49 protein-coding genes and 1 pseudogene (1 of these 50 only partly in view) are annotated in these 55943 nt (G+C 72.7%); 20 read left to right on the top strand and 30 right to left on the bottom strand.

Going from position 1 to position 55943, the window contains the following annotated elements; genetic code table 11:
* The first annotated feature begins 59 nt into the window (after window positions 1-59).
* Window positions 60-827 (top strand): SIS domain-containing protein, encoded by a 768-nt coding sequence (locus ACIP8Z_RS18005; RefSeq protein WP_030322211.1) that lies wholly within the window; start codon window positions 60-62, stop codon window positions 825-827.
* A gap of 117 nt (window positions 828-944) precedes the next feature.
* On the opposite strand, the gene ACIP8Z_RS18000 is transcribed toward ACIP8Z_RS18005, so the two are convergent.
* A complete protein-coding gene (locus ACIP8Z_RS18000) occupies window positions 945-2279 on the bottom strand; it encodes a PAS domain-containing protein (RefSeq protein WP_402084409.1) in 1335 nt (444 codons plus the stop codon).
* A 148-nt stretch (window positions 2280-2427) separates the two neighbouring features.
* A complete protein-coding gene (pdxH, locus tag ACIP8Z_RS17995; protein ID WP_402085292.1) occupies window positions 2428-3075 on the bottom strand; it encodes a pyridoxamine 5'-phosphate oxidase in 648 nt (215 codons plus the stop codon).
* A gap of 236 nt (window positions 3076-3311) precedes the next feature.
* On the opposite strand from pdxH, the gene ACIP8Z_RS17990 reads away from it, so the two are divergent.
* The gene (locus ACIP8Z_RS17990; RefSeq protein ID WP_402084406.1) at window positions 3312-4412 is read left to right on the top strand and encodes a citrate synthase 2; all 1101 of its coding nucleotides are present in this window, start codon (window positions 3312-3314) and stop codon (window positions 4410-4412) included.
* Between the two features lie 164 nt (window positions 4413-4576).
* Here ACIP8Z_RS17990 and ACIP8Z_RS17985 read toward each other — a convergent pair whose 3' ends face one another.
* The 13 genes and pseudogenes from ACIP8Z_RS17985 to ACIP8Z_RS17925 form a co-directional block, all read right to left on the bottom strand.
* The gene (locus tag ACIP8Z_RS17985) at window positions 4577-5620 is read right to left on the bottom strand and encodes a 2-oxoglutarate and iron-dependent oxygenase domain-containing protein (protein ID WP_319310940.1); all 1044 of its coding nucleotides are present in this window, start codon (window positions 5618-5620) and stop codon (window positions 4577-4579) included.
* 362 nt (window positions 5621-5982) lie between these two features.
* Window positions 5983-6561 (bottom strand): TetR/AcrR family transcriptional regulator, encoded by a 579-nt coding sequence (locus ACIP8Z_RS17980; protein WP_055602732.1) that lies wholly within the window; start codon window positions 6559-6561, stop codon window positions 5983-5985.
* Window positions 6549-7277, bottom strand: coding sequence for an enoyl-CoA hydratase family protein (locus ACIP8Z_RS17975; protein ID WP_402084403.1), 729 nt, complete (start codon window positions 7275-7277; stop codon window positions 6549-6551). Before ACIP8Z_RS17975 ends, ACIP8Z_RS17980 begins: the two co-directional genes overlap by 13 nt.
* Window positions 7274-8875 (bottom strand): AMP-binding protein, encoded by a 1602-nt coding sequence (locus ACIP8Z_RS17970; protein WP_402084401.1) that lies wholly within the window; start codon window positions 8873-8875, stop codon window positions 7274-7276. The genes ACIP8Z_RS17975 and ACIP8Z_RS17970 overlap by 4 nt, the downstream gene beginning before the upstream one ends.
* Window positions 8876-9131: 256 nt before the next feature.
* A pseudogene (locus ACIP8Z_RS17965) lies at window positions 9132-9269 on the bottom strand (excalibur calcium-binding domain-containing protein); the annotation flags it as partial.
* Window positions 9270-10147: 878 nt separating this feature from the next.
* The gene (locus ACIP8Z_RS17960) at window positions 10148-11281 is read right to left on the bottom strand and encodes an acyl-CoA dehydrogenase family protein (protein WP_402084398.1); all 1134 of its coding nucleotides are present in this window, start codon (window positions 11279-11281) and stop codon (window positions 10148-10150) included.
* Complete coding sequence (locus ACIP8Z_RS17955) at window positions 11278-13173, bottom strand: acetyl/propionyl/methylcrotonyl-CoA carboxylase subunit alpha (protein WP_402085290.1); 1896 nt, start codon at window positions 13171-13173, stop codon at window positions 11278-11280. Before ACIP8Z_RS17955 ends, ACIP8Z_RS17960 begins: the two co-directional genes overlap by 4 nt.
* A gap of 26 nt (window positions 13174-13199) precedes the next feature.
* Entirely contained in the window at window positions 13200-14798 is a 1599-nt protein-coding gene (locus tag ACIP8Z_RS17950) for an acyl-CoA carboxylase subunit beta (protein WP_402084395.1), read from the bottom strand.
* Window positions 14795-16486, bottom strand: a complete 1692-nt coding sequence (locus ACIP8Z_RS17945; RefSeq protein WP_402084392.1) for an acyclic terpene utilization AtuA family protein — start codon at window positions 16484-16486, stop codon at window positions 14795-14797. The genes ACIP8Z_RS17950 and ACIP8Z_RS17945 overlap by 4 nt, the downstream gene beginning before the upstream one ends.
* Entirely contained in the window at window positions 16486-17277 is a 792-nt protein-coding gene (locus ACIP8Z_RS17940; RefSeq protein ID WP_402084390.1) for a TIGR03084 family metal-binding protein, read from the bottom strand. The genes ACIP8Z_RS17945 and ACIP8Z_RS17940 overlap by 1 nt, the downstream gene beginning before the upstream one ends.
* 186 nt (window positions 17278-17463) lie before the next feature.
* Entirely contained in the window at window positions 17464-17646 is a 183-nt protein-coding gene (locus ACIP8Z_RS17935) for a DUF1272 domain-containing protein (protein WP_319310955.1), read from the bottom strand.
* 120 nt (window positions 17647-17766) lie between these two features.
* Window positions 17767-18144, bottom strand: a complete 378-nt coding sequence (locus tag ACIP8Z_RS17930; protein ID WP_402084388.1) for a VOC family protein — start codon at window positions 18142-18144, stop codon at window positions 17767-17769.
* Window positions 18145-18233: 89 nt separating this feature from the next.
* Entirely contained in the window at window positions 18234-19214 is a 981-nt protein-coding gene (locus ACIP8Z_RS17925; protein ID WP_402084386.1) for an EamA family transporter, read from the bottom strand.
* A gap of 146 nt (window positions 19215-19360) precedes the next feature.
* Between ACIP8Z_RS17925 and ACIP8Z_RS17920 the strand changes: the two genes are divergently transcribed.
* Window positions 19361-20218, top strand: coding sequence for a LysR family transcriptional regulator (locus ACIP8Z_RS17920; protein ID WP_402084383.1), 858 nt, complete (start codon window positions 19361-19363; stop codon window positions 20216-20218).
* Between the two features lie 50 nt (window positions 20219-20268).
* Here ACIP8Z_RS17920 and ACIP8Z_RS17915 read toward each other — a convergent pair whose 3' ends face one another.
* The 4 genes from ACIP8Z_RS17915 to ACIP8Z_RS17900 form a co-directional block, all read right to left on the bottom strand.
* A complete protein-coding gene (locus tag ACIP8Z_RS17915) occupies window positions 20269-20526 on the bottom strand; it encodes a DUF397 domain-containing protein (RefSeq protein WP_402084381.1) in 258 nt (85 codons plus the stop codon).
* The gene (locus ACIP8Z_RS17910; RefSeq protein ID WP_402084379.1) at window positions 20504-21334 is read right to left on the bottom strand and encodes a helix-turn-helix domain-containing protein; all 831 of its coding nucleotides are present in this window, start codon (window positions 21332-21334) and stop codon (window positions 20504-20506) included. Before ACIP8Z_RS17910 ends, ACIP8Z_RS17915 begins: the two co-directional genes overlap by 23 nt.
* A gap of 1027 nt (window positions 21335-22361) precedes the next feature.
* Window positions 22362-24098 (bottom strand): FG-GAP repeat domain-containing protein, encoded by a 1737-nt coding sequence (locus tag ACIP8Z_RS17905; protein ID WP_402084378.1) that lies wholly within the window; start codon window positions 24096-24098, stop codon window positions 22362-22364.
* 130 nt (window positions 24099-24228) lie between these two features.
* Window positions 24229-27024 (bottom strand): FAD-binding and (Fe-S)-binding domain-containing protein, encoded by a 2796-nt coding sequence (locus ACIP8Z_RS17900; RefSeq protein ID WP_402084375.1) that lies wholly within the window; start codon window positions 27022-27024, stop codon window positions 24229-24231.
* A gap of 51 nt (window positions 27025-27075) precedes the next feature.
* On the opposite strand from ACIP8Z_RS17900, the gene serC reads away from it, so the two are divergent.
* Window positions 27076-28194, top strand: a complete 1119-nt coding sequence (gene serC / locus ACIP8Z_RS17895) for a phosphoserine transaminase (RefSeq protein WP_402084373.1) — start codon at window positions 27076-27078, stop codon at window positions 28192-28194.
* A 71-nt stretch (window positions 28195-28265) separates the two neighbouring features.
* On the opposite strand, the gene ACIP8Z_RS17890 is transcribed toward serC, so the two are convergent.
* Complete coding sequence (locus ACIP8Z_RS17890) at window positions 28266-29261, bottom strand: WD40 repeat domain-containing protein (RefSeq protein WP_402084370.1); 996 nt, start codon at window positions 29259-29261, stop codon at window positions 28266-28268.
* A gap of 129 nt (window positions 29262-29390) precedes the next feature.
* Here ACIP8Z_RS17890 and ACIP8Z_RS17885 point away from each other — a divergent pair, with 129 nt between their 5' ends.
* Both ACIP8Z_RS17885 and ACIP8Z_RS17880 read left to right on the top strand, forming a co-directional pair.
* Window positions 29391-30239, top strand: coding sequence for an alpha/beta fold hydrolase (locus tag ACIP8Z_RS17885; protein WP_402084367.1), 849 nt, complete (start codon window positions 29391-29393; stop codon window positions 30237-30239).
* Between the two features lie 194 nt (window positions 30240-30433).
* Window positions 30434-31114, top strand: coding sequence for a GDSL-type esterase/lipase family protein (locus ACIP8Z_RS17880; RefSeq protein ID WP_402084365.1), 681 nt, complete (start codon window positions 30434-30436; stop codon window positions 31112-31114).
* Between the two features lie 10 nt (window positions 31115-31124).
* Here the strand turns inward: ACIP8Z_RS17880 and ACIP8Z_RS17875 are convergent, their stop codons facing one another.
* Window positions 31125-31526 carry a carboxymuconolactone decarboxylase family protein gene (locus ACIP8Z_RS17875; RefSeq protein WP_402085287.1) on the bottom strand — a complete coding sequence of 134 codons (402 nt, stop codon included), beginning with the start codon at window positions 31524-31526 and terminating at the stop codon, window positions 31125-31127.
* A 56-nt stretch (window positions 31527-31582) separates the two neighbouring features.
* Here ACIP8Z_RS17875 and ACIP8Z_RS17870 point away from each other — a divergent pair, with 56 nt between their 5' ends.
* The gene (locus ACIP8Z_RS17870) at window positions 31583-32122 is read left to right on the top strand and encodes a MarR family winged helix-turn-helix transcriptional regulator (protein WP_402084363.1); all 540 of its coding nucleotides are present in this window, start codon (window positions 31583-31585) and stop codon (window positions 32120-32122) included.
* 69 nt (window positions 32123-32191) lie between these two features.
* Here ACIP8Z_RS17870 and ACIP8Z_RS17865 read toward each other — a convergent pair whose 3' ends face one another.
* Both ACIP8Z_RS17865 and thpR read right to left on the bottom strand, forming a co-directional pair.
* Window positions 32192-33181: an aldo/keto reductase gene (locus ACIP8Z_RS17865; RefSeq protein WP_402084361.1), complete on the bottom strand. Its 990-nt coding sequence runs from the start codon at window positions 33179-33181 to the stop codon at window positions 32192-32194.
* A gap of 176 nt (window positions 33182-33357) precedes the next feature.
* Window positions 33358-33942 (bottom strand): RNA 2',3'-cyclic phosphodiesterase, encoded by a 585-nt coding sequence (gene thpR / locus ACIP8Z_RS17860; RefSeq protein WP_402084358.1) that lies wholly within the window; start codon window positions 33940-33942, stop codon window positions 33358-33360.
* Window positions 33943-33975: 33 nt separating this feature from the next.
* On the opposite strand from thpR, the gene ACIP8Z_RS17855 reads away from it, so the two are divergent.
* A complete protein-coding gene (locus tag ACIP8Z_RS17855; protein WP_402084356.1) occupies window positions 33976-34482 on the top strand; it encodes a GNAT family N-acetyltransferase in 507 nt (168 codons plus the stop codon).
* 121 nt (window positions 34483-34603) lie between these two features.
* Here ACIP8Z_RS17855 and ACIP8Z_RS17850 read toward each other — a convergent pair whose 3' ends face one another.
* Both ACIP8Z_RS17850 and ACIP8Z_RS17845 read right to left on the bottom strand, forming a co-directional pair.
* A complete protein-coding gene (locus tag ACIP8Z_RS17850) occupies window positions 34604-35941 on the bottom strand; it encodes an MFS transporter (protein WP_402084353.1) in 1338 nt (445 codons plus the stop codon).
* Window positions 35942-35967: 26 nt separating this feature from the next.
* On the bottom strand, window positions 35968-36411 hold the full coding sequence (locus tag ACIP8Z_RS17845) for a MarR family winged helix-turn-helix transcriptional regulator (RefSeq protein ID WP_402084351.1): 444 nt from the start codon (window positions 36409-36411) through the stop codon (window positions 35968-35970).
* 312 nt (window positions 36412-36723) lie between these two features.
* Between ACIP8Z_RS17845 and ACIP8Z_RS17840 the strand changes: the two genes are divergently transcribed.
* Window positions 36724-36978, top strand: coding sequence for a hypothetical protein (locus ACIP8Z_RS17840; protein ID WP_319310984.1), 255 nt, complete (start codon window positions 36724-36726; stop codon window positions 36976-36978).
* On the opposite strand, the gene ACIP8Z_RS17835 is transcribed toward ACIP8Z_RS17840, so the two are convergent.
* Window positions 36948-38399, bottom strand: a complete 1452-nt coding sequence (locus ACIP8Z_RS17835; protein ID WP_402084348.1) for an NCS2 family permease — start codon at window positions 38397-38399, stop codon at window positions 36948-36950. The genes ACIP8Z_RS17840 and ACIP8Z_RS17835 overlap by 31 nt on opposite strands.
* A gap of 150 nt (window positions 38400-38549) precedes the next feature.
* On the opposite strand from ACIP8Z_RS17835, the gene ACIP8Z_RS17830 reads away from it, so the two are divergent.
* The 4 genes from ACIP8Z_RS17830 (at window position 38550) to ACIP8Z_RS17815 (ending at window position 44014) form a co-directional block, all read left to right on the top strand.
* A complete protein-coding gene (locus ACIP8Z_RS17830) occupies window positions 38550-38882 on the top strand; it encodes a DUF2530 domain-containing protein (RefSeq protein ID WP_402084345.1) in 333 nt (110 codons plus the stop codon).
* An 88-nt stretch (window positions 38883-38970) separates the two neighbouring features.
* On the top strand, window positions 38971-41379 hold the full coding sequence (locus tag ACIP8Z_RS17825) for an HAD-IC family P-type ATPase (protein WP_402084339.1): 2409 nt from the start codon (window positions 38971-38973) through the stop codon (window positions 41377-41379).
* 401 nt (window positions 41380-41780) lie between these two features.
* Window positions 41781-42398, top strand: coding sequence for a DUF485 domain-containing protein (locus ACIP8Z_RS17820; protein WP_402084337.1), 618 nt, complete (start codon window positions 41781-41783; stop codon window positions 42396-42398).
* Entirely contained in the window at window positions 42395-44014 is a 1620-nt protein-coding gene (locus tag ACIP8Z_RS17815; RefSeq protein WP_402084334.1) for a cation acetate symporter, read from the top strand. Before ACIP8Z_RS17820 ends, ACIP8Z_RS17815 begins: the two co-directional genes overlap by 4 nt.
* A gap of 165 nt (window positions 44015-44179) precedes the next feature.
* On the opposite strand, the gene ACIP8Z_RS17810 is transcribed toward ACIP8Z_RS17815, so the two are convergent.
* Both ACIP8Z_RS17810 and ACIP8Z_RS17805 read right to left on the bottom strand, forming a co-directional pair.
* Entirely contained in the window at window positions 44180-47323 is a 3144-nt protein-coding gene (locus ACIP8Z_RS17810) for a sacsin N-terminal ATP-binding-like domain-containing protein (protein WP_402084332.1), read from the bottom strand.
* 580 nt (window positions 47324-47903) lie between these two features.
* The gene (locus ACIP8Z_RS17805; protein ID WP_402084329.1) at window positions 47904-48833 is read right to left on the bottom strand and encodes a DUF3027 domain-containing protein; all 930 of its coding nucleotides are present in this window, start codon (window positions 48831-48833) and stop codon (window positions 47904-47906) included.
* A gap of 448 nt (window positions 48834-49281) precedes the next feature.
* On the opposite strand from ACIP8Z_RS17805, the gene ACIP8Z_RS17800 reads away from it, so the two are divergent.
* From ACIP8Z_RS17800 to ACIP8Z_RS17785, 4 genes are all read left to right on the top strand, one after another.
* On the top strand, window positions 49282-50661 hold the full coding sequence (locus ACIP8Z_RS17800; RefSeq protein WP_402084327.1) for an MFS transporter: 1380 nt from the start codon (window positions 49282-49284) through the stop codon (window positions 50659-50661).
* Window positions 50662-50758: 97 nt separating this feature from the next.
* On the top strand, window positions 50759-51238 hold the full coding sequence (locus tag ACIP8Z_RS17795; protein ID WP_402084324.1) for a DUF2771 domain-containing protein: 480 nt from the start codon (window positions 50759-50761) through the stop codon (window positions 51236-51238).
* A gap of 7 nt (window positions 51239-51245) precedes the next feature.
* The gene (locus ACIP8Z_RS17790) at window positions 51246-52007 is read left to right on the top strand and encodes a futalosine hydrolase (protein ID WP_402084323.1); all 762 of its coding nucleotides are present in this window, start codon (window positions 51246-51248) and stop codon (window positions 52005-52007) included.
* Entirely contained in the window at window positions 52004-52858 is an 855-nt protein-coding gene (locus ACIP8Z_RS17785) for a 1,4-dihydroxy-6-naphthoate synthase (protein WP_402084321.1), read from the top strand. The genes ACIP8Z_RS17790 and ACIP8Z_RS17785 overlap by 4 nt, the downstream gene beginning before the upstream one ends.
* A 13-nt stretch (window positions 52859-52871) precedes the next feature.
* Here ACIP8Z_RS17785 and ACIP8Z_RS17780 read toward each other — a convergent pair whose 3' ends face one another.
* Window positions 52872-53255, bottom strand: a complete 384-nt coding sequence (locus ACIP8Z_RS17780) for a cold-shock protein (protein ID WP_030322122.1) — start codon at window positions 53253-53255, stop codon at window positions 52872-52874.
* Between the two features lie 138 nt (window positions 53256-53393).
* Between ACIP8Z_RS17780 and ACIP8Z_RS17775 the strand changes: the two genes are divergently transcribed.
* On the top strand, window positions 53394-53672 hold the full coding sequence (locus ACIP8Z_RS17775; protein WP_402084317.1) for a hypothetical protein: 279 nt from the start codon (window positions 53394-53396) through the stop codon (window positions 53670-53672).
* A 9-nt stretch (window positions 53673-53681) separates the two neighbouring features.
* On the opposite strand, the gene ACIP8Z_RS17770 is transcribed toward ACIP8Z_RS17775, so the two are convergent.
* On the bottom strand, window positions 53682-54314 hold the full coding sequence (locus tag ACIP8Z_RS17770; protein WP_402084315.1) for an HAD family hydrolase: 633 nt from the start codon (window positions 54312-54314) through the stop codon (window positions 53682-53684).
* A gap of 127 nt (window positions 54315-54441) precedes the next feature.
* On the opposite strand from ACIP8Z_RS17770, the gene ACIP8Z_RS17765 reads away from it, so the two are divergent.
* Window positions 54442-55446 carry a FecCD family ABC transporter permease gene (locus tag ACIP8Z_RS17765; protein WP_402084312.1) on the top strand — a complete coding sequence of 335 codons (1005 nt, stop codon included), beginning with the start codon at window positions 54442-54444 and terminating at the stop codon, window positions 55444-55446.
* Window positions 55443-55943, top strand: partial view of a FecCD family ABC transporter permease gene (locus ACIP8Z_RS17760; RefSeq protein WP_402084310.1) — the 5' end (the start) only. 588 nt of this gene lie beyond the right edge of the window; the window shows 501 of its 1089 coding nt (coding positions 1-501); its start codon is at window positions 55443-55445; its stop codon lies beyond the right edge, outside the window. Before ACIP8Z_RS17765 ends, ACIP8Z_RS17760 begins: the two co-directional genes overlap by 4 nt.

Here is a 55943-nt window from a genome sequence, read left to right as displayed (position 1 = left end):
CCAGGGCACGACCACGACATGACGCGACGACGCGACGGCGACGAGAAGGAGCTTCTGGAATGGGCGACAGCGCGGGCGAGAGCAAGCTGGCCGGACAGTTCTTCGACGCCGCGATCGGCCTGCTCCAGCAGGTGCGCGACGGCGACTCGGCCGAGATCGCCGCGGCCGGCGCCGCGATCGCCGAGGCCGTCGCCAACGGCAACCGGCTCTTCGCCTTCGGCGCGGGCCACTCCTCGCTCGCCGCCCAGGACGTCGTCTACCGGGCCGGCGGACTCGCCCTCATGAACCTGCTCGTCGTCCCCGGTGTCGTCGGCGTCGACGTCATGCCGGCCACCCTCGGCTCCGCCCTCGAACGCGTCGACGGCCTCGCCGGGGCGGTCCTGGACTCCTCCCCGGCCACCGCCGGGGACGTCCTGATCATCATCTCCCTCTCCGGGCGCAACGCCCTGCCCGTCGAGATGGCCATGAACGCCCGCGCCCTCGGCCTCACCGTCATCGGCGTGACCTCGGTGGCGTACGCGACGGAGACCAAGTCCCGGCACGTCTCGGGGACGTACCTCAAGGACCACTGCGACATCGTCCTGGACTCCCGGATCGCCGTCGGCGACGCCGAACTCACCCACGAGGGCATCGAGGCCCCCTTCGCGCCCGCCTCCACCGTCGTCACCAGCGCCCTCATGCAGGCCACGCTCGCCGCCGCCGCCGAGGACCTCGTCCGCCGCGGCATCGAGCCGCCGCTGCTGCGCTCCGGGAACGTCGACGGCGGCCACGAGTGGAACGGCCGTGTGATGACGGAGTACGGCGACCGGATCTTCTACCGGCACTAGGCCGCGCCGGACCACCGGCACCAGGCCGCGCCGGCCAACGGCACCAGGGGGTGTCTTGTCGATACCCCCGGGCCCCGTCGGTCGCGGCCAGGAGCAGGGCGTCGAAGCGCGCCACTCCTAGGGGGTGTCCGCCCGCTCCCCCAGGTCGAGGGCCGCCGCCACCCTCGACGCCACCGCCTCCGCGAAGACCACGTCCTCGCGCTCGAACGGCTGGCGGCACGCGGCACGCAGGAACGTCACCACGCCCAGCGTGCGGCCCCGGGAGCGCAGCGTCACGCAGACCGCGTGGGCCGCGTCGGCGGGCCACTGGTGGGCCTCCGCCCACACCTCGGCCGTGCGGCCCGCGCTCGCGCGGACCGTGCCCACCCGGTCCCAGGCCTGCAGCGCCGGGTGCCTCGGGCCGTACCGCAGCGGGATGCCGCCGCCCACCACCGGCGACGCCGGGCCGGGGGCGCCCGCAGGGGTCGCCAGAGCCCGGGTCAGCCGCCGCTCGCCCGCGACCCGGTCGACCAGGGCGTGGTCCGCGAACCCGGCGAGCGCGAAGTCGAGCAGCACCGCCGCCGCCTCCGCCGGGTCCTCGCACTCCGCCACCGCCGCGCCCGCCCGGTGCAGCTGGCTCCACCGGAACCGCAGCCGGTCCGCCTCGCGCGCCGCGAGCCGCTCCTCCGTCACGTCCTGGAACAGCCAGGCCACACCCAGCGGCACCGGCTCCTCCGCCATCGGCGAGGACAGCAGCAGGAAGCCGCTGCGCCAGCACCGGCGCCGCTCCCCGGCGGACGTCCGCAGCGTCACCCACACCTCGGCGGGCGACGACGGCGTGCCCTCCGCCAGGACGTGCTGGAGGGCGGCTTCCAGCTCCTCCGCGCCGTGCACGACGACATCGCCCAGCGGGCGTCCGAGCAGGGCCGTGCGCCCGGTTCCGAAGGCGCGGGCGGCGTGGCCGTTGACCATGGCGGGCCGCAGGTCGGCGTCGACGAGGACGACACCCCAGGACGCGTCCTCGAACAGCGCCTCGCTGAGCGCCACCGACCGCTCCAGGTCGAGCTGGACGTGGACCTCGCTGAACGCGCAGTACACCCCCGCCGGACCGCCGTCCGCCCCGCGTACGCCGGCGGCCTGGCTGCGGACGAGCACCCGGCCGCCGTCCTTGCGGAGCAGGGCCAGCTCGTGGACCTGCCGGCCCGGGCCCTTCATGGCCCCCATCAGCCGCTGCAAGGTCTCCTCGGCGTCGGCGCTGCGCGCCGCCCAGCCCTCGAACCCGCGCCGCCCGACCGCCTCGGCGGCGGACCAGCCGAGGATCCGCTCGGCCTCGCGGTTCCAGTGCGTGACCGTCCCGTCGGCGTCGAACGCGCAGAGCGCCGCGTCCATCCCGTCGAGCAGCGCGGCCAGCAGATCGGCCCCCGCCCCGGGAACGGAAGCGGTCGCGCTCGCGGACCCCGTGAAAGCACTCATCCCGGCACCCCCCATGCTGCCGCCATTCAACTGGAACGTGACGCAGAGCACATCACCTTCACCGAAATCGTTGCATCGCGGAAACGCAATCCGGTACGGGGGCCCCGAGGGACTGCGTGAGCGGGTACGCCGGCGGCATGTGCGCCGGTCAGGGCGCCAGGCGCTCCACCCGCCAGGTCTCGCCCGCCGTACCGCCCGCGCCGTCCCCGCGGACGTACCGCAGCCGGTCGTGGAGCCGGTTCTCGTGCCCCTGCCAGAACTCGACCGCGTCCGGTACGACCCGGATGCCGCCCCACTCCGGCGGGACCGGCACCTGCGTGTCGCCGGGGTAGCGGGCGGCGAGCTCCTCGTACCGGGCGAGGAGTTCCGCGCGGGACGCGATCACCGAGGACTGCCGGCTCGCCCAGGCGCCCAGCTGGGAGCCGTGCGGGCGGGTGCGGAAGTAGGCGACCGTCTCGTCGCGGCCGACGCGCTCGGCGCGGCCCGTGACGATGACCTGGCGGGCCAGCGGGTGCCAGGGGAAGAGCAGCGAGGCGTACGGGTTGGCCGCCAGCTCCGCGCCCTTGCGGGAGTCGTAGTTGGTGAAGAAGACGAAGCCGGCCTGGTCGTAGTGCTTCAGGAGCACCGTGCGCGAGGACGGCCGACCGTCGGGGGTGGCCGTGGAGACGATCATCGCGTTCGGCTCGTGGATCGCCGGGTTCTCGGCGGTCTCCTTGAACCAGCGGGTGAACTGCGCGATCGGTTCGGGCGCGAGGTCGGCGGCCGACAGCTCGGTGGTGCGGTACTGCTCGCGCATGTCCGCGGGATCCAGGGCGTCGTTCACAGGATCGGTCACGGGGCCATCCTGCCGCAGCGCCGCAGTCTGCCCGCCACCGCGGGCCGCCAATCCTTACTCGCCGGATCGGCGGAGTGTGCCGGATGTCACGCTTCCCCGCATCATCGGAACCGTACAGACTCTTGGGCTGGACGACTGTTGAATCCCCACCATCGACCACCACTCGGTTGATCGATCATCGATAGAGGAGCCGCCTGATGTCCGACTTCGTACCCGGGCTCGAGGGAGTCGTCGCGTTCGAGACGGAGATCGCCGAACCCGACAAGGAAGGCGGCGCCCTCCGGTACCGCGGCGTCGACATCGAGGACCTGGTCGGCCACGTCTCGTTCGGCAACGTCTGGGGCCTGCTCGTCGACGGCGCGTTCAACCCCGGCCTGCCGGCCGCCGAGCCGTTCCCCATCCCCGTGCACTCCGGCGACATCCGCGTCGACGTGCAGTCCGCCCTCGCGATGCTCGCGCCCGTGTGGGGCCTCAAACCGCTCCTCGACATCTCCGCCGAGGAGGCCCGCGACGACCTCGCCCGCGCCGCCGTCATGGCGCTCTCGTACGTCGCCCAGTCCGCCCGCGGCCAGGGGCTCCCCATGGTCCCGCAGAGCGAGATCGACAAGGCCGAGTCCGTCGTCGAGCGCTTCATGATCCGCTGGCGCGGCGAGCCCGACCCGAAGCACGTCAAGGCCGTCGACGCCTACTGGACCTCCGCCGCCGAGCACGGCATGAACGCCTCCACGTTCACCGCGCGCGTCATCGCCTCCACCGGCGCCGACGTGGCCGCCTCGCTCTCCGGCGCCGTCGGCGCCATGTCGGGCCCGCTGCACGGCGGCGCGCCCTCCCGCGTCCTCGGCATGATCGAGGAGATCGAGCGGACCGGCGACGCCACCGCGTACGTGAAGCAGGCCCTCGACAAGGGCGAGCGCCTGATGGGCTTCGGCCACCGCGTCTACCGCGCCGAGGACCCCCGCGCGCGCGTGCTGCGCCGGACGGCCAAGGAGCTGGACGCCCCGCGCTACGAGGTGGCCGCCGCGCTGGAGAAGGCCGCCCTGGACGAGCTGCACAACCGCCGTCCCGACCGTGTCCTGGCGACGAACGTCGAGTTCTGGGCGGCCATCGTCCTGGACTTCGCCGAGGTCCCGGCGCACATGTTCACGTCGATGTTCACGTGCGCGCGTACGGCCGGCTGGTCGGCGCACATCCTGGAGCAGAAGCGCACGGGCCGGCTCGTCCGTCCGTCGGCCCGCTACACGGGGCCGGGGCAGCGGAACCCGCGCGAGATCGAGGGCTACGCGGACATCGCGGGCTGAGTTCCGGAGTCCCGTCCGTACGGCGACGGCCCGGCCCGCACAGTCGGGGCCGTCGCAGCGGACGTCGTGGGCGCCGTCGCATGAGACGTCGCATGAGACGGCGCCGGGTACGAGTCACCGGGGTACGACAGGACGTCGTACCCCGGCGAGGGCGACAGGGCCGGCTAGGACGACAGGGCCGGCTGCGCCTCCGGGTGCAGCAGCAGGTCCGCGTGGTGGCGGGCCGTCGTCAGCGGGTGGGCCCGCAGTTTGCCCTTGAGCTCGTTGCGGCCGTACTCGGCGAACAGCGGGTTCGCCGGATCGGCCGTGACGCCGGGCGCGGTCTCCGCGTACGGGAAGGTCAGCGGGTTGATCCGGGCGTCGAGCCGCGGGTTGTAGAAGAACGGCACCGAGTAGCGCTCCGTCGCCCCTGGCGGCGAGACGACCCGGTGATTGGTGGCGATCAGATAGCCGTTGGTCGCCACTTCGAGGAGCTCGCCGAGGTTCACGACGAACGCGCCCGGCAGCGGCGGCACGTCGTGGAAGTTCCCGTCCTCGCGCTGCACTTGGAGCCCGCCCACCTGGTCCTGGAGGAGCAGGGTGAGGAAGCCGTAGTCCTTGTGCGCGCCGACGCCCTGGCCGTCGCCGTCACCGCTGCTGCCCGGGTAGCGCACCAGCTTGAGGTGCGGGTGGGCGCGCGGCCCGAAGATGTCGTCGTAGAAGTCCTCGGGTGCGCCGATCGAGGCGAGCAGCTCGTGCAGCAGCCGCTCGGCGACCCCGCTGAGCCGCTCGATCCAGTGCAGGGCCGCGGTCCGCAGCTCGGGGAGGGCCTCGGGCCACTGGTTGGGGCCTTCGAGCCACCAGTACGGGGCTTCCCAGGGCGCGGGGGTCCGCGCGGGGCGCTCGGCGCCGATGTCGAGCTGGTCGCGCCAGTCGCGCGCGCCGGCGGTGCGTTCGTCGCCGATGCGGGTGTAGCCGCGGAAGTGCGGCGAGTTGATGTTGTCGAGGGCGAGCCGGTCGGCCTCGGGCAGGGCGAAGAAGGCGTGCATCGCGGAGGTCAGGGCCCGCGTCTCGGCCTCGGTCACCCCGTGCCCGATCAGCTGGAAGAACCCGACGTCGTGCGCGGCCGAGTGGAGCTGGGCGTGGAGCAGGCGCCGCGCCTGGGGGTCACGGTCTGCGGCGGAGAGGTCGACGATGGGGAGCTGCGAGGAGTACGAGCTGCGAGTCATGGGTGCGTCCGCGGGGTCTACGGGTGCCCGGGGCGGCCGCCGAGGGTGGGGCGGGGGCCACGGGTGCCGGTCGGCTTGGGCTCTGAACGAGGGACCCGGTGGGGGCGCTGGTGGTGCCCCTTGGGGTCAGGCGGAGCGGCGACAGCTCATGGACGTGACGCGGAGGAAGTCCACGTGGCGACGGCGTACGAGCGTAGGCATGCGACCAGAGTACTGCGGTGGCGATGGTTGGACTGTGGCGCGGGTCACGTCGTACGGGAGGACTTGCGGCCGTGACGGGCTTCAGAAGGAAGATCCCCAGGTGGGGGCTGCGGGTCGGCCCGAATCTTTTCGCCGGCGTTTCGGGTGTGCCCGAATCCCTCCTACGCGAGCGCCTCGTCGAGCAGCAGGGCCCACTGGGCGACGACGCGTTCGCGGCGGGCACGGTCGTCCGTGAGGAGGGTCGCGAGGCCGAGGCCGCGGGCCATGTCCAGGAGGCCCTGGACGGTTTCGCGGACGCCGGGGCGGGACTCGTCGGCGCCGAGCACCTCGACGGCGATGCGGTGGGACTCGCGGCCGACACGGGCCTCGAGCTCGGTCACGCGCGCGCGGAGCTGGTCCTCGCCGGAGGCGGCGACCCACAGGTGGAGGGCGGCCCGGAAGAGGGGACCGGTGAAGAGGTCGACGAGCGCGGCGACGGCCTCGTGGCGGTCGCGGGACGGCAGGGTCCGCAGCGCCTGGGAGCGCTCCTCGGCGACGTACTCGACGGCGGCCGTGAACAGGTCCTCGCGGGTCGGGAAGTGGTGCTGGGCGGCGCCCCGGGAGACGCCGGCCCGTTCCGCGACGACGGCGACCGTGGAGCCCGCCCAGCCGTGTTCGGCCAGGCAGGACACGGCCGCCTCCAGGAGCCGCTGCCGGGTGGCGCGGCTCCTGTCCTGCTTGGGTGCGGTCACAGCCGCCATGCGGGGTCCCGTCGTTCGAGGAAGGCCGTCATCCCCTCGCGCGCCTCGGCGGAGGCGAAGAGCGTGGCCGACCTCTGCACCAGGTCCTCCGCGTCACGTTCGAAGGTCTCCAGGACTCTAGCGGTGACCAGCCGCTTCGCCTCGCGCAGGCCCTGCGGGGAGGCGGCGCGGAGGGAGTCGAGGATGCCGGGCAGGGCGGCCTCCCGGTCCGTCACGAGCCCCATGGCGAGCGCCTCCGGCACCCCGAACCGCTCGCCCGTCAGGTAGTGGCGGGCCGCCGCGCGGGGTTCGAGCTTCGGGAGGAGGGTGAGGGAGATGACGGCCGGGGCGACCCCGATCCGTACCTCCGTGAGCGCGAAGTCGGCCCCCTCCCCCGCGACGACGATGTCGGCGGCCCCCAGCAGGCCGAGGCCGCCGGCCCGGGTGTGGCTGCCCGCGGTGAGGTGGGCGACGACCGGTTTCGGCAGCTCGACGATCTGCCGGAGCAGGTCCACGAAGGCGTACGGGCTCGGCGGCGCCTTGAGGTCGGCGCCCGCGCTGAACGTGCTGCCGCTGTGGGTGAGCACCACCGCCCGGACCGCGGGGTCCTTGCCGCAGGCGGTGAGCGCGTCGGCGAGCTCGGTGACGAGCGCCGCGGAGAGCGCGTTGCGGGTGGCCGGGGAGTCGAGGGCGAGGGTGGTGATCCCCCGCTCCTCGGTGACGACGACCAGGGTCATGTACGGTCCCTCAACTCTCGGTCTCGGAGCTCTCGGCGGAGGATCTTCCCGGACGCTGCCCGGGGCACCGCCTCGATGAACTCGACGTCGCGGACCTTCTTGTACGGGGAGACCCGGGCGGCGACGTGCGCCATGACGTCCTCGGCGGTGAGGCCGGCCGCGGCGGCCTGGCGTACGACGTAGGCCTTGGGGATCTCGGTGCCGTCGGCGTCCGTGACGCCGATGACGGCGGCGTCGGCGACGCCCTCGTGGGTGAGGAGGAGCGCCTCCAGTTCGGCGGGGGCGACCTGGAAGCCCTTGTACTTGATGAGTTCCTTGACGCGGTCGACGACGTACAGCCAGCCCTCGTCGTCGACCCGGCCGATGTCGCCGGTGTGCACCCAGCCGTCGGCGTCGATCATGGCGGCGGTGGCGTCGGGCCGGCCGAGGTAGCCCTTCATGACCTGCGGCCCCCGGATGGCGACCTCGCCCTCCTCGCCGGGCGCCGCGTCCTTCGCCGGGTCGTCGAGGGAGAGGATCCGCATCTCGGTGGAGGGCAGCAGCTTGCCGACGGTGCCGGGCGGAGGGTCCTGGGCGGCGAGCGGGACGACGTGGGTGCCCGGGGACAGCTCCGTCATGCCGTACGCCTGGAGGACCGGCGGCAGCCCGAGCCGCGCCGAACAGGCCTGGGCGAGGGCCGCGTCGAGCGGGGCCGCGGCGCTGACGATGTACTCCAGGGAGGACAGGTCGTAGTCGGCGACGGCCGGGTGCTTGGCGAGGGCGAGCACGATCGGCGGGGCGACGTAGAGGCCGTTGATGCGGTGCTTCTGGATGGCGCCGAGGAAGGTGTCGAGCTCGAAGCGGGGCAGCACGACGACGGTGGCGCCCTGGCGGAGGGGCGCGTTCATGAGGGCGGTGAGCCCGTAGATGTGGAAGAACGGGAGGATCGCCAGGATCCGGTCGCCGGGCCCCATCGGGATGACCGGCTCCAGCTGGGCGAGGTTCGTCGCGATCGAGGCGTGGGTGAGCATCACGCCCTTGGGGACGCCGGTGGTGCCGGAGGAGTACGGGAGCGCGGCGACGTCCTCGTCGGGGTCGACGTCGATCTCGGGCTCGGGGCCGGTGGACCCGAGGAAGGCCTGCAGGGAGCGCACGCCCTCCCCGTCGGGGCCTTGCGGCGGCTGGTCGCAGACGAATATCTCCCGTATCCCGCCGGCGAGTTCGGCCGCCGCGCGGGCGGCGGGGAGCAGCGGGGAGACGGTGACGATCCAGCGGGCGGAGGAGTCGCTGAGCTGTTTGGCGAACTCCTCGGGGGTGGCCAGCGGATGCACGGTGGTGACGGAGGCACCCGCGCGCGTGGCGGCGTAGAAGGCGATGGGGAAGAGCACGGTGTTGGGGCTGTGCAGCGCGAGCACGTCCCCCTTCCGCACCCCGGCCTCGGCGAGTCCGGCGGCGACGCGCCGGTGGAAGGCGTCGACCTGTCCGTACGTGAGGGTGAACTCCCCCGCGCCGTCGATCAGTGCGGGGAGGTCGCCCCGCTCGGCCGCGCGGCCGAGGACCACGTCGTGGATCGGCAGGGAGACGGTGGGAACGGCCTCGTACTCGCTGTGGAACACCATGCAAGCCCCCTGGAGAGGTGGGAGAGGTGGAAGGTGGTCGCCAGGATCGCGTGTGGGGGTACGGCTTGGGGAGACCTTGTCAGCACTCCGGGGAAACAATCAAGCACGCATGCATGATTCTTGGGAAGGGCGAAGGCCCGCCCCCACGAGGGCGAAGGCCCGCCCCCACGAGGGGGAACGGGCCGTGCGCCGCACGCGCGGGGGACGGGCCGTGCGCCACCGCGCGAGGACGGGCCCTTCAGCGGCTCTCCGGGTGTCAGCCCTCGCAGGCCACGCCGTCGCCGTCGCGGTCGAGGTGGCTGTCGTAGCCCGGGTCGCCGCGATGGATCGGGGCGGCGCCGGCGGCGCGGACGGCCGTGCAGTTGGCGTAGTAGACGCTGCCGCCACCGCCGGAGGACGAGTCGTCACCGGCGTCCTCCGTGGGCGTCGGCTCCTGTGTGGGCACGGGCGCCTGGGTACGCGTCGGCTTCGGGGCGGCCGGCTTGGGCTTGGGCGTCGGGGTGGGCTTGTGGAGCACCTCGTTGGGCGACTTCGGGCACGGGACGCCCGGCGCCGTCAGGTACACCACCGGCACCGCCGACGAGACCGGCGCGCCGGCGACCGGGCGCTGGAAGCAGACGGTCCAGGTGGCGTATGCGGCGGGCAGCTCGACGTCCTTGTAGGCGGCGTAGGCCCGGCCCAGGTTGTCGGTGAGGAGCTGCTCGGAGTCCGCGTACGTCCCCCCGACGAGCGAGGGCATCGCCGGGGTCTCCTCCGTCTTCGACGGAGCGGGAGTCGGGGTGGGAGTCGGAGTGGGGGTCGCGGCGGCCGTCGCCGTCGGCTGCGCCGCGCCCTTCGCGTCGCCCTTCTTCTCCTCCTCCGGCGGGTCGCTGAAGAGCAGCAGCAGGAGCCACAGGGCGCCGAGGACGGTCGCGACGACCTTCTTGTTCTGGCTCCAACGGCTCGTCCAGGTCAGGGCTATGCCCACCGGCGGGAGGAAGACGAGGAGACAGATGATCAGGGCGGGGTGCTGCCACCAGCGCCGCACGGGCAGCGGGGCGGGAGCGGGCTGGAACGGCGGCGGAGGCGGGTACACGTGCGGCTCCCGGGGACTGTGAGCATGTGCGAGGTGCACGGATCGTACACATGATGTTCACAACCGGTAGCCCTTCGTACGGAATCCGAGACAGGATCGAAACCGGCTCGCGCCGCGCGAGGACCGGGCCTCTCCGGACCCCGAACGTCCGCCCTGCCGGCGGCGGCCCGCCACCGGCAGGACGTCACCCCCCTGAATCAGTACGACTTGGGCAGCCCGAGCGTCTGGTGCGACACATAGTTGAGGATCATCTCCCGGCTCACCGGGGCGATCCGGGCCACCCGTGCCGCCGTGACCAGCCGGGCCAGGCCGAACTCCTTGGTCAGGCCGTTGCCGCCGAGGGTGTGGACCGCCTGGTCGACGGCCTTCACACAGGCCTCCGCCGCCGCGTACTTCGCCATGTTGGCGGCCTCGCCCGCCCCCATGTCGTCGCCCGCGTCGTAGAGGTGCGCGGCCTTCGCCATCATCAGTCGGGCCAGCTCCAGCTCGATGTGCGCCTGGGCGAGCGGGTGCGCGATGGCCTGGTGGGCGCCGATCGGGGCCTTCCAGACCTGCCGCTCCTTCGCGTACCTCACGGCCTGCGCGAGCGCGTACCGGCCCATGCCGATCGCGAACGCGGCCGTCATGATCCGCTCCGGGTTGAGGCCGGCGAAGAGCTGGAGCAGACCCGCGTCCTCGTCACCGACGAGCGCCTCGGCCGGCAGGTGGACCTCGTCGAGCGTCAGCTCGAACTGCTTCTCGTGCGCGTCGAGTTCCATCTCGATGTGCCGCCGCTGGAAGCCGGGGGCGTCGCGCGGGACGATGAAGAGACAGGGCTTGAGGCTGCCCGTGCGGGCGTCCGAGGTACGGCCCACGATCAGCGTCGCGTCGGCGATGTCGACACCCGACACGAACACCTTCCGCCCGTTGAGGACCCAGCCCTCCTCCGTGCGGGTCGCGGTCGTCGTGATCCGGTGCGAGTTCGAGCCGGCGTCGGGCTCCGTGATGCCGAACGCCATCGTCCGCGAGCCGTCCGCGAGCCCCGGCAGCCAGGCCCTCTTCTGCTCCTCCGTGCCGAAGCGGGCGATGACCGTGCCGCAGATCGCGGGCGAGACCACCATCATCAGGAGCGGCGCGCCGGCCGCGCCCGCCTCCTCCAGGACGATGGACAGCTCGGCCATGCCGCCGCCCCCGCCGCCGTACTCCTCGGGCAGGTTGACCCCCAGATAGCCGAGCTTGCCGGCCTCCGCCCACAGGGTGGCCCGGTCGAAGCCGGGGCCGTGCCGGTGGCCGAGCGCGGAGACGGCGGCGCGGAGCGCGGTGAGCTCTTCACTTTCGATCATGGTGCTCATACGGTCTGGTCCTCCTGTGCTGCGGTCGTGGCGTCGTCCGAGACGACGGCGAGCAGGGCGCCTACCTCGACCTGGCGGCCGGGGGCGGCGTGGAGCGCGGTGAGCGTGCCGGAGGCGGGGGCGATGACGCGGTGCTCCATCTTCATGGCCTCCAGCCAGAGGAGCGGCTGCCCGGCGGTGACGCGGTCGCCGACGGCGAGGCCGTCCGCGACCCGGACGACGGTGCCGGGCATGGGCGCGAGCAGGGACCCGGGGGCCGTCTGCTCACGCGGGTCGGTGAAGCGGGGACGGACGGTGAGCCGGTGGTGTCCGGAGTGCACGATCCCGTCCCCGTACGCGGCGACGACGAAGTCCCTTACGACTCCGGCGACTTCGAGCCGCACCCGGCCGGCGTCCGCCGACACCACCCGTACGTCCTCGGGGGCCGTGACCTCGAATCCGCCGTCCCGCGTCGGCCGGTAGCGGACCTCGTGATCGCCGTACGTCCGCGTCTCGTCCTGGGACCGCAGGTTGCGCCAACCACCGCCGAAGCGGCCCCTGTCGGCGGCGGCCCCGGCGAGGGCGGCCGCGACGGCCGCGTACGCCTCACCGGTCCGGGGCTCCGTCAGCGCGTCGAGGTTCCGGTCGTAGAAGCCGGTGTCGAGCAGCCCGGGGTCCCCGAACTCGGGGTGCCGGAGGGAGGCGACCAGCAGGTCCCGGTTGGTGACCGGCCCGTGGATCCGCGCCCGTTCGAGGGCGTGGGCCAGCTTGCGGATCGCCTCCGCGCGAGTGGGGGCGTGGACGATCACCTTGGCGAGCATCGGGTCGTAGTGGACTCCGATCGTGTCCCCGGAGACGTACCCGGTGTCGAGCCGGGTCCGGCCCTCCCCGGGCAGCTCGAAGAGGTGCAGGACACCCGTCTGCGGGGCCCACGCGCGCGCCGGGTCCTCCGCGTACAGGCGCGCCTCGATCGCGTGGCCGCGCGGGGCCGGGGGCTCCGGCGGCAGGGCGCGGCCCTCGGCGACGGCGAGCTGGAGCGCGACGAGATCGACCCCGAACGCCTCCTCCGTCACCGGGTGTTCGACCTGGAGGCGGGTGTTCATCTCCAGGAAGTGCGCCCGACCCTCCGCCACCAGGAACTCGACCGTGCCCGCGCCGACATAGCCGACGGCCTTCGCCGCCCGGACGGCCGTGTCCAGGAGGGACGCTTCGAGCGCGGCGGGCAGACCGGGCGCCGGCGCCTCCTCGACGACCTTCTGGTGGCGCCGCTGGAGGGAGCAGTCACGGGTGCCGAGCGCCCAGGCGGTGCCGTGGGTGTCGCAGAGGAGCTGGACCTCGACGTGCCGCCCGTTCTCGACGTACGGCTCGACGAACACCTCGCCGTCACCGAAGGCACTGAGCGCCTCGGCGGAGGCGGCCGCCAACTCCCCTTCCAAGTTGCCGAGTTCGCGCACGATGCGCATCCCGCGGCCGCCGCCGCCCGCCGCCGCCTTCACCAGGACGGGCAGGTCGGCCTCGGTCACGTCCGTCAGCGGCGCGATGCCGAGGAGCTCCTTGGCGCGGGTCTTGGACGCCATCGCCTCGATCGCCTCCGGCGGCGGGCCGATCCACACCAGTCCGGCGTCGGCCACCTGCCGGGCGAAGCCGGCGTTCTCGGAGAGGAAGCCGTAGCCGGGGTGGACGGCGTCCGCGCCCGCCGCGAGCGCCGCCTTCACCACCAGGTCGCCGCGCAGATACGTCTCCGAGGGCGCCGCCCCCGGCAGCCGTACCGCCGTGTCCGCCTCCCGTACGTGCAGGGCGTCGGCGTCCGCGTCGGAGTACACGGCGACGGTGGAGATGCCCAGCTCGCGGCAGGTGCGGAAGACCCGGCAGGCGATCTCGCCCCGGTTCGCGACGAGGACGGAGGTGATCATCGAGGGCTCGGTCATGTGGAGGGGCCTCACATTCGGAAGACGCCGAAGCCGCCGCGCGCGCCCTCGACCGGTGCCGTGTGGATCGCGGAGAGGCACAGCCCGAGGACCGTGCGGGTGTCGCGGGGGTCGATGACCCCGTCGTCGTAGAGCCGGCCGGAGAGGAACATCGGCAGGGACTCGGACTCGATCTGGGCCTCGACGAGCGCCCGGAGACCGGCGTCGGCCTCCTCGTCGTACGGCTGCCCCTTCGCGACGGCGCTCGCCCGCGCCACGATGGACAGGACACCGGCGAGCTGCTGCGGGCCCATGACGGCGGACTTGGCGCTGGGCCATGCGAAGAGGAAGCGCGGGTCGTACGCCCGGCCGCACATGCCGTAGTGCCCGGCGCCGTAGCTCGCCCCCATGAGGACGGACAGATGGGGGACGCGGGAGTTCGACACGGCGTTGATCATCATCGCGCCGTGCTTGATGATGCCGCCCTGCTCGTACTCCTTGCCGACCATGTAGCCGGTGGTGTTGTGGAGGAAGACGAGCGGGATGTCGCGCTGGTTGGCGAGCTGGATGAACTGCGCGGCCTTCTGCGACTCCGGGCCGAACAGGACGCCCTGCGCGTTGGCGAGGATGCCGACCGGGTAGCCGTGCAGGCTCGCCCAGCCGGTGGCCAGGCTCGGCCCGTACAGCGGCTTGAACTCGTCGAAGTCGGAGCCGTCGACGATCCGGGCGATCACCTCGCGCGGGTCGAAGGGGGTCTTGAGATCCCCGGGCACGATCCCGAGCAGCTCGTCCTCGTCGTACTTCGGAGGTTCCGCGAGGCCCGGGTCGGGCTGCGCCTTGCGGTGGTTCAGCCGGGCCACGATGCGGCGGGCCTGGCGGAGCGCGTCGGACTCGTCGACGGCGTAGTGGTCGGCGAGCCCGGACGTCCGCGCGTGCATCTCGGCGCCGCCGAGGGACTCGTCGTCGCTCTCCTCTCCCGTCGCCATCTTCACCAGTGGCGGACCGCCGAGGAACACCTTCGACCGCTCCTTGATCATCACGGCGTGGTCGGACATGCCGGGGACGTACGCGCCACCGGCCGTCGAGTTGCCGAAGACGACCGCGATCGTGGGGATGCCGGCGGCGGACAGCCGGGTGAGGTCGCGGAAGAGCGCCCCGCCGGGGATGAAGATCTCCTTCTGGGACGGGAGGTCGGCGCCGCCGGACTCGACGAGCGAGATCACGGGCAGCCGGTTGGCGAACGCGATCTCGTTGGCCCGCAGGGCCTTCTTCAGCGTCCACGGGTTGGAGGCGCCGCCCCGCACCGTCGGGTCGTTGGCGGTGATCAGGCACTCGACGCCCTCGACGACCCCGATGCCGGTGATCAGGGAGGCGCCGACCGCGTAGTCACTGCCCCAGGCCGCGAGCGGCGACAACTCCAGGAAGGGGGTGTCCGGGTCGACGAGCAGCTCGATCCGCTCGCGGGCGAGCATCTTGCCGCGCTCGCGGTGCCGCGCGACGTACTTCTCGCCGCCGCCCGCGAGCGCCTTGGCGTGCTCGGCCTCCAGCGCGGTGAGCTTGTCGAGCATGGCCGCGCGGTGGGCCCGGTAGTCGGATCCGCCGGTGTCGAGGGCGGAGGCGAGGACGGTCACAGGAGTCCCTCCGGGATGTCGGTTGCGCGGGAGCGGAGCCACTCGCCGAGGGCCTTGGCCTGGGGGTCGAAACGGGCCTGGGAGGCGACGCCCTCGCCGAGAATCCCGGCGAAGGTGAAGTTGAGCGCCCGGAGCCCCGGAAGAACGTGCCGGGTGATCTCCAGGTCGGCCGTCTCCGGGAGCAGTTCACGCACCCGGTCGACCGTGAGGGCGTGCGCGAGCCACCGCCACTCCTCCTCCGTGCGCACCCAGACGCCGACGTTCGCGTCGCCGCCCTTGTCGCCGCTTCGGGCGCCGGCGATCCGGCCGAGGGGCACCCGCCGGGCGGGCCCCGGCGGGAGCGGCTCGGGAAGGTCCGGCTCGGGGACCGGCTCCAGCTCCCGCGTCCCCCGCGGTACGGGGACGGGGACGCGGGTCCCGTCCGGGAGCACGGCCGTGTGGGGAACGTCCGCGGCCGGTACGTAGACGCTCTCGAAGACCCCGTAGGGGGCGCCCTTCCCGGGCGGCGCGGTGACGTGGAACCCGGGGTAGCTGGCGAGGGCCAGTTCGATGGCGGCGCCGGTGAGGGCACGGCCGACGGCCTCGGGGGCGGGATCGCGGACGACGAGCCGCAGGAGGGCGCTTGCGGTCTCCTCGGTGCCGGCGTCGGGCCGGTCGGTGCGGACGAGCTCCCAACGGACCTCACGGGGGCGGCTTTCGGCGAGGGCGTCCTCGATCTGCCCCCGCACCAGCGCGGCCTTCTCCTCGATGTCGAGGCCGGTCAGGACGAACACGACCTCGTTGCGGAAGCCGCCGAGCCGGCTGAGCCCGACCTTGAGCGTCGGGGGCGGCGCCTCGCCCCGTACCCGGTCGATCCGGACCCGGTCGGGTCCCTCCTGGGTGAGCCGGACACTGTCGAGACGGGCGGTGACGTCGGGCCCGGCGTAGCGGGCGCCGGCCGTCTCGTACAGGAGCTGGGCCGTGACCGTACCGACGTCGACGAGGCCACCGGTGCCGGGGTGCTTGGTGATGACGGCGCTGCCGTCCTCGTGGAGCTCGGCGAGCGGGAAGCCGGGGCGGCGGAAGAGCGCCGGGTCGTGCTCGCGGAAGAAGGCGTAGTTGCCGCCGGTGGCCTGGGTGCCGCATTCGAGGACGTGCCCGGCGACGACCGCGCCCGCGAGCCTGTCGTACTCCTCGGGCCCCCAGCCGAAGTGCCACTGCGCGGGCCCGGTGACGAGGGCGGCGTCGGTGACCCGGCCGGTGACGACGACGTCGGCGCCGGCGGCGAGGCAGGCGGCGATCCCGGCGCCGCCGAGATAGGCGTTGGCGGCCAGCGCGCCGTCGACGGCCGGCAGCCGGTCGCCCTCCACGTGCGCGACCCGCGTGGGCAGCCCGAGCTTGGCGGCGAGGACGCGCAGGGCGTCGGCGAGACCGGCGGGGTTGAGGCCGCCGGCGTTGGTGACGATCCGGATCCCGCGGTCGTGGGCGAGGCCGAGGCCCTCTTCCATCTGCCGCAGGAAGGTCTTGGCGTACCCGGAGGCCGGGTCCTTGAGCTGGTCGCGGCCGAGGATGAGCATGGTGAGCTCGGCGAGGTAGTCACCGGTGAGGACGTCGATCGCGCCCTCGGGCCCGCCGCCGGTGAGCATCTCGCGTACGGCGCCGAACCGGTCGCCGTAGAACCCTGAGGCGTTGCCGATACGGAGCACCATCACCGGGCCCCTTCGGCGGGCCGGCCAGGACCCGCCGGTCCGGCGAAGGCCTGGGCGATGGTGAGCCACTGCTCGGCGTCCGGGCCGACGGCGACCAGGGAGGTGTCGTCACGGTGGACGCGCTGGGTGACGAGCAGACAGAACTCCAGCGCCGGCCCGGTCACCCTCTGAGCGGCGCCCACGGGCCCGTAGACCCACAACTCCCCGCCAGGCGATACGAGTTCCACCCGGACGGGCTCGACGGGAACGGGCAGGCCCCGCACCAGATAAGCGTAGTCCCGGGCCCGGTGACCGATCCAGGCGACGTGCCGGATGCGGTCGGTCGGCGTACGGACGACCCCGAGGGCGTCGGCGACGTCCTGCCCGTGCGCCCAGGTCTCCATGAGCCGGGCGGTGGCCATGGCGGGGGCGCTCATGGGCGGCCCGTACCAGGGAAACCGCACACCGGCCGGAACCCCGCGAAGGGCCTCCTGGAGCAGCTCGCGCCCCTCGCGCCAGTGGGCGAGCAGCTCACCGGGCGGCAGCTTCGCCCCCTCCTCGGCCCCCTCGTCGACGAAACGCTCGGGGGCGGCGAGGGCCTTGGCGGCCTCGGCGGCGAAGCCGTCGGGGTCGGTGGCGGCGAGGAGCGCGGCCCGGTCGGTCCAGGCGAGGTGCGCGACCTGATGGGCGACGGTCCAGCCGGCGGCGGGGGTGGGGGCGGCCCACCGCTCCTCGCTCAACTCGCCGACAAGGACGTCGAGTGCTTCGCTCTCCTCGCGCAGATCATCGAGGACGACAGCGGGGTCGGACACGGTGCGCTCCCCTCGGGACACGGCGGCGTGCCCCGGAGCATGACAGCGAACCAGAAAACAATCAAGCATGCTTGCTTTGATTGGAACAGACGCGGGGGGCGGGGGTAGGCGCGCGGGCACGGGGGCCAGGCGCGCGGGCACGGGCCAGGCGCGCGGGGCGGCTACCCGGCCACCCCGCCGACGCCGCTACCCGGCCACCCGCCGAGGCCGCGCCACAAGCTCGCCCCCGCAGTTGGGGCAGACGTCACCCATCGCGTCGGCGCACGGCACACAGAAGCTGCACTCGTGCGAACAGATCCGCGCGGGCCCGTCCGCCACCAGCACCGCCGTCTCGCACCGCTCGCACCGCTCACGCATCTCCAGGGCCATGACGCCCTCCCCTCTTCGCACCTCGGACAACAGCTCCATCGTCCGAGGCGCCCCGGCACCCCGGAAACAGCGGGAAGGCCAAAGATCAACGGAATCGGGTCAACGAAATCGGGGCAGAGGTCAGTGCCTGACCAGGCAGAACGGGTGCCCGGCGAGGTCGGCGTACACCCGCCAGCTCCTCTTGCCGTCGCCGCCGTCGAGGAGCCGGGCGCCGAGTGCCACGACCCGGTCGTGCGCCGCGTCGAGGTCGGCCACACCGAAGTCGAGGTGGAACTGCTGGGGACGCTCGGGGTCCGGCCACGTCGGCGGACGGTGGTCGGTGACGCCCTGGAAGCAGAGGACGAGGCCGCCGGGGGTGTGCAGCGTGGACCAGGCATCGCCGAGGGCCCAGCGGCGGTCCGGCCGGTCGACCTCGCCGCCGAGCACCGCGCGATAGAACTCGGCGAGTTCGGCGGGGGCCGGACAGTCGATGACGAGGCACTGCAGTTCAGCGATCATGCGCGGATCCTAGGCCCCGAGCATGATCGCGAAAGCTCGCGGGACCGATCTGTGAGGGGCGAGACACCGCCCCGGAGGACCGACCGGATCTAGCCCGCGACCCTCCCCCGCTCCCGCGCGGCCGCCCGTACCTGCGTCCGTACCGCTCCCATGCTCGCCGCGATCACCAGGGCGATCGCGAGCGCGTCGGTCAGGGACAGGGCCTGGCTGAGGATGAGGAAGCCGGCCGTCGCCGCGATGGCCGGTTCCAGGCTCATCAGGATCGCGAAGGTGGGGGCGGGCAGGCGGCGCAGGGCGAGGAGTTCGAGGGTGTACGGCAGGACCGACGACATCAGCGCGACCGCGAGGCCGAGGCCGATCGTCGAGGGTACGAGGAGCTTGTCGCCCGCCTCCGCGATGCCCAGCGGCAGGCTGAGGACGGCGCCGAAGGCCATCGCGAGCGCGAGCCCGTCCGCCTGCGGGAAGCGTCGGCCGGTGCGCGCGCTGAAGACGATGTACGTCGCCCACATCGCGCCCGCCGCGAGCGCGAAGGCCGCACCCAGCGGGTCGAGCCGGTCAAAGCCGCCGCCGCTGAGCAGCACGACGCCGCCGAGGGCGAGCCCCGCCCAGAGCAGGTTCATCAGCCGGCGGGAGGCGACCACCGAGAGGATCAGCGGGCCGAGGACCTCCAGGGTCACCGCGGCGCCCAGCGGGATCCGGTCGGCCGCCTGGTAGAAGAGGATGTTCATGCCCGCCATCGCCGCCCCGAAGGCGACGATCGTGCCCCAGTCCGCCCGGCCGTAGCCGCGGACCTTCGGACGGCAGACGATCAGCAGGACGGCGGCGGCGAGCACGAGCCGCAGGGTGACGACACCGAGGGCGCCGGCCCGGGGCATGAGGAGGACGGCGAGAGCCGAGCCGAACTGCACGGAGAGCCCGCCCGTGACGACGAGCGCGACGGGCCCGAAACGGTGGCCCGCGAGCCCCTTGGGCCCGCCGCCGCCCTGGGCGCCGCCGACGGGGGCAGCCGGCGACTCGGGGCCGACCGCGGCCCCCACCGGGCCCGCCTCCTTGACCGGACTGATGTCCACCGACACTCCTCAACTGTTCATTCCATTGAACTTCCAGTCCAGAATAATGCACCAGCAGTCGACTGTCACCGGAGTTCCCCTCTCACGCTACGAGCCCCCGCGCGGCACCGGAAATGCCGATTGCGCTGCGGTTATGCTCCGGACGCATGAGCATCGAGCTACGCCACCTCCGCTGCTTCCTCGCCATCGCCGAGGAAACCAGCCTCACCAGGGCGGCAGCTCGGCTCCACCTCACCCAGCCCGCCGTCTCCCGCACGCTCGCCGCCCTGGAACAACACCTCGGGGCCCGGCTCGTGGACCGCTCCACCCACCACCTCGCCCTCACGGCCGAAGGCCGCGCCTTCCAGGACCGGGCCGCGGCGGCCCTCGCGGCGTTCGAGGCGGCCGTCGACCCGGCGAGACTGCGCCACCGGCCCCTGCGCCTCGGACACGCGTGGTCGGCCTTCGGCCCGTACACCACACCCCTGCTGCGCCGCTGGCAGCGCGAACACCCCGAGACCCCGCTCGAACTCCTCCGCATCGACGACCGCACCGCCGGCCTGACCCGGGGAGAGGTGGACGCGGCACTGCTGCGCGGCCCGGTCGACGCGCCGGGCCTGGTCACGGAGGAACTCACGACGGAGGAACGAGTCGCGGCCGTACCGGCCGACAGCCCCCTCGCGGAACGTCCACGACTCACCCTGGACGACCTGGCGGGCGGAACCGTCGTCCTGAACACGGTGTCGGGCACGACGACCCTCACGCTCTGGCCGGCGACGGCGCGCCCGGCGGCGACGGTCACGGTGGCGAACACCGACGACTGGCTGACGGCGATCGCGGCGGGCAGGGGCGTCGGCGTCTCGTCCGCGTCGACGGCGTCACTGCACCCGCACCCGGGAGTCACGTACCGCCCGCTGCCGGACGCCCCACCGCTCCCGGTGGTACTGGCCTGGCGGGACGCGTTCCCGCACCCGGCGACGGGGGCGCTGGTGGCGATGGCGCGGGAGATCGTCAGCGGGGGGTGAGGCCGTCACGGGAAGGGCGGGTCAGAACCGGCCCGTGCAGTCGGACGAGGTCAGAAGCGGCCCTGAGCGGCGGCGGCCACGAAGACGGCGAAGGCGGAGGGGGTGGCGCGGAAGTGAGGGCCGGCGGGGTTCTTGGAGTCGCGGACGGCGATGTGGGGGGCGAGGTCGGCCACTTCGACGCAGTCGCCGCCGGTATTGCCGCTGTGGGAGGACTTGAGCCAGGAGGTGGGGCCCAGGGGGGCGCATTCGATGCACTCGCCGCCGTTCGGTCCGCTGTACGACGACTTACGCCACTGCACCGGGTCCATATCGTTCCTCCATGACACGCGCGATCAGGGCGGCCGAATCCTCCGGAGAATGGGCCATGGCCTGAAGGCGAGCGTAACCGACGGAACGTTCCCTGATCACTTGGGAATTGGCAGTCAAATGACCGTCGTCGTAGCTCTCGCAGTAGAAGAGGTCGGGGGCATCGTCGAACCGCAGAACCGTGAAGGATCCCAGTAGACCAGGATGCTCACCCACCGAGTCCGGCAGAACCTGGATGTGCACCCACGGCTCACACGCGAAGGTCAGCAGGTAGTCCAGTTGAGCCTGCATCACCCGGCGGCCACCGATCTCCCGGCGCAGCACCGCCTCGTCGAAGACCACCCAGAGCACCGGCGGATGGTCGCGCCGAAGGATCCTTTGCCGTTCCATTCGCGCGGCGACCATCTCCTCCAGCCGGTCGGCCTGCTCGACGCCCAGCACCGCCCGGGCGTACTGCTCCGTCTGGAGCAGGCCGTGGACCATCTGCGACTGGTACGTCGAGATGTACGCCGCCTTCGCCTCCATCTCGGCATACGGCTGGAACCAGGTGGGCAGTTGGCTCCGCAGCACCAGGCCCACCAGGCGGGTGAAGAACCCGTCCGTCATCAGCGCCGCGTCGATCCGCTCCGAGAAGTCCCGCGTCGGGACCTTCTTCGCCGTCTCGATCTGGCCGATCAGGGAGCCCGTGCAGAAGACGACGCCGCCCAGCTGACTCTGCCCGAGTCCGGCGGCCTCCCGCAGGCGGCGGAGTTCGGATCCGTAGTAGTCCAGGGGCGAGGCGGACGGGTCAAGGCTGCGGATGTTGACCACGAGGAGGTCACCCCCAATGTCGGCTCACGCCGACAGTAACGGGGCACCTCGTCCCGGAGGCCCGAATCAGGCAACCGGCCCTCTTTCGAAGGAACTTGGATTTGCGGGCGCATGAACGCAAGCCGGGCGGCAACGGCGCGGCCGACAAGTGGGCTTCTGGTGGGACCGCCCTCTCTCCGAGAGTCGCTCCTTCCGGCGGCGCGTCAAGGGCGCTCCTTCGTCGCGTCGGCTGCGCCGATTCCGCTTCGCTCCACCCTTGACCCACCACCTCCAGGAGCGAAAACACTCTCGGAGGGCGGTCCGGGGGCCGGGGTCCACGCCGGGCTTCGGGCAGTAGCACTCGCCACGTGCGCGTGCCGGCCGGTGGGTGGGGGCTGGGTTCGCGGCCGGGGCGGGTGGGCTTCTGCCGGTGGGTTCGGGGTGCGCGGTCGTTGAATGGGGCGGTCGGGGTCCGGCTTAGCGGTGAAATGCCGTTCGGGGTGGGGCTTCAGGCCCCGCTGGTCACTCCCGGTGGGTGGGAGCGTGAGTAACGCACCACTCCGAGTAACAGGCGGGGAATTACCCCCTCACAGGGGGCGAACCACCCTTATCGGGCGGTGAAAGTGCAAGAAACTCACGCCACCCGCTCCCACCACCCACCAAGACAGACCAGCGGGGCCTGAAGCCCCACCGAAGGACTGCGGTCGGCCGCTAAGCCAAGCCGGGCCGCCCCATTCAACAACCGCGCACCCCGAACCCACCGACAGAGACCCACCCACCCCTGCAACGAACCAAGCCCCCACCCACCAGCCGGCACACGCCCACCAACCCCCGACACTGCCCGAGGAGATTGCGTAGGCCTCGGCCCTCGGCCGCCCTCCGAGTGTGAAAAGGCGGCCTCCACCGCCGCGTCAAGGGTGGGCGCAGCCCATCGGCGAAGCCGACATGCCCTTGACGCGGCGGTGGAGGCCGCCACACTCGGAAAGAGGGCGGCCGCACCAGAAGCCCACCCGTAACGGTCGCCTCAGAGACCTGCTCAGAGCCCCCGTCAGAAGACCCGGTTGTACGCGTTCCAGCCCGTGCCGACCCTCGTCCGTCCCGCGAACGGGGCCGTCGCACTGCCCGTGCCCTTGTACAGCCACAGCATCCCGGCCGTGTCGCGGGCGACGGCGTCCGCCTTGCCGTCGTCGGTCAGGTCTCCCGCCACCACGATCTGGTCGTACGCGTTCCAGCCCGCCCCGACCCTCGTCCGACCGGCGTACGGTGCCGTTCCACTGCCCGTGCCCTTGTACAGCCACAGCACCCCGGCCGCGTCCCTCGCCATGAGGTCCGCCCGGCCGTCACCGGTGACGTCCGCCCCGCCCGCGAGCCGGCCGTACGCACCCCAGCCCTCGCCAACCCTCACCCTGGTCATGAACCGCGCCCCGGTGAAGCTGCCCGTGCCCTTGTACAGCCACAACGCCCCGGCCTTGTCCCTCGCCACGAGGTCCACGTACCCGTCACGGTCGACATCCCCGGCGCCGGCGAGCTGGTCGTAGGCGTTCCAGCCGCTGCCGATCTTGACGCGGGCCGCGTAGGGCTTCTCGTCGACGATCTGGCGGTCGTAGTACCAGAGGGTGCCGGACGCGTCCCGGGCCACGAGGTCGCCGAGGCCACGCGTGACGGCGGACGGCTTCACGTCGGGCCGGTAGTAAGGGCTCTGGCTGTATGGGGAGAGCGCGGTGATCGTGTCGTAGGTCTGCCACCCGGGGCCTACCTCGGACCGGGAGTAGAAGGGAGCGGAGGCCTTTCCGGTTCCGTAGTACTCCCACACCCTGCCGGAGGTGTCGCGGGCCAGGAGACTGTGCCTCGGGAGAGCCGCGTCGCCGAGCACCGTGAACGGCGTGCTCAACTGGATGACGTCACTGTCCGGGGCGTGGACGTCGTAGATGTCGTAGCGCGACTGGGCCTGAAGACGCAGAGCCTTCTGGTTCGCGGCTCCCGTCAGCTCGTAGCCGATCGTGTGGTCACCGGGTTCGACACGGCAATCCAGGTTCATCGCATCGACATGGAGCTGATCCGCGTGGGCCGAGCAGGAAGCCCCGGAGTCCGTTGTGACGTTGCCAAGGGGAATCTTCCCGGGCCATCCCCAGAGCTGCCCCTCGGCGACCTTGAACGAGAGGGTCACTCTCCCGGCGTCGACGGCGTGGACCCGCAGCTGCTGGCGGACGGTTCCTCCGGCCGGGACGTCGGGGACGTCGAAGGCCACGGTGTTCCGGGCGGCAGACGCGGCAGACTTGACGATGACCCTGCCGGTGCCGGACGTCGCGTCGGCAGGCCGCGCTCCGGCCGTACGGGCGGATTCGATCGCGGCCGCCAGGTCACCGCCCCTGGGCAGGTACGTGAAGCCCCAGTACAGCGTCGTGTCCTTGGCGTCCTTGGGCACCATGACATCGGGGTAGTTGTGCGAGATCTGCGGGTCGCACACGTACACGCCCACCAGTCCGGTGGGCTGGTCGCAGCCGTAGTTCTGGATCCGATACCCCTGGGGCACCCCGGCCCCGTCACCAGCCGGCCCGGTCAGCGGCTTCCTCCCGACGGCGATGACGACCTTCCCCCAGAAGGTCGTGCCCGACTCGACGACCGGATGGAAGCGCGGCACCGACCCCGGCGCCGCGACCGCGTCGTACCCCGACATCTTCAGGTCCTCCGCCGCAGCCACCCCCGCCCCCGCCGTCACACCAGCCATGGCGAGCAGCCCCGCCACACCGGTCATCGCCGCACCGCGGCGCATTCGCTTGCTCACGTGTTGTTCCCCCCAGGAACAGACGCGGGGGCCCACGCCCCCGGCACAAAGAGTCGGTGCCGCTCTCACCCGCGCACGGCGGAGGGCGCACCCGACAGTAGGGGCATCCTCGACTTCCCCGAAGCCGGCGTCAAGATCCGGACGGTCCCAGTCCGCTGTCCACCCCCTCCGCCAGCACCTCCGCCAGGTGCCGGCCCCTCACCCCCGCCAGGTCTCCCATCTGCGTCCTGCACGAGAAGCCGTCCGCCAGGACGGTGGCCTCCGGGGGCGCGTTCCTCAGTGCCGGCAGCAGTTGGTCCTCCGCGCACGCGACCGAGACCTCGTAATGGCCCGGCTCGAAGCCGAAGTTGCCCGCGAGTCCGCAGCACCCGCCCGCCAGCTCGCCCGTCAGGCCCGCGCGTTCGCGCAGGCGGCGGTCCGCCGCGTCGCCGAGCACCGCGTGCTGGTGGCAGTGCGTCTGGCCCGTCACCGGGCGGTCCAGGCGCGGCGGGTTCCACTCCGGCGCCAGCGTCTCCAGGGCCTCCGCCAGCGTCCGTACCGACGCCGCCAGGCGGGCCGCCCTCGGGTCGTCCGGCAGCAGTTCCGGCAGGTCGGTGCGGAGCGTCGCCGCGCAGGAGGGTTCCAGGACCACGACGGGCCCCGTGGGCCCGGCGGCCGCCACGCCGTCCCCCTCCATCACGTCCAGCGTCCTGCGCATCACCCTCCGCGCCGCTCCCAGCTGCCCCGTCGACACATACGTCAGCCCGCAGCAGACCTTCCCCGGCGGCAGCTCCACCCCGATCCCCGCGTCCTCCAGGACCCGGACCGCCGCCTGGCCCACCTCCGGCGCCAGGTGGTCCGTGAACGTGTCGGGCCACAGCGTCACGTCCGCCGGGCGGGTCGAGATCCGCTCGGCGAACCACGACGTGAACGACCTCGCCGCCACCCTCGGCATCGTCCGCTCCGGTGTCACCCCCGCGAGCCGCGCCGCGAACGGCAGTCTCATCCCCGCGTTCAGGCCCCGCCCGAACAGGTCCAGCCAGTGCGGCAGCCTGCCCATCGTCCAGTGCGAGCGCGGCCTGCGCAGGAAGCCGAGCGGTCCCGCGTAGTGCCGGTCCAGGAACTCCGCCTTGTACGCGGCCATGTCCACGCCCACCGGGCAGTCGCTGCGGCACCCCTTGCACGACAGGCACAGGTCCAGCGCCTCCCGGACCTCCTCCGAGCGCCAGCCGTCGGTGATCACCTCGCCGAGCGCCATCTCGTGGAGCAGCCGCGCCCGCCCCCGCGTCGAGTGCTTCTCCTCCCCCGTCGCCCGGTACGAGGGGCACATCACCCCCGGACCCGAACTCGGGCCGTCCACACGACACTTGGCCACCCCCACGCACCGGGCGGCGGCCCTTCCCACCCCCGCCAGCGGCAGCCCCGTGAACCGCAGGCCCTCGTCGAGCGGGCGCGGGCGGACCAGCATCCCCGGGTTGAGGCCGCCGTCCGGGTCCCACACGTCCTTGACCGCGCCGAACAGGGCGACGAGTTCCTCCCCGTACATCCTCGGCAGCAGCTCGGCCCGAGCCTGCCCGTCGCCGTGCTCCCCGGAGAGCGAGCCGCCGTGGGCGACCACGAGGTCGGCCACCGCCTCCGAGAACCGGCGGAACTGCCGTACGCCCTTCTCCGTCCACAGGTCGAAGTCGATCCGGACGTGGACGCAGCCGTCACCGAAGTGCCCGTACGGAACCCCCCGGAGGCCGAAGTCGGCGAGCAGCGCCCGGAACTCACGGAGGTACGCGCCGAGCCTCGCCGGCGGCACCGCGCAGTCCTCCCATCCGGGCCAGGCCTCCCCGCCCTCCGGGGTCCTGGTCGCCGTGCCCGCCGCGTCCTCCCGGATCCGCCACAGCGCCCGCTGTCCGGCCGGGTCCCGCACCACGGCCGAGTCGATCGCGTCGGCCGCCCGCACGAGCCGCCGCGCCTCTCCCTCCCCGTCCATCTCGCAGAACAGCCACGCCGCACCGCGAGGCAGCCCGGCGGCGCCCCGTACGAGATCGGCCGCCATCCCCTCCACGGTCAGCGGTCCGAACGGCAGCAGCCCCGCCGCCGCCTCCGCCGCCGCGCTCTCGTCCGCGTACCCCAGCACCACGAGCACCGGCTCGGCCGGCAGCGGGACGAGCGCCACCGTCGCCTCCGTCACCACGCCCAGCGTCCCCTCGCTGCCGCAGAACGAGCGGGCCACGTCCACGCCCCGCTCCGGGAGCAGCGCGTCCAGCGCGTACCCGGAGATGCGGCGCGGCAGACCGGCCGGGTAGCCGGTCCGCAGGAGGGCGAGATGGCGGTCGACGAGGTCGAGGAGTCCGGCGGGGGCGCCGCGCCCTCCCCGCCCCAGCGTCAACGCCGTGCCTCCGTACGTCATCACGTCGAGCGAGCGCACGTTGTCCGCCGTGGTCCCCCAGGCGACCGAGTGCGCCCCGCACGCGTTGTTGCCGATCATGCCGCCGAGGGTGCAGCGGCTGTGCGTGGACGGATCGGGGCCGAAGGTCAGGCCGTACGGGCGGGCCGCCTCCCGCAGCCGGTCGAGGACGAGCCCCGGCCGGACCACGGCCGTCCGCGCCTCCGGGTCCAGGGAGACGATCCCGCCCATGTGCCGTGTGAGGTCGAGCACGACGCCGGTGCCGGTCGCCTGGCCGCCGATCGAGGTCCCGGCGCCCCGCGCGACGACCGGCGTGGTGCCGTGGTCCCGGCACACCCGCAGGACGGCCGCGAGGTCGTCGGCGTCGCGCGGGGCGACCGTACCGGCCGGAATACGGCGGTAGTTGGAGGCGTCCATGGTGGTCAGCGCCCTGGCGGTGACGGAGAAGTCGACCTCTCCGGCGACCACGGCGCGCAGGTCGGCGGCCAGTCCTGCCGCGTGTTCCTCGTGTGTTCCCACAAGCCCAGGATGTCTCAGTGCTCGTCTCATCGGGCGGACATCCGGCGACCGGCCCCTTCCCGACCCGATACTCTCCGCCTCGTGGCTGATATCCAGATTCCCGCTGACATCAAGCCCGCCGACGGCCGTTTCGGCGCGGGCCCCTCCAAGGTGCGTACGGAGGCGCTGGACGCCCTGGCCGCCACCGGCACCTCTCTCCTCGGCACGTCCCACCGCCAGGCTCCGGTGAAGAACCTGGTCGGCGAGGTACGTACCGGCATCCGTGACCTCTTCTCGCTCCCCGAGGGCTACGAGGTGATCCTGGGCAACGGCGGCTCCACCGCCTTCTGGGACGTCGCGACCCACGGTCTGATCGAGCACAAGTCGCAGCACCTGACCTTCGGCGAGTTCTCCTCCAAGTTCGCGAAGGCCGCCAAGCTGGCCCCGTGGCTGGCCGAGCCGACCGTGATCTCCTCCGACCCGGGCACCCACCCGGAGCCGGTGGCCGAGGCGGGCGTGGACGTCTACGCGTACACGCACAACGAGACCTCCACCGGTGTCGCCGCCCCGATCAAGCGGGTCGCGGGCGCCGACGAGGGCGCGCTGGTCCTGGTCGACGCGACCTCCGGCGCGGGCGGTCTCCCGGTCGACATCACCGAGACGGACGTCTACTACTTCGCCCCGCAGAAGTCCTTCGCCGCCGAGGGCGGCCTGTGGCTCGCGGCCTTCTCCCCGGCCGCCCTGGAGCGCGCGAAGAAGATCCACGAGTCCGGCCGGCACATCCCGGAGTTCTTCTCGCTGCCGACGGCGATCGACAACTCGCTGAAGAACCAGACGTACAACACCCCGGCGCTCTCGACCCTCTTCCTGCTCAACGAGCAGCTGAAGTGGATCAACGGCCAGGGCGGTCTGGACTGGGCCGTGGCCCGTACGAAGGAGTCCTCGGACGCCCTGTACGGCTGGGCCGAGGAGTCCAAGTACGCGACGCCGTTCGTCACGGACGCGGCGAAGCGCTCGCAGGTCATCGGCACGATCGACTTCGCGGACGAGATCGACGCGGCCGCGGTCGCGAAGGCACTGCGCGCGAACGGCATCGTCGACACGGAGCCGTACCGCAAGCTGGGCCGCAACCAGCTGCGGGTCGCGATGTTCCCGGCGATCGACCCGGCGGACGTGCGCGCCCTGACGGCCTGCATCGACTACGTCATCGAGAAGCTGTAACCGTCTGCCGTACGTGCGAAGGGCCCGGCACCGGAGACATCCGGTGCCGGGCCCTTCGGCATGTCCGCCGCTCAGCCCCGCCGCAGCAGTCGTTTGATGCCGAGGACGACGACGAACGCGCCCGCGAGGACCAGGAAGCCGACCGTGACGTTCCCCTTCTCGCCGTCGGCCGCCGGGGAATGCGGCGCCTGCGGTGCGCCCGGGGTGTCCGGGCTGCCGCCCGGCTTCTCCGGGGAGCGCCCGGCGTCCTGCCGGTCCAGCCGCACCACCCGGCTCTTCTGTCCCTCGGAGCCGAGCATGAACGCTGAGCCGTCCGTCGTGTACGTCACCGATTCCGCCTGGCCCTGGAACGGGGCTCCGATCGACGTGCCCTCGTCGCCGAGCCGGCCGTCCTTCCACACGTACTCGCGCGCCATGAGGTAGCCGCGCAGGACAAGCCGGTCGCCGTCCGGCGAGAAGGCGCCGTCGGTGACCCACGGGACCTCGCCGATGCGCCGGAAGACGTTCGTCCCTGACGAGGAGAGCCGCTCGGGGCCCGCGTACAGGCCGCCGCCGTCCTCGTTCTTGCTCGCGATGTACACCCGGCCGGTCTTCGGGTGGACCATCAGCGCCTCGGCGTTGCGCGCGCCGTCGGCGTACTTCACGACGTACTGCTTCGCCGCCACCTTCTGGTCCTTGAGGACCTTCGGCTCGGGGAAGCGGTAGACCCAGACGTGGTCCCAGGAGCCGTCGAGGTTGTCGCCGATGTCGCCGACGTAGATGTCGCCGTCCGGGCCGACCGCGATCGCCTCCATGTCGCGGGGGGTGCCGACGCCCTGCATGGTCAGGGTCGCGACCGTCTTCCCCGTGCGGGAGTCGATGCCGTAGATCAGGGGGGCGTCCTGGTCGTTGTGCGTCCAGTAGATCCCGGGGTGGGCGCGGCTCGCGGCGAGGCCGCTGGACTCGGTGACACGGGAGTCCTCGATGGTGAAGTCCCGGTCCGGCTCCTGTCCTTCGGCACGGGCATGACCGGCCGGGAGCAGCACCAGGGCCGCCGCCGCACCGAGGGCGCACAGAGCAGATCGCATGCCCCCCAGCCTGCCACGACGCGGCCGCGGACACCGGGCGGGAAGATCGCCCGGTGTCCGGAAACCCCGCTCGCCCCCCGCGGCGAAACCCGCTTGACCGGCACCTCGGCCGCTGCCAGGGTCGCGCTCATGCCCACCCCGCACACCTTCTCCGCGCCCGACGGCACGACGCTCGCCTTCCATGTGTCCGGCACCGGCGCCCCGCTGCTCTGTCTCCCCGGCGGTCCGCTCCAGGACTCCGCCTATCTCGGTGACCTCGGCGGCCTGACCGCGCACCGTCGGCTGATCCGGCTCGACCTCCGGGGGACGGGCGCGTCGGCCGTGCCGGACGACTCCTCCTCGTACCGCTGCGACCGGCTCGTCGAGGACGTGGAGGCGCTGCGCGCGCACCTCGGGCTCGACACCGTCGACGTCCTCGGGCACTCGGCGGGCGCGAACCTGGCCGCCCTGTACGTGACCCGGTACGCCGAGCGGGTGGGCCGGCTCGTGCTCGTCACCCCGGGCACGGCGGCCGTCGGGTTGGACACGGCTCCGGAGGAGCGGCTCGCGGCGGCGCGGCTGCGGCGGGACGAGCCGTGGTTCGGTCCGGCGTACGCGGCACTTGAGGAAGTCACGGCGGGGCGCGGGACGGGCGAGAGCTTCCAGGCCGTGACGCCGTTCTTCCACGGGACGTGGGACGAGGCCGCGCGGGAGCGGCACGCCGCCGGGGAGGGGCAGCGGAGCCGTGAGGGCGCGGGTGTCTTCGCGAGCGAGGGGGCCTTCGCCCCGGAGGCGACGCGCGCGGTGTTCGCGGAGTTCGCGCGGCCGGTGCTCGTGGTGGCTGGTGAGGGGGACGTGAACACGCCGGTCCCGACGGCGGCCGCGTACGCGGAGCTGTTCCCGAAGGCGGACCTCGTCGTCCTGGACGGGGCGGGGCACTTCCCGTGGCACGACGACGCGGAGCGGTTCACGGGGGCGGTGGCCGACTTCCTGCGGTAGGCGTGTCCCTGCGGTAGGCGTGTCCCAGGGCCGGGCGCTCCTGCGCTGGGCGTTCCCGCACACGTCGATCCCGCGCTCGGCGTTCTCGCGCGCGGCGTTCCCGCGCTCGGCGTTCTCGCGCGCGGCGTTCTCGCGCGCGGCCCGTGTCCCGGATCACGTCGCAGGTCCGGGACGCCGTCCGCGATGATACGACCATGCGTTTTCTGTTCGTCGGCGACAGCATGACCATCGGACGCGCCGGCGACTGGACCTGGCGGTACCGCATGTGGCGGCATCTGGAGTCCACGCTGCCCGGCGGGTACGAGATCGTCGGCCCCCGCACCGCGCTGTACGACCCCGCCGTCGACGCCCCGGCCTCGGAGACGTACGCCGACCCGGCCTTCCCCGCCCCCGCCCGGCGGCATCTGGCCGGCTGGGGCGAGGGCTGGCTGCACATGGCGCCGGTGATCGGCGACACGGTCGCGGAGACCGGGGCCGACGTGCTGCTGATCTCGCTCGGCCTGATCGATCTGGGCTTCTACACCAACAGCGACCAGACCGAGGAGAACGTCCGGGCGTTCGTCGCCGCTGCCCGCGCCGCGAACCCACGCGTCCGGGCCGTCCTCCTGCCGGTCATCCCCAACGTGCGCGCCGGGTACGACGCGCCCTTCGCCGTCGAGTGCGACCGCTTCAACGAGCTGCTCGCGAAGGCGGTCGCCGATCTGGACACGGCGGCCTCGCCCCTCCTCCTGGCGTCGATATCGGAGTCGTACGACCTCGGCACCGACACCTACGACGGCACTCACCCGGGCCCTTCGGGCGAGCACAAGCTGGCGGCGGCCTTCGCCGACGCGATGCACCAGGCGTGGGGCCTGGGCGGCCCGTACGCCGGGTAGCGGCCGGGGCTCAAGCGGCCCGGGTGAGGCGGTTCGCGAAGGTGGAGAGCGTGTACGCGCCGATGCCGAGGACGACCTCCAGGGCGTTGCGGCGGGTGTGGCCCGCGGCCTCGAAGGCGGCCAGTTCCTCGTCGCTCACCGCACCCGCGGAGGCGAGGACCCGGAGGGTGAACAGGCGGACGGCGGCGAGGCGTTCGGCGTCGGGCGCGGGGCCGAGGGCGGCCATCTTGGCCTCGTGCATGTCGACGCAGAGGTGGCACTGGTTGCGTTCGGCGACGGTCAGGACGACCGTCTCGCGGGAGTGCGGGTCGAGGGTGGTGGACTCGAAGGTCTGACTGAGCTTCAGGAAGCCGTCGAGGGTCTCGGGCGACTCCTTGAGGAGGGCGACGGCGTTGGCGGTACGGGCGGACATGTCCACGGACAAGGCGTCTCCAGGCTCGGGCGGGCGGAACGAGTAGAATCGACAACATGGTTGACCATGCGGCGAAGGAAAACGTAAACCAGGTTGTCGATAACGGCAAGGGAGAAAGCGATTCCGAGGGTGGCGGCAGGGGCTACGAACTCCCCCTGCTCCTCTTCGGAGGCTTCCGCACCCTCATCGACCGCCTCCACGCCCGCCTCGCCACCGAGGGCCACCCCGACCTGCGCCCCGCCCACGGCTTCGCCATGCAAGCCATCGGCGCGCGGGGCGCCACCGCCAGCGAGATCGGACGCCGCCTCGGCGTCTCCAAGCAGGCCGCCGGCAAGACCGTCGACCGGCTCCTCGCCCTCGGCTACGCCGAGCGCGCCGACGACCCCGCCGACGCCCGCCGCAAACTCGTCCACCTCACCCCACGGGGGTACGCGGCCCTCGCCCGCTCCGCCGCGATCTTCGACGAACTGCGGGCGGAGTGGGCGGCGGCGCTCGGCGCGGACCGCGTCAGGGACCTGGAGGCGGCCCTGCGGAACGTCGTCCCCGCGGAGACGGCGTTCCGCCTGGACGCCACCAGCTGGCTGGGCACTCCCTGACCGGCACGACGGGCGGGGGAGGCCGGGGAGCCGGGCGCTGCTACGGGGCCACCAGGCCCACCCACGCCGCTACCAGGCGAAGGCCTCCGGCGAGGGGCCCGGGCCCGGGAAGATCTCGTCGAGACCCGCCAGGACCTCCTCGCTCAGCCTGAGCTCCAGGGCGCGCAGCGCGCTCGTCAGCTGCTCGGGCGTGCGCGGGCCGACGATCGGGCCCGTCACACCCGGCCGGGTGAGCAGCCACGCGAGGGCCGCCTCGCCCGGCTCAAGGCCGTGCTTGTCGAGCAGGTCCTCGTAGGCCTGGAGCTGCGCGCGGGACGCCGGGTCGGCGAGGGTGGCCGCCGCGCGGCCCTCCGTACGCCGCTTGCCCTCGGCCTCCTTCTTCAGGACGCCGCCGAGCAGACCGCCGTGCAGCGGCGACCAGGGGATGACCCCGAGGCCGTACTCCTGCGCGGCCGGGATGACCTCCATCTCCGCGCGCCGCTCGAAGAGGTTGTAGAGGCACTGCTCGCTGACGAGGCCGACCGAGCCGCGCCGGGCGGCGGTCTCGTTGGCCTGGGCGATCTTGTAGCCGGGGAAGTTGGAGGAGCCGGCGTAGAGGATCTTGCCCTGCTGGATGAGGACGTCGACCGCCTGCCAGATCTCCTCGAAGGGGGTCGAGCGGTCGATGTGGTGGAACTGATAGAGGTCGATGTAGTCCGTGCCGAGGCGCTTGAGGCTGGCCTCGACCGCGCGGCGGATGTTCACCGCCGAGAGCTTGTCGTGGTTGGGCCAGGCCTCGCCGTCGGCGCCCATGTTCCCGTACACCTTGGTGGCGAGGACGGTGCGGTCGCGACGGCCGTCGCCCTTCGCGAACCAGGAACCGAGGATCTCCTCGGTCCGGCCCTTGTTCTCACCCCAGCCGTACACGTTGGCGGTGTCGAAGAAGTTGAGCCCCGCGTCCAGCGCCGTGTCCATGATGGCGTGGCTGGTGGCTTCGTCCGTCTGGGGTCCGAAGTTCATCGTCCCGAGGACGAGTCGGCTGACCTTGAGTCCGGTGCGTCCGAGCTGCGTGTACTCCATGGGCGCCAAGCCAACTGCTTGGAGTGCGCTCTAAGCAAGGGGGTTCCCACAGGGTGGGGAGAGACGGGGAGGAGGGGCTACTGGCCGACCACCGATGCCACCGCGATGATCGCGAACATGAGTACGAGCGCGCCGGCCATGATGCGGTTACGGGTCTTAGGGTCCACCCGTCGAGGTTAACCCGGCCGCCCCGCCGACCCCTCAAGGGGCCAGCCGCCGACCTTCTCGTACCGAGGCTGCTCGCCCCGCACCCCGCTCACCGGCAGGTTCGAGCGCACCAGGGCCAGCTCGCCCACCTCCCAGCGGGCGCCCTCGAAGGTGCCGAGCTCATCCAGGAAGGGATGCAGGTCCACCTCCTCCCCCCGCGCGCGGGCGACCGTGAGGTGAGCCTGGTACCGGCGGTGCTCGTCCATCCGCACCCCGGCCCTGCGTGCGGCGGCGTCGGAGCGCTCGGCGAGCAGCCGCAGCTCGTCCAGGTCTCCGGCGATCCCGGCCCACAGGGCGCGCCGCCCGAAGTGCCCGCCGCCGTGGAGCCGCAGCGGGAAGGGCGGTGTGCGGTGCGCGGCACGGGCGAGCCGGACGCGCAGCTCGGGCAGCAGCTCCTCGTCGACCTCCCCCATGAACGCGAGCGTGAGGTGCCAGCCGGGCCGCGAGGTCCAGCGGAGCCCGTCGGCTCCGGGGAGCCGGTGGAGCCGGTCGACGACGTGTCCGAGCTCGTCCAGCCGCTCGGGCGGCGGCAGGACGGCGGCGAAGAGCCTCATGGGGTGAGTGTGGCAGCGGTTAGCCTCTGCGGCATGAAGATCTCCATCAGGAAGGGCGGGGCGGAGGACCTCCCCGCGATACTCGGCGTCCTCGACAGCGCCGTGGTGTGGCTCAACGGCAAGGGCATCACCGCCCAGTGGGGCACGGAGTCGTTCTCGGCCCGCCCCGCGGCGGTGAAGCAGGTCGAGGACACGATGGCCGAGGGCGATCCGTGGATCGCCGAGATCGACGGCGTACCGGCGGGCACGATGACGCTGACGCCGCACCCGGGCAAGCACGTGCCGCCGGCGGACGAGCCTGAGGTGTACGTCCGCCTGCTCGCGACCGACGCGCGGTTCCACGGCCACGGGGTGGGCGCGGCGCTGCTCGCCCACGCGGCGGAGGAGACGCGGCGGCAGGGGGTGTCGCTGCTGCGGGTGGACTGCTTCGCGGGCAGCGAGGGCCGCCTGGTCGCGTACTACGAGGGCCAGGCCTTCACTCCGACGGAGACATTCGCGGTGGGCGACTGGGAAGGGCAGATCCTGGAACGGCGGGTCTGAATCCAGGACAGCGGAAGGGGCCGGGGCCGGAGCGGGGGACGGCCCACACATCTGGGCCGGGCCCCTTGCCCGGGCCCACACACCCGGCCCCCACACACCCCGGCCGCCGGCCGCCCGAGGGCTACGCCGCGGTGGCCAGCCGTTCCCGCGCCACGAACCGCACCTGTGGGTGCCCGTGGCGCCATGCCCAGGCGACCTTGAGGCCGCCCACCCGGGCCAGGACCAGGCCCACGACGACCGCCGCCGCCAGGGAGATCACGCCGCCCGTGGCGAAGCCGACGCGGGCGCCGTACGTGTCGGTGACCCAGCCGAGGAGCGGCGCGCCGATCGGCGTACCGCCGGCGAAGACCATCATGTAGAGGCTCATCACCCGGCCCCGCATGGCCGGGTCCGTCGCCATCTGGACGGCCGAGTTCGCGGTGATGTTGACCGTGAGGCCGATCATGCCGATCGGCACGAGCAGCAGCGCGAACAGCCAGAACGCCGGCGACAGGGCCGCCGCGATCTCCAGGACGCCGAAGACCGCCGCCGCGATCACCAGCATCCGCAGCCGGGTCGAGCCGCGTCGGGCCGCCGCGAGGGCGCCCACGAGCGAGCCGGCCGCCATGAGGGTGTTGAGGAAGCCGTACGCGCCCGCGCCGACGTGGAAGACGTCGCCGGAGAAGGCGGTGAGCCAGATCGGGAAGTTGAATCCGAAGGTGCCGATGAAGCCGACGAGGACGATCGGCCAGATCAGGTCCGGTCGCGCGGCCACGTAGCGCAGGCCCTCCCGCAGCTGGCCCTTGCCGCGCGGGGCGCGCTCCACCTTGTGGAGTTCGCTCGGCCGCATGAGCAGGAGGCTCGTGAGGGGCGCGAGGAAGAACAGGCCGTTGAGGAGGAAGGCCCAGCCGCTGCCGACTCCGGCGATGAGGACACCGGCGACGGCGGGGCCGACGAGCCGCGCGGACTGGAAGTTCGCGGAGTTGAGCGAGACGGCGTTGCGGAGCTGCTTCGGGCCGACCATCTCGGACACGAAGGCCTGCCGGGCCGGGTTGTCGACGACGGTCACCATGCCGAGGAGGAAGGCGATCAGGTAGACGTGCCAGACCTGGATGTTGCCGGAGAGGGTGAGGACGGCGAGCGCGATGCCGCAGAGACCGAGGGCTGCCTGGCTGACGAGCAGCAGGCGCCGCTTCGGGTAGCGGTCGGCGATGACTCCGCCGTAGAGACCGAAGAGCAGCATCGGCAGGAACTGAAGGGCCGTGGTGATGCCGACGGCGGCGGCCGAGCCGGTGAGGCTCAGGACCAGCCAGTCCTGGGTGATGCGGGCCATCCATGTACCGGTGTTGGAGACGATCGCGCCGGTGAAGAACAGCCGGTAGTTACGGATCCTGAGCGAGGAGAAGGTTTCCCCCCGCCCGCGGGTGTCGAGGGTGGGTTTGTGGACGGGTGCGGAGTCTGCTCCGGGTCCCGTACTCAAAGTGCGTCGCCTCCTTGGCGCGTGGATTACAGGTGGGCGAGCTTCTCCAGGACGGGAGCGGCCGCGCGCAGCTTGACCCACTCGTCCTCGTCCAGGCCCTCGGCGAGGGAGGCCAGCCAGGCGTTCCGCTTGCGGCGGGACTCTTCGAGCATGGCTTCGGCCTGCTCGGTCTGGCTGACGACCTTCTGCCGGCGGTCGTCGGGGTGCGGCTCCAGCCGGACCAGTCCCTTGGCTTCGAGCAGCGCGACGATGCGGGTCATCGACGGCGGCTGTACGTGCTCCTTGCGGGCCAGCTCGCCGGGTGTGGCGGAGCCGCAGAGCGCGAGGGTGCCGAGCACCGACATCTCGGTGGGGCTCAGCGACTCGTCGACGCGCTGGTGCTTGAGGCGTCGGCCCAGTCGCATGACGGAGGAGCGGAGCGCGTTCACGGCCGCGGCGTCGTCGGCTGAGCCGTGGGACAGGTCAGGCATGTTTGTTAGCCTAACTCATTACTCTGCCTAAATACCAACGGGAACGCGCTGACGTCGCACGAATCACACCCGCGTACGCCCCCACGCGCGGACGCCCGCACACCCGCGTACTCCCGCGCGTCCGCACACCCGCGCACGCCCGCCCGCCTGCACGTCCGCACGTCCCCACGCCCGCACACGTCCACCCGCTCGCACCCACGCGTGAACCGCACGCACGCAGATCACGCTTCCGCATCCATGTATCACCCAAACGAGTGAGTCGGATCCAGAAAGTGACGCAAAGGTGCCCCGGCTGCCCCGACCCTGAACGACATGGGATCGACAGTGCTCAGCCTGCGCATCGACGGTGAGCTGCTCGACCGGCTCAGGAGTCACGCCGCGAAAAGAGGAATGAGCGTCCAGGACTATGTCGTCCGGACGCTCATTCGTGAGGATTTCGACGAGCGGTTCAAGACCGCCGTCGACGAGACGGAGAAGTTCTACGGGGAGGCGGACGAGGAGCCGGCGGCCGACACGGCCGCCGACACCCCCCGCGATCACGTGAGGCCGAGCGCCGGCATCGCGTAGTAGAAGACGAAGACCGCCGACACGACGTACATGGCCACCGGGACCTCACGGCCCCGTCCGGCCGCGAGCCGCAGCACGCTGAACGCGATGAAGCCGATGCCGATGCCGTTCGTGATCGAGTACGTGAACGGCATCATCACCATGGCCAGGAACGCCGGCACCGCGATGGTGTAGTCGCTCCAGTCGATGTCCTTGACCGAACCGGCCAGGATCAGGAAGCCGACCGCGAGCAGCGCGGGCGTGGCCGCCTGGGACGGGACCATCGTGGCCAGCGGCGTGAGGAACAGCGCCACCGAGAACAGACCGCCGGTCACGACCGAGGCGAGACCCGTGCGCGCGCCCTCGCCGACGCCCGCCGTGGACTCCACGAAGCAGGTGGTGGCCGAGGAGGAGGTCGCGCCGCCGGAGGCGACGGCCAGGCCGTCCACCAGCAGGACCTTGTTGATGCCGGGGAAGTTGCCGTCCTTGTCGATCAGCTTGGCCTCGTCGCCGACGCCGAGGATCGTGCCCATGGCGTCGAAGAAGCAGGACAGCAGCACCGTGAAGACGAAGAGGATGCCGGTCAGGTAGCCGACCTTCTCGAAGCCCCCGAAGAGGCTGACCTCGCCGACGAGACCGAAGTCGGGCGAGGCGACCGGGTTGCCCGGCCACTCCGGGGTGGTCAGTCCCCAGGACGGGACGGTCGCGACCGCGTTGATCACCATCGCCACGATCGTCATGACGACGATCGAGATGAGGATCGCGCCCGGCACCTTGCGGATGATCAGCGCGAGGGTGAGCAGCGTGCCCAGGATGAAGACGAGCACCGGCCAGCCGGTGAGGTGACCGTCGGCGCCGAGCTGGAGCGGGACGGTGGTGTGCGCGGCGTCGGGGATGCGGGAGACGAAGCCCGAGTCGACGAGGCCGATCAGCATGATGAAGAGGCCGATACCGATGGCGATGCCCTTGCGCAGGCCGACCGGGACCGCGTTCATCACGCGCTCGCGCAGGCCGGTCGCGACGAGCAGCATCACGACGACACCGGCGAGGACGACCATGCCCATGGCGTCGGGCCAGGACATCCTCGGCGCGAGCTGGAGCGCCACGACCGTGTTGACGCCGAGGCCGGCGGCGAGGGCGATCGGGACGTTGCCGATGACCCCCATGAGGAGCGTCGAGAACGCCGCCGTGAGGACGGTGGCGGTGACGAGCTGGCCGCCGTCGAGCTGGTGCCCGTACATGTCCTTGGCGCTGCCGAGGATGATCGGGTTCAGCACGATGATGTAGGCCATCGCGAAGAAGGTGGCGAAACCGCCGCGGATCTCACGGGCGACGGTCGAGCCGCGCTCCGAGATCTTGAAGTAGCGGTCGAGGCCCGAGGTCGGCTCCTGGGGAGCGGAAGGCTCGGGGGGCATGGCCTTGGCGGTGGCCGAGGTGCTCATGGGGTGGGTTCCTCTTCGGGAGAGACGTCCGTTTGGCGGTTCATACGAAGGAAACCCGCCAGAGGCAAACCGTTTCAGTATGAACACATGAACGAGCGAGCGTCTATCTCCGCGCGTAGATACGATTTCCCGCCACCTAGACTGACCCCCATGGCGAAGTGGACACCGAAGCACGAGGCACCCGAGCCCCTCGAAGGGCCCGTCGTCGCCACCATCACCGGCGGAACGATCCTGTGGTTCGTCCTCTTCCTCGTCCAGGTCCCGTTCTACGGCTGGTTCGACGACCGGGACCTGACCTGGTGGGTGTGGACCTGCCTCGCCGGCGCCGGACTCGGCCTGATCGGCATCTGGTACGTACGGAAGCGCGACGCGGCGATCAAGCGGCACGAGGCGGCGCGGGCGGCGGAAGCCGGAACCGGTACTGCCGCAACCTCCGCCGGGCCGGAGTCGGCCCAGGGTCCCGAGACGCACCCCGGCGCGTAATGCCAGGGGACCATTCCCCTCCTCCCCCGGTCTGATCTTCGCCTTTCTCGGCAGGTGAACGGTCGATTCCGGTCGTACCGTCGAAAACATGACTCAGCGGGCGAAGATCGACACGGACGGCGCCGAGGCCGAGGCGGTGGGGCCACCCGTCGTCCACCGTCCCGCCGGGCTCACCTCCGCCGAGGTGGCCGAACGCGTCGCCCGCGGCGAGGTCAACGACGTCCCCGTACGGAGCTCCCGCTCGACCACGGACATCGTCCGCGCCAACGTCTTCACCCGCTTCAACGCGATCATCGGCGTGCTCTGGGTGATCATGCTCCTCGTCGCGCCGATCCAGGACAGCCTCTTCGGCTTCGTGATCATCGCCAACACCGGCATCGGCATCATCCAGGAACTCCGCGCCAAGAAGACCCTCGACGGACTCGCCGTCATCGGCGAGGCGAAACCCACCGTCCGGCGCGACGGCGTCGCCGCCGAACTCTCCACCTCAGAGATCGTCCTCGGCGACCTCATCGAACTCGGCCCCGGCGACAAGGTCGTCGTCGACGGCGAGGTGGCGGAGGCCGACAGCCTGGAGATCGACGAGTCACTGCTCACCGGAGAGGCCGACCCGGTCGTCAAGAAGCCCGGCGACCGGATGATGTCGGGCTCGTTCGTCGTCGCCGGCGGCGGCGCGTTCACCGCCACCAAGGTCGGCCGCGAGGCCTACGCGGCGCAGCTCGCCGAAGAGGCCTCCCGCTTCACGCTCGTCCACTCCGAACTGCGTACGGGCATCTCCACGATCCTCAAGTACGTGACGTGGATGATGATCCCGACCGCGATCGGGCTCGTCATCAGCCAGCTCGTCGTCAAGGACAACAACTTCAAGGACGCGGTCGCCCGTACGGTCGGCGGCATCGTCCCGATGATCCCCGAGGGCCTCGTCCTGCTCACCTCGGTCGCCTTCGCGATCGGAGTCGTACGGCTCGGGCGCAAGCAGTGCCTCGTCCAGGAACTGCCGGCGATCGAGGGCCTCGCGCGCGTGGACGTCGTGTGCCTGGACAAGACGGGCACGCTGACCGAGGGCGGCATGGACGTCACCGAGCTCCGCCCCCTCGACGGCGCGGACGGGACGTACGTACGCAAGGTCCTCGGCGCCCTGGGGGAATCGGACCCCCACCCGAACGCCTCCCTCCAGGCCATCATCGACGCCTACCCCGACACGGTGGAGTGGCGGTGCACGGAGGCGCTGCCGTTCTCGTCCGCGCGGAAGTACAGCGGGGCGGCCTTCAGCGAGGGCAACGGCGAGAACTCGACCTGGCTGCTGGGCGCCCCCGACGTCCTCCTGCCGGCCGGGGACCCGACCCTGACGGAGATCGACCACCTCAACGAACAGGGCCTGCGGGTCCTGCTCCTGGCACGGACGGCGAACGAGCTCGACTCCCCCGAGGTCGCGAAGGGCGCCCGACCGACGGCCCTGGTCGTCCTGGAACAGCGACTGCGCCCGGACGCCGCTGAGACGCTCGCGTACTTCGCCGACCAGAACGTCGCGACGAAGGTCATCTCCGGCGACAACGCGGTCTCGGTCGGAGCGGTGGCCGGAAAGCTCGACATGCCGGGCGCGGCGAACACCGTGGACGCACGCACGCTCCCCACCGACCGCGAGGAGATGGCGAAGGTCCTCGACGAGAACGCCGTCTTCGGTCGGGTCACCCCGCAGCAGAAGCGGGACATGGTGGCGGCGCTCCAGTCCCACGGACACACGGTCGCGATGACGGGCGACGGCGTGAACGACGTCCTGGCCCTGAAGGACGCGGACATCGGCGTCTCGATGGGCTCCGGCTCGGAGGCGACGCGGGCGGTGGCCCAGATCGTCCTGCTGAACAACAGCTTCGCGACACTCCCGTCGGTGGTGGCGGAGGGCCGCAGGGTGATCGGCAACATCACCCGGGTGGCCACCCTCTTCCTGACGAAGACGGTCTACTCCGTCCTCCTGGCGGTCCTGGTGGTCTGCTCGCAGGTGGAGTACCCCTTCCTCCCCCGCCACCTGACGCTCCTCTCCACCCTGACGATCGGCGTCCCGGCCTTCTTCCTGGCCCTCGCCCCCAACAAGGAACGGGCCAGGCCGAACTTCGTACGCCGGGTGATGCGGTACGCGATCCCGGGCGGCGTCATCGCGGCGGCGGCCACGTTCACGACGTACCTCCTGGCCCGCCACCACTACAGCGGCGCGGGCGCCCTGGAGGCGGAGACGAGCGCGGCCACCCTGACCCTGTTCCTGGTCTCGATGTGGGTCCTGGCGATCATCGCCCGCCCGTACACCTGGTGGCGCCTCACCCTGGTGGCCACGATGGGAGGCGCGTTCCTCCTGGTCCTCGTCGTCCCCTGGCTCCAGGACTTCTTCGCCCTGAAGCTGGTGGGCACGACGATGCCGTGGGCGGCCGTCTTCATCGCGGCGGCGGGCGGCCTGCTGCTTGAGGTCGCATGGCGATGGGTGGACCGGAGGTTCCCGGCCTAGCCGCAGGGGTCAGGCGGCAGGACGGCAGCCGGGGCGCGGCGAAGGAGCGCCCCCGACGCGGTGGTGGAGGCCGCCGCACTCGGAAAGAGGGCGGCCGCACCCGAGACTCCCGAATCCGGACCACCCGCTCGGCCGCGCCGTCGGCTCGCTCGGCGCATTCGCCGGGGTGGTCGTGCCGCGTGGCCCGCCCGGCTCCACGGGGGGCCCGAGACTCGCCCGTGACCTGCGGAAAGATCCACAACGGGGATTAGCGCCGATTCGTCGCCACGCGCACAGGATCGTCACCGAACCGACATACCGAGCGGTCGGAACCCCCTTACGCAGAGCCCGTACCCATGAGTAACGTACGCGGACCATCAGCGCCACCCGCCCGGTCCCCGGGGCGGCAAGGAGCAAGATCGATGTCGTACCACCAGCCATTCCCCGGCCCACCGCCCGTACCCCAGCACCGGAATGCCGGGCGGCACCGCCAAGAGGCGGCGTCGCAGTCCTGGGAGGGTGGATCGCCGTCCTGGGACACCGATCCACAGGCATCCTGGGACTCGCCCCCGCGGGCGTGGGACTCCTCCCCGCAGGGCTGGGACTCCTCACCTCAGGGCTGGGACTCCCCTCAGCAGCCCTGGGACGCGTCCCCGCGACCGCCCGCCGCCACCGACGACCGTGATGACCTGCACCGGCTCGGATCGGCCTACCGCAGGCTCCGCCGCGTCGCCACCTTCACCGCGCTCGGCTACTTCGTCCTCTTCCTTTTCCTGTCCGGCTACGCCCCCTCGATGATGACCAGCACCCTCACCGGTGGTCTCACCACCGGTCTGGTCCTGGGGCTCCTCCAGCTGCCCGTGGCGCTGGCCGCGATCGCGCTGTACGAGCGGATCGCACGCAACCGCGTCGACCCGCTCGCCACGGCGATCCGCGAACGCGCCGAGCAGGCGGCCGCGGCAGCCGCGCCCCGGCCGGAACGCCAGAGCCGCTCCGGACGTCCCGTGTGGGAGCGGCCCACCGGAGGTGCGCGCGCATGACCAGCTTCAGCTCCGAGGCCCAGACCATGTCGCTGATCGCGTTCATCGCGGTCATCACCGTCACGCTGCTGCTGTGCGTGATGACCGGCCCCGACCGTGACGACCTGGGCGACTTCTACACCGGTTACCGCTCGCTGTCCCCCGTGCAGAGCGGCCTCGCCATCGCCGGCGACTACATCTCCGCCGGCACCGTGCTCGGCACCATCGGGATCATCGCGCTCGTCGGCTACGACGGCGTCACGCTCGCCCTGAGCACCGTGCTCTCGCTGGTCCTGATGATGTTCCTGCTCTCCGAACCGCTGCGCAACGCCGGCCGGTTCACGATCGGCGACGTCCTCACCCGGCGTCTCCCCGGCCCCGCCGTGCGGATCGCCACGGCCGCGGTCACCCTGACCGCGCTGCTGCCGCTGGTGATCTTCCAGCTCGCGGGCGCCGGCGATCTCCTCTCCGTCGTCCTCGGCTTCGACTCCGACGGCTTCAAGACCGGGGCGATCGTGTTCCTGGGCCTGCTGATGATCGCGTACGCGGCGATCGGCGGCATGAAGGGCACCGCCTTCATCCAGATCGTCAAGACCGTCGCCCTGCTCGGCGCGTCCCTCGCGATCGCCGCGCTCATCCTCCACCGCTTCGACTTCAGCCTGCCGTCCCTGCTGGAGGCCGCCAAGCGCGGCAGCGGAGCGGGAGACGCCTATCTCGCCTCCGGCCTGCAGTTCGGCGGCGACGAACTCGACATGATCAGCACTCAGTTGACGGTCGTGCTCGGCGCCGCGGTGCTCCCGCACATCACCATGCGCATGTTCACCGCGCGCAGCGCGGCAGCCGTGCGGCGCTCGATGTCCTGGGCCGTGTCGACCGTCGTCGTGACCTGTCTGCTGATCGCCGTCATCGGCTTCGGCGCGGCGGCGATCGTCGGCCACCAGGGGATCGTCGCCGGCGACCCGCAGGGCAAGACGGCGTTCCTCATGGTCAGCCAGGCCATCATGGGCACGGACCAGACGACCGTCGAGACACTGCTGTTCACGGCCGTGGCGACAGCCATCTTCCTCACCCTGCTGGCCTCGGTCGCCGGGATCACCCTCGCCTGCGCCAACACCCTGGCGCACGACCTCATCACGCACGGGCTGCGCCGCAAGGCGCGACTGAAGGGCTCCGCGGAGATGGCCATCGCCCGGGTCGCCGCGGCGGGCGTCGGGCTCGTGGCGATCGCGATCGCCGCCGGCGCACGGCATCTGAACCTTCAGGCGCTGCTCACCCTGTCGTTCTGTATCGGCGCGTCCGCGGTCGCACCGGCCCTCATCTACAGCCTCTTCTGGCGCCGCTACTCCCGTACGGGACTGCTCGGCACCCTCATCGTGGGCAGCGCTTCCGCGTTCATCCTCATGACCGGCAGCAACCTGGTGTCCGGGTCGCCCCAGGCGATCTTCCCGGACCAGGACTTCAACTGGTTCCCGTTCACCACGTCGGGCATCCTCTCGGCCCCGCTGGGCTTCCTCGCGGGCTGGCTCGGCACGGTGCTCTACGAACGTGACCCGGCTGACCAGCGCATGCGGTACGAAGCGGTGGAGGAGACGATCCTGGCCGGCACGCCCACGGCGAACAGCGCCTCCGCGTCCTGACGCGCCCGCCCGACGAAAGGGCGCCCGGCCTGAAGTGCCGGGCCGGGCGCCCTTTCGGCGGCCGCACCCGGGACTCGCCGGGCCGGCCCACCCCCTGGACCTCGCCAGTCCCGTCCGCCTCCGAGCCCGTCCTCCGCTCGGCCCGCCCCGGAGCCGCGCGTCCGCTCAGTCGAACCAGCGGTCCCTCGCCAGTTCCGCCGTCCTCGACGGGTCCTCCAGCAGGGCCGCGACCTCGAAGCGGCGCGGCCACTGGCCCGCCGACCAGGCAAGGCCCGCCGCCACGCCCTCCAGGGTCGAGGCGTGGACGACGCCGTCCGACGTGCGGCGCCAGTCGAGTTCCGTGTCCGCCGCCCGGAGTTCCTCGTGTTCGACGTACGTCGTGGGGGTCGTCGGGCCCAGGAGGGTGCGGACCGATTCCGGGACCTCGTGCTCCTCGCCCACCGTCGCCACCTCCGCCTCCACCGCCTCGCTCAGCCGCCTCACCTGGAACAGCTCCGCCAGGTCCGCCGCCCGCGCCGGTGACACCGGGAGGAGGGGCACTCCGCCCGCCAGCGGCAGGAGGTCCGGGGCGTCCGCCACCATCGCCTCCGCCGCGTCCACGACGACCACCTCGCCGTCCACCACCGCGCGCAGCTCGTCCGGGAGCGTCACCTGCTCCGGGTCCAGGTCCGCGAGCGCCGTGTACAGCGCGTGGAGCTGGGCGTCCGTGACCTCGCGCGAGGGGTCCGCGAGGCGCGTCAGGAGTTCCGCCGCCCCGCCCGGCTCGTCGAGCAGCGCCGCCACCGACGTGCGGACGCCCAGCGCCCTCAGGACCTGCTCGTCCTCGAAGCCGGTCGCGTCGGCGGAGTCGTACAGGCCGGAGAGGAGGGGGTCCGAGCCCTCCGCGCGGAGGCCCGCCGGGCGGCGGCCGTCCAGGACCGGGTGGTCGCGGAGCCACCACGCCGTGTACGAGCGGACCGTCTCCGTCGTGCCGTCCGGCAGGAGGATCCGTACGGGCTGGGTGAGGGCGTCGCGGAGCGGGGGCTGCGCAAGCAGGGCCAGCGCCTGCGGCCAGGCGTCGTCGTCGACCAGGTCCAGGTCCCGTACGGCCACGATCTCCGTCGCCACCGGCGGCACCGGCGTCTCCGGCAGCCGGTCCAGGACGTCCTCGCACCACACGTCGACCGCGTCCAGGAGCCCCGCGTCGTCCGGCTCCGGGTAGTCGCCCTCGCGCGGCTCGACCTCGTCCGGGTCGAGGAGGAGGTCGGTGGCGCGGACCAGGGCGAAGGTGGCGAGCACTCCACAGGCGGCGAGGGGCTGTTCGCCCCAGCGGGCGGCCAGTTCGGTGTCGACGTAGGCCAGTTCGTCCTCGCGCATGACGGCGGCGAACGCCGAGCCCGGCATCACCAGCTCGCCCGCCGGGGAGAGTTCGCCGTCCTCGTCGGGCAGCGCCAGCGCGCCCAGCCAGGGCTCCTCGCCCGGTTCGAGTTCCGCGTCCCGGACCAGGGCGAGGACGGTCTCGACGAGTTCGTCGGCGTCCAGGGTGTCGGCGTCCTCGTCCCAGATCTCGCCCGCGTCGAGGGAGGCCGCGACCGCCGCCCGGACCTGCGGGGTCGTCAGGACCGCGCGGGGCGTGGCGGGCAGGGCGCCCAGCTTCTCCAGGAGCGGGTGGGCGGCCTCGGGGTGGGCGACCTTCAGCCCGAGCCGGGTCAGCTCGGCGGGGGTCCTGTCCTGGGGCAGGAGGACCTGGCGGGGGCCGATGGCCGTACGGATCCGGGCGCCCTCGGCGCCTTCCGCCAGCGGGACCGGGAGGCCCGACAGACGGTCCGGGTCGACGCCGGCGAGGGAGTCGTACAGACGCCACCACCACGTGGGGGCGCGGTCCACCCCGGCGAGGCGGTCGATCGCCTCGGTCAGGGGTACGCGGCCGACGCCGAGGGTCCGGAGCTCCGGGCGGCGCTCCAGGCCGGCGGGCAGCAGGGTCGGGAACACCTCGGCGAGGACCTCGACCGTGTCGGCGCCCGCTCCCTCCGCGACCTCGGCCTCGATCGGGCGGAGTGCGGGGAGTTCCTCGGTCGGGGCGGCGGGCGCCAGGAACGCGACCCTCGGCAGTCGGTCCAGGATCGCCTCGCGCAGGGCCCCGTCGAGGGGGCCCTTGCCGAGCGGGCCGGGGACGAGGTCGAGCGTGGCGGTCGTCACCGGCTGCCACTCGGCGAGGAGTTCGGCGTACGCGTCGGCCGCGCGCTGCACCAGGAAGTCGGTGAGCCGACCGGGCGCCGGGTGCCGCCGCGCGGTGTCCAGGGGCAGGGAGGCGATGAGGAGAGCGGGGATGCCGAGGGGTTCGTCGGTGGGCGTGGGGGCGTGCACGACCGGGGTCGTACAGGGGTGGCGCGGGGCTCCCTCCGGGTCCACGGGTACGGCCCAGGTGACGGACCAGTGGGGGCGCAGGCGCTCCTCGACCGGGCGGTCCTTGAGGAGTTCGGCGTCGAGGGGGCCGCCGTGGGAGACGGTCCGCCAGCGGTGGGTGCCGGTGGCGGAGTCGGCGATCTGCACGTATCCGTCGTCCTCGGAGCGGCGCAGCGTCCGTACTCCTTCCGGGGTCTCCACGACGATCTCCGCGAGCCCCGGAAGGGTGAGGAGGAGCGCGTCGTCGACGGAGGCGAGGAGCCGCTCGGCGAGGTCGCGGGCGGCGGTGTCGCGGAGCGGGAGGACGACGACGGTGTCGTAGCCGTCGGGGGCGGTGCCCTCGGCGGGCAGCGGGAGCCGGAGGAGGGGTACGTGGCCGTCGCGGCGGCGCAGTTCGTCGCCGAGGCCGGGGCTGTACCGGGCGGAGTCGGCGGCGAGTTCGCGGGCCTCGGCGAGGGACCAGCGGACGCCGCCGTGGCGGCCGAGGACGGCGGGCTCGTCGGTGACGGCGAGGACGGCGGCGAATCCGACGCCGAAGCGGCCGACCGCGCCGTGGGCCTGTTCGCGCTTGGCGGAGGCGCGGAGGGTCGACAGGGACTCGACGCCGGTGGCGTCCAGCGGGGCGCCGGTGTTGGCGGCGGCGAGGAGGGCGGGGCCCTCGTGGTCCGCGGGGTGCAGGGTGAGCCTGAGGCGGCCGGGGACGCCGGCGCGGTGGGCGGCGTCGGCGGCGTTCTGGGCGAGTTCGACGACGAGGCGGTCGCGGTAGCCGCCGAGGGCGAGGTCCTCCTCGGCGTTGGCGTCCTCCCGGAACCGGGCGGGGGACGCGCCCCAGGCGTCGAGCACACCCCGCCGCAGCCGTGCGGTGCCGAAGGGATCGGTTCCGTCGGTCGTCGTCCGGACGCTGACGCTCACGTCTGACTCCACTCTGCGGGGCGGTGATGGTGCGGGACCCGGGCCGGGGGCGTGAGCCCTCGGACCTGGGGCCCGAAGGTACCGCGCTCGGGGGCGGGGCTTTTGCCGGGGCGCGGTTGGGGGTGGGGGCGTGTGGGGGCGTGTGCGTCGTGTCCAGGGTGCGTCGGTGGGGGCGGGGCCGGCACGGCGCCCTGGGGGCTCCGCCCCTCGCTGTGGGCCCACGGCCCCCGAGGCGGTGCCTTTCCCCCGCGCCGGGGCCGCCCTGTCGTGGGCCTTCGTCCCACCGCGCCGGGGCCGCCCTGTCGTGGGCCTTCGTCCCACCGGGGCGGCACGCGCCCTCCCGGGGCGACGCCCGCCCCCCTCACGGGGCGGCGCCGCTGCCCGCCGGCCACCGCCGTGTGGGCAATCGTCCTGCTGGGGCGTGGGGGTCCCCCCGGACGGAGTCTGGGGGCCCCACGCCCCAGCGGAACAGTTGCCCACAACGGGGTGGGCGGGGTGGGCATCGCCCGGCTGGGGGCAGGTCCGGGCGCGGGGCCCGGCCGGGTGCGGGCCCCCGCGAAAACCTCCGGGCCCGGTCGGCGTGGACCCGGGGTTACGAGTGGCCCAGGTCTTCCGATGTCGCGTCTGGTTCCGTCGTCGAGCCGGAGTCCTTCGCCGGGCGGAGGGGGAACGCGTCCGCGCCCATCGAGTCGAGCACCGGCGGCGCCGGCCGCGGCGGCTTCGGCATGATCGCGGCCTCCGAGTGGCCCCCGCAGCCGTACGAGAGGGACACGACCCGCCCGTCCGCCGGGGAGAACTCGTTGGCGCAGATGCCGAACGTCTGCTTCAGGGAGCCCGCGAGCGGCACCAGGAAGGCGCAGGTCTCGCAGGTGGCCGGAGCGGCCTGGGCCATCGGCGTGCGGGCGCCGAAGGACTCCTCCCAGCGGTCCGCGGCCAGGTGGAGCCCGTACCGGGAGAGGACCCTGGCCCGGCGCATGCCGAGCTCCTCGGCGACCGCGGCGATCGCGCCCCGCGAGGGGGTACGGGCGACGATCTCGGCGTCCTCGACGTCGAGGTGGTCCGCCAGCTCCTCCGACACCACGGAGTTCGGCGGCGGCGCGTCCTCGCCCGAGTAGCCGGGCTCCAGGCGCAGGTCGTCCGCCTCGGTCGGCAGGAGGTCGCCGGGGCCCATGTCGCCGGGCCGCAGCCGCTCGCTCCACGGCACCCACTCTGGGGCGAGGAGCGCGTCGGAGCCGGGCAGCAGGACGGTTTCGTCAAGGGTGACGTTCTTGGCGCGGGAGGCGCGGGTGACCGTCACCGCCCAGCGCCAGCCCCGGTAGCCGGGTTCCTTGGACTCGAAGTAGTGGGTGACGACCCGGTCACCCTCGGCGATCACCTCGACGTGGGCGCCGACGATTCCGGGGAAGGCCGCCTCCTCGGCGGCCTCCCGCGCAAGGTCTACGGCCTCGGCGCACAGGCGGTCGGGGATACGCGTGGCTCGCGGGGTACGCGGGGTACCGCTTCGCGTCGTCGCAGCACTCACAGGTCTCGCTTCTCTCCTACGCCGTCTCACGGGTGCGCCGGCCGAGGGGCGGGAGCGAAGCCACGGGCGGCGGGCGGAGCGGACCTGTGGGCCGCATCGACGTCCGCGCACCCGACTTGTCTCGCGTGTCTCGGGCACACCTATCGCCATCCATTCTGCGGGATGCCGAAGAGGCGCGCGGCCGAGAGCTTCCGCCGGTGACGCGCTACGCACGCTACCCCGTTCGCGGGCCTCAGCCCACCTGCGCGCCCCAAGTGGCCCGGATCGCGGACGCCCGGGGAGCGCTCGGAGCGCCGTCGCGGAGGTGAACGGGAGGGTTCGAAAGCGGCCCGCGCACCCTGCCGGCCCTCTTCGGCCCCCGGCGACTTCGGCCGATGACATCGGCCGAAGTCGCCGTCCACCGCCGCGCCACGGTTCGTCCGGCGCGCCGGTGGGGCACTATGACGGAGTGGCAGCCGCACGGTCCCCCGCACGATCCGAAGATCATGCCGGGCCGCTCCGCCGAGCGGGCCGGAAGGTCGGGCGCGCCCTGCACCTGCCGTTCACGGGGACGGCGAAGGGCATCCGCAAGGCCACCCACGCCCATGGCGCGGGCGAGTCGGGGCTCGGGAAACTGATCGAGCTGCACGCGGTGAACGGCGCCGGTGACGTCATGATCACCGTCGCCCTCGCCTCCACCGTCTTCTTCTCCGTCCCCACCGACGAGGCACGCGGCCGCGTCGCCCTGTACCTCGCCGTCACCATGGCCCCGTTCACCCTGCTCGCCCCGGTGATCGGTCCGCTCCTCGACCGCATCCCGCACGGGCGACGGGCCGCGATGGCCGGCGCGATGCTGACCCGGGCGGTCCTCGCGATCATGATGTCGGGGGCGGTCGTCACCGGCGGCGTCGAGCTGTATCCGGCGGCGCTCGGGGTCCTGGTGGCCTCGAAGGCGTACGGGGTGGTGCGCAGTGCCGTCGTGCCCCGGCTCCTGCCACCGAACTTCTCGCTGGTGAAGGCGAACTCCCGGGTCACCCTGGCCGGGCTGCTCGCGACCGGCATCGCCGCACCCATCGGCGCCGGGCTCCAGGTGCTCGGGCCCCGCTATCCGCTGTACGGCGCGTGCGCGCTGTTTCTGCTCGGGGCGTTCTGGGCGCTGCGGATGCCGCCCAAGGTGGACTCGGCGAAGGGTGAGCGGCGGGCGCATCTGCTCACGCACGGCGAGCGGAAGCCGAGCCTGCGGACGGTGGGGCCGTCGGTCCTGCATGGCCTGGAGGCGAACGCGGCGCAGCGGATGCTGTCGGGTTTCCTGATCTTCTTCCTGGCGTTCCTGCTGCGCGAGCATCCGCTGTCGGGGCAGAGCGCCGCCGTGTCGCTGGGGATCGTGGGTGTGGCGGCGGGCGTGGGCAACGCGTGCGGTACGGCGATGGGCTCGCTCCTGCGGGACCGCGGGCACGGGCCCGAGGTGATCATCGCCACCATGATCAGCGTGGTCTGCACCACGGCGATCTGTACGGCGATCTTCTTCGGCGGGCTCATGGTGGCCGTCCTGGGCGCGGTCGCGGGCCTCACCCAGGCCCTGTCGAAACTGTCCCTGGACGCGCTGATCCAGCGGGACGTGCCGGAAGTCGTACGGACGTCGGCGTTCGCGCGTTCCGAGACGGCGCTGCAGATGGCGTGGGTGGTGGGCGGCGGGATCGGCATCGCCCTGCCTCTGAACGGGACCCTGGGCATGGCCGTAGCGGCCGGAATCCTGGCCACGGGCGCGCTGCTCTCCGTACGGGGCCTGCTCGCGGCGGCCCGGCGGCGGCCGGGACCGAAGGGGCGGTCGAAGGCCCGGGTGGCGTAGGAATCCCTCTCACCTGCCGCCCCTCGTTCCGGTACCGGAGAGCGGCACGCCGTACCCCCGCGTGGCGCGGGCGCGGCGGCCCGATAGCCTTCGGCTCATGACCGTTGCGTTCTTCTCCGGCTCGCGCCGCCGGGCCGCCGTCGCCCTCGGGGCCGTCTCCGCCGGGCTCCTCGTTCTCTCCGCCTGCGACAAGCCGACTCCGATCGCGACCGTGACGGTCGGGTCCGACTCGATCCACTCCGAGGCCGCCTGCTACAACGACGGCGAAGCCATCAAGGAGTCGCAGATCCAGCAGTGCCTCAACAAGAAGGCCGAGAAGTCCATCACCGTGGCGATGGACGACAAGATCCGCTTCGGGGTCGACCCCGAGATCGCGGACAACGGCTGGACCATCTTCCTCGGCGGCCAGCAGGCCGAGCCCGAGCCGTACAAGAAGACGTACCGGACCATTCCGGCCAGCGCCTTCTTCTCCAGCCAGACCGGTGAGGCCACCGACAACACCCAGGTGACCATCGTCGAGAACACCGGCAAGAAGCTGACCGGTGTCTGGCACTTCCAGCTGAAGAAGGAATCCTGATCCTCCGGTGGTCCACCGGATCCTGATCGTGACGGCCGTTGCGGCGGAGGCGGACTCCGTCTCCGCCGGCCTCGGCCTCGGCGCCCCCGAGCTGCTCCCGCTGCCGGGGGGTCTCGTCCTGCGCCGGCACACGGACGCGCCGGACGGTCGCCTCCTGGTCGACGTCCTCGTCGGCGGGGTCGGACCCGCCGCCGTCGCCGCCTCGACCGGGACCGCGCTCGCGTACGCGGCGCTCACCGAACCCGGCACCGGCACCCCCTACGGCCTCGTCGTCTCCGCCGGGATCGCCGGCGGGTTCCAGCCCCTCGCACCCCTCGGTTCCGTTGTCGTCGCGTCTGCCGTCGTCGCCGCCGACCTCGGCGCCCAGACCCCCGACGGGTACCTCAGCGTCGACGAGCTCGGCTTCGGGCGGTCCGTCCGTCCCGTGCCGGAGGCCCTGACCGGCCGGATCGCCGCCGCCCTGGTCGCCGCCGGCCGGCCGCACACCGTCGGGCCCGTGCTCACCGTCTCCACCGTCACCGGCACCGCCGAACGGGCCGCCGAGCTGGCCGGGCGCCATCCCGGGGCCGCGGCCGAGGCGATGGAGGGCTTCGGTGTGGCCGAGGCCGCCGGCGCGTACGGCGTGCCCGTGGTCGAGATCCGGGCCGTGTCGAACGCCGTCGGCCCCCGCGACCGCGCCGCCTGGCGCATCGGCGAGGCCCTGCACGCGCTCCGGCACACGTCCGAGCTGCTCAGCAAGACCGTCTTCCTGGAGCTGGAGCCGTCGTGACCAAGCTGAAGATCGCCTACTCGCCCTGCCCGAACGACACCTTCGTCTTCGACGCCTGGGCCCACGGCCGCGTCCCGGACGCCCCGCGGCTGGACGTCACCTTCGCCGACATCGACATCACCAACGGCTGGGCCGAGAGCGGCACCGACGGCCACGACGTCCTCAAGGTGTCGTACGCCGTGCTGCCCTGGATCCTCGACGAGTACGCGCTGCTGCCCTGCGGCGGCGCCCTCGGCCGGGGCTGCGGGCCGCTCGTCCTCACCCGGGAGGACGCGACCGGCGCGGACCTCGCCGGGAAGACGGTGGCGGTGCCGAGCGAGCGCTCCACCGCGTATCTGCTGTTCCGGCTCTGGGCGGCGGAGAAGGTGCCGGGCGGGGTCGGGAACGTCGTCGTGATGCCGTTCCACGAGATCATGCCGGCCGTGCGCGACGGCAAGGTCGACGCCGGGCTCGTCATCCACGAGGCCCGCTTCACGTACAAGGACTACGGGCTGCACCGCCTCGCCGACATGGGCGAGCACTGGGAGTCCACGACCGGTCTGCCGATCCCGCTCGGCGCGATCGTCGCCCGCCGCTCCCTCGGTGCGGAGACCCTGCGGCGGCTCGCCGACGCGGCCCGTACGTCGGTGCGGATGGCCTGGGACGACCCGGCGGTCTCCCGCCCGTACGTCATGGAGCACGCGCAGGAGATGGACCCGAAGGTCGCCGACCAGCACATCGGGCTCTACGTGAACGAGTTCACGGCCGATCTCGGCGAGCACGGGTACGCGGCGGTCCGCGGGCTGCTCACCCGCGCCGCGGCCGAGGGACTCGTACCGCCCCTCGGCCCGGACGCGCTCGCCTTCCCGTAGCGGGTGGGAGGACTCACACGTCCAGCTGGTCCGCGACCGCGCGCAGCAGGCCCGCGATCTTGGCGCCCTGTGTCTTGTCGGGGTAGCGGCCGCGCTCCAGCATCGGCGTGATGTTCTCCAGGAGCGTCGTCAGGTCCTGCACGATGGACGCCAGTTCGTCGGGCTTACGGCGCTGCGCCGCGGCGACGGACGGCGTCGGGTCGAGGATCGTGACGGACAGTGCCTGGTCGCCGCGCTGGCCTGCGACGACCCCGAACTCGACCCGCTGCCCCGGCTTCAGTGCGTCGACTCCGGCAGGGAGCACCGACGAGTGGACGAAGACGTCGCCGCCGTCGTCGCGGGAGAGAAAGCCGAAGCCCTTCTCGCTGTTGAACCATTTGACCTTGCCGGTAGGCACGTCTGTCCTCGTCCTCGTACTCGTCGGGGGATAGCAAACAGCGGGTCGACCGACCCGCCGGGACCAGGCTAATGGTCCGGAGGCCCGTGACAAGACGTCGCCGATGTGTTCCTTCGGCCTGGGAACTACCCTGGCCGGATGCGTGATGAAACCCCTGCCGCACAGGCGAACGACAGCGCTCCGGGTGACGGCCTCGTCAAGGCCGGTGTCATCCTCTTCGCCATCGGCGCGGTGGCGACGCTGGTCACCGTGGCTCCGCTGTTCCTGGGGACGGACCCGTTCCCCACGGTCGCGTACACCGTCTCCATGCTCATGGGGGTCGGATTCGCCGTCGCCGCCGCCGGGGTGCTGCGCTCGATCGCGGCTCAGCGGCGGCAGGCGCGGGAGGGCGCGGCCTCGCCGGCTCAGGCCGGATAGCGCCCCCGCTCAGGCCAGGTACCCCTCCCACCAGGCGCGGAAATCCGTCAGGTCCGTGAGGACGACGTCGGCGCCGGCCTCCTTCAGTTCCTCGGGGGCGCAGGGCCCGGTGGCGACGGCCACCGAGAGGGCGCCGGCCGTGGCGGCGCCGCGGACGTCGCCGATGTGGTCGCCGACGTACACCTGGGCGCCGTGGGCGCGCAGGGCCTCGGCCTTGCCCTCGGCCCACAGGCCGCCGACGAGGGCGTCCGGCTCGATGCCGAGGTGCGCGAGGTGCAGCGCCGCGTGCGGGCCGTTCTTCGCGGTGACGACGATGGTGCGGCCGCCCGCTTCGCGTACGGCCTTGATCGCGTCCCGCGCGCCGGGCATCGGCGCCGAGGGCTCGATCGCGTACGCCGGGTAGAGCGCGCGGTAGCGGGCCACCATCTCCGTGACCTGGTCCGCGGGGACCCAGTGGGCCATCTCGTGCTCCAGGGGCGGGCCGAGGCGGTTGACGACGAGGTCCGCGTCGACGGGGACGCCGGACTCGGCCGAGAACGCCTCCCAGGCGGCCTTGATGCCGGGGCGGGTGTCGATCAGCGTCAGGTCGAGGTCGAAGCCGACGGTGAGCGGGGCGGGGGCGTTGTCCGTGGAGGTCGTCATACCGCCATTCTCGGGGACCCTTCCGGGGGACCTACGGCTCGGGTGTTCGAATATGGCTGCTGCTTACACTGAGCCAAGCCTTACCGAACCCGCACCGCCCGATCCCCGCACCACCCGATGGGTCCTGATGCCAGCCGCTCTCCGTTCCAGACGGGTCCTCGCGACCTCGGCGGCTCTCGTCGCCCTGCTCCTCGCCGTGCTCCTGAGCCTCGCCGTCGGTGCCCGGGCCATCGCCCCGTCCACCGTCTTCGACGCCCTGCTGCACGGCGGGACGAGTCCCGACGCCGAGGTCGTACGGCAGCTCCGGGTGCCCAGGACCCTGATCGGCCTGATGGTCGGCGCGGCGCTCGCGCTCGCCGGTACGGCCCTCCAGGGCATCACCCGCAACCCGATCGCCGACCCCGGCATCCTCGGCATCAGCCAGGGCTCCTCGGTCGGCGTCGTCCTCGCGATCGCCTTCTTCGGGGTGCACTCGCTCACCGGGTACGTGTGGTTCGCCTTCGCCGGCGCCGCGCTCGCCGCGGTCGCCGTCCACGCCATCGCGTCCAGCGGGCGCGGCGGGGCGACGCCGGTGAAGCTGGCGCTCGGCGGGGCCGCGATCAACGCGCTGCTGCTCTCCGTCACCACCGGCGTCCTCACCACCAAGGCCTCCGCGCTCGACGAGTTCCGGTTCTGGCAGATCGGCTCACTCGACGGGCGCGACGCCCAGATCGTCGGCCAGATCTGGCCCTTCCTGCTGCTCGGCGCGGTCCTCGTCGTCTCCGTGGCGCGCGGGCTCGACGCGCTCGCGCTCGGCGAGGACGTCGCCAAGGGGCTCGGGCAGCGGGTCGCGACCGTGCGGATCGTCGGCGGGATCGGCGCGACCGTCCTCACCGGGGCGGGCGTGGCGGCCGCCGGGCCGGTCGCCTTCGTCGGCCTCGCCGTCCCGCACATCGCGCGGGCCGTCGTCGGCTCCGACCACCGGTGGGTGCTGCCGATGGCCGCGGTCATCGGACCCGTGATGCTGCTCGTCGCGGACGTCGCCGGGCGGATCGTGTTCCCGCCGGGCGAGGTGCCGGCCGGGGTGATGACGGCGCTGATCGGGGTGCCGTTCCTGGTGACGCTCGTCCGGCGGAAGGCGGTGGCCGCGTGAGCGCCCTCTCCCCCGTCCGGCCCCCGAAGGGCACGCTCCGGCCCGCCGGGTACGGGCTCGTGCGCGCCGGGCGCGCCTCGTTCCTCGTGCACCGGCGGTCCGCGCTCGTCACCGTGGGCCTGCTGCTGCTCCTGGCCGCGTCCTCCGTCGCGTACCTCTGCGTCGGTGAGCGGTTCGTCGCCCCGTCCGAGGTCGTACGGATCCTCCTCGGGCAGCCGTCGCCCTCGACGTTCGTCGTGGCGGAGCTGCGGGAGCCGCGGCTCGTCGTCGCCCTCGCCGTCGGCGCCGCGTTCGGGGTGGCGGGCGCGCTGATCCAGACCGTGGCCCGCAACCCGCTGGCCAGCCCCGACATCATCGGCATCAGCCAGGGCGCGGGGGCGGTCACCGTCGCCGCGATGACCTTCGGGCTCACCTCGTACACCGTGCTGCCGTACCTCTCGATCGCCGGCGGTGTCGTCGCCGCGGCGCTCGTGTACGTGTTCGCGTGGCGCGGCGGG

Origin of the sequence: Streptomyces sp. NPDC088553 (assembly GCF_044752965.1) — a bacterium.
GTDB lineage: Bacteria > Actinomycetota > Actinomycetes > Streptomycetales > Streptomycetaceae > Streptomyces.
This window is presented reverse-complemented; position numbering and strand designations above follow the sequence as displayed.

Excerpts from the sequence above, each read along its gene's own strand:
- ACIP8Z_RS18005 (WP_030322211.1), top strand. The coding sequence starts at position 60 with ATGGGCGACAGCGCGGGCGAGAGCAAGCTGGCCGGACAGTTCTTCGAC.
- ACIP8Z_RS18000 (WP_402084409.1), bottom strand. The coding sequence starts at position 2,279 with ATGAGTGCTTTCACGGGGTCCGCGAGCGCGACCGCTTCCGTTCCCGGG.
- pdxH (WP_402085292.1), bottom strand. The coding sequence starts at position 3,075 with ATGCGCGAGCAGTACCGCACCACCGAGCTGTCGGCCGCCGACCTCGCG.
- ACIP8Z_RS17990 (WP_402084406.1), top strand. The coding sequence starts at position 3,312 with ATGTCCGACTTCGTACCCGGGCTCGAGGGAGTCGTCGCGTTCGAGACG.
- ACIP8Z_RS17985 (WP_319310940.1), bottom strand. The coding sequence starts at position 5,620 with ATGACTCGCAGCTCGTACTCCTCGCAGCTCCCCATCGTCGACCTCTCC.
- ACIP8Z_RS17980 (WP_055602732.1), bottom strand. The coding sequence starts at position 6,561 with ATGGCGGCTGTGACCGCACCCAAGCAGGACAGGAGCCGCGCCACCCGG.
- ACIP8Z_RS17975 (WP_402084403.1), bottom strand. The coding sequence starts at position 7,277 with ATGACCCTGGTCGTCGTCACCGAGGAGCGGGGGATCACCACCCTCGCC.
- ACIP8Z_RS17970 (WP_402084401.1), bottom strand. The coding sequence starts at position 8,875 with ATGGTGTTCCACAGCGAGTACGAGGCCGTTCCCACCGTCTCCCTGCCG.
- ACIP8Z_RS17960 (WP_402084398.1), bottom strand. The coding sequence starts at position 11,281 with ATGAGCACCATGATCGAAAGTGAAGAGCTCACCGCGCTCCGCGCCGCC.
- ACIP8Z_RS17955 (WP_402085290.1), bottom strand. The coding sequence starts at position 13,173 with ATGATCACCTCCGTCCTCGTCGCGAACCGGGGCGAGATCGCCTGCCGG.
- ACIP8Z_RS17945 (WP_402084392.1), bottom strand. The coding sequence starts at position 16,486 with ATGGTGCTCCGTATCGGCAACGCCTCAGGGTTCTACGGCGACCGGTTC.
- ACIP8Z_RS17935 (WP_319310955.1), bottom strand. The coding sequence starts at position 17,646 with ATGGCCCTGGAGATGCGTGAGCGGTGCGAGCGGTGCGAGACGGCGGTG.
- ACIP8Z_RS17930 (WP_402084388.1), bottom strand. The coding sequence starts at position 18,144 with ATGATCGCTGAACTGCAGTGCCTCGTCATCGACTGTCCGGCCCCCGCC.
- ACIP8Z_RS17920 (WP_402084383.1), top strand. The coding sequence starts at position 19,361 with ATGAGCATCGAGCTACGCCACCTCCGCTGCTTCCTCGCCATCGCCGAG.
- ACIP8Z_RS17915 (WP_402084381.1), bottom strand. The coding sequence starts at position 20,526 with ATGGACCCGGTGCAGTGGCGTAAGTCGTCGTACAGCGGACCGAACGGC.
- ACIP8Z_RS17900 (WP_402084375.1), bottom strand. The coding sequence starts at position 27,024 with ATGAGACGAGCACTGAGACATCCTGGGCTTGTGGGAACACACGAGGAA.
- ACIP8Z_RS17890 (WP_402084370.1), bottom strand. The coding sequence starts at position 29,261 with ATGCGATCTGCTCTGTGCGCCCTCGGTGCGGCGGCGGCCCTGGTGCTG.
- ACIP8Z_RS17885 (WP_402084367.1), top strand. The coding sequence starts at position 29,391 with ATGCCCACCCCGCACACCTTCTCCGCGCCCGACGGCACGACGCTCGCC.
- ACIP8Z_RS17880 (WP_402084365.1), top strand. The coding sequence starts at position 30,434 with ATGCGTTTTCTGTTCGTCGGCGACAGCATGACCATCGGACGCGCCGGC.
- ACIP8Z_RS17875 (WP_402085287.1), bottom strand. The coding sequence starts at position 31,526 with ATGTCCGCCCGTACCGCCAACGCCGTCGCCCTCCTCAAGGAGTCGCCC.
- ACIP8Z_RS17870 (WP_402084363.1), top strand. The coding sequence starts at position 31,583 with ATGGTTGACCATGCGGCGAAGGAAAACGTAAACCAGGTTGTCGATAAC.
- ACIP8Z_RS17865 (WP_402084361.1), bottom strand. The coding sequence starts at position 33,181 with ATGGAGTACACGCAGCTCGGACGCACCGGACTCAAGGTCAGCCGACTC.
- thpR (WP_402084358.1), bottom strand. The coding sequence starts at position 33,942 with ATGAGGCTCTTCGCCGCCGTCCTGCCGCCGCCCGAGCGGCTGGACGAG.
- ACIP8Z_RS17855 (WP_402084356.1), top strand. The coding sequence starts at position 33,976 with ATGAAGATCTCCATCAGGAAGGGCGGGGCGGAGGACCTCCCCGCGATA.
- ACIP8Z_RS17845 (WP_402084351.1), bottom strand. The coding sequence starts at position 36,411 with ATGCCTGACCTGTCCCACGGCTCAGCCGACGACGCCGCGGCCGTGAAC.
- ACIP8Z_RS17840 (WP_319310984.1), top strand. The coding sequence starts at position 36,724 with ATGGGATCGACAGTGCTCAGCCTGCGCATCGACGGTGAGCTGCTCGAC.
- ACIP8Z_RS17835 (WP_402084348.1), bottom strand. The coding sequence starts at position 38,399 with ATGAGCACCTCGGCCACCGCCAAGGCCATGCCCCCCGAGCCTTCCGCT.
- ACIP8Z_RS17830 (WP_402084345.1), top strand. The coding sequence starts at position 38,550 with ATGGCGAAGTGGACACCGAAGCACGAGGCACCCGAGCCCCTCGAAGGG.
- ACIP8Z_RS17825 (WP_402084339.1), top strand. The coding sequence starts at position 38,971 with ATGACTCAGCGGGCGAAGATCGACACGGACGGCGCCGAGGCCGAGGCG.
- ACIP8Z_RS17820 (WP_402084337.1), top strand. The coding sequence starts at position 41,781 with ATGTCGTACCACCAGCCATTCCCCGGCCCACCGCCCGTACCCCAGCAC.
- ACIP8Z_RS17815 (WP_402084334.1), top strand. The coding sequence starts at position 42,395 with ATGACCAGCTTCAGCTCCGAGGCCCAGACCATGTCGCTGATCGCGTTC.
- ACIP8Z_RS17795 (WP_402084324.1), top strand. The coding sequence starts at position 50,759 with ATGACCGTTGCGTTCTTCTCCGGCTCGCGCCGCCGGGCCGCCGTCGCC.
- ACIP8Z_RS17775 (WP_402084317.1), top strand. The coding sequence starts at position 53,394 with ATGCGTGATGAAACCCCTGCCGCACAGGCGAACGACAGCGCTCCGGGT.
- ACIP8Z_RS17770 (WP_402084315.1), bottom strand. The coding sequence starts at position 54,314 with ATGACGACCTCCACGGACAACGCCCCCGCCCCGCTCACCGTCGGCTTC.
- ACIP8Z_RS17765 (WP_402084312.1), top strand. The coding sequence starts at position 54,442 with ATGCCAGCCGCTCTCCGTTCCAGACGGGTCCTCGCGACCTCGGCGGCT.